The sequence below is a fragment of the Longimicrobium sp. genome (assembly GCA_036389135.1).
Classification (GTDB): domain Bacteria; phylum Gemmatimonadota; class Gemmatimonadetes; order Longimicrobiales; family Longimicrobiaceae; genus Longimicrobium.
Genome location: DASVQP010000074.1, coordinates 1 through 55,090, shown reverse-complemented (window position 1 = coordinate 55,090; position 55,090 = coordinate 1). Strand labels below are relative to the sequence as shown.

Sequence of the window (55,090 nt, the reverse complement as noted above, 5' to 3'; positions counted from 1 at the left end):
AGCGCGGCCTGAAAGAGCTGCGTCCCGCGCCCCGCGCCAGCCCGCTGGTCGCCGCTGCGGATGGAGGCGGCGATGGAGCGCGACATCCCCGCCACCAGCGGATAGGTGCCGACCAGCGCGCCGCTCAGCAGCCCCGCCGCCACGCAGAACGCCATCACGCGCAGGTCCAGGCTCGCCTCCTCGATGCGCGGCAGCCGCGGGCCCACCGTGGCGAGCGCCTTCAGCCCCAGTGCCGCCACCGCCACGCCCGCTACACCGCCGAGCCCGCCCAGCACCAGGCTCTCCGTCAGCAGCATGCGCGCGAGGCGCTCACGTGGCGCCCCCAGCGCCGTGCGCACCGCGATCTCGCGCCCGCGTCCCGAAGCGCGCACCAGCACCAGGTTGGCCACGTTGGCGATGGCGATCAGCAGGACGAGGAAGACCGCGCCGCCGAACAGCCGCAGCGAGCGCCCCGAATCGCCCACCAGCACGTCGCGGAGCGGGACCGGCGTGTAGCGGACGGAGCGGTCCGGCGCGCCGTTCGCCCACTGCGCCACCACGCGCGCGCTGGTCCCGGCCAGCTCGCGCGCGGCGGCCTCCTGCGTCACCCCCGCCCGCAGCCGCCCGATGCCGTGCAGCCCGAACGGGCCGCGGCGCGTGGGGACCGGGGGCTGCAGGATCGGCCACACCTCCGCCTGCACCCCGGCCAGCTCCCCGACGCCCGCTGGCAGCACGCCCGCCACGGTGTAGCTCACCCGGTCCAGCACCAGCGGCCGGCCCACGGGGTCTTCACCGCCGAAGTGGCGCCTCGCGAACTCGTCGCCGACCACCACCTTGAGCGGTGCGCCCGTGCGGTCGTCCCCCTCGCGGAAGCCGGTGCCGCGCGCCATCCGCACCCCCAGCGTCTGGAAGATGCCGGCGGTGCCCCACCCTACCTTTACCCACTCCGCGCCCTCGCGCGTGGTGAGCGCCGCGCCGCCGGTGCGAAAGAGCGCGACGGACTCGAAGCTGCGCTGCTGCTCTCTGATCCCCTGCCAGTCCGCGGCGGAAAGGGTGCCTCGGTCGAAGGCGGAGTTCTGGTGGTAGATGCGCACCAGCCGCTCGGGCTGCGGGTACGGCAGCGGCGCCAGCAGCACCGTGTTGACCGCGCTGAACACGGCTGAGCTGGCGCCGACCCCCAGCGCCAGCGTAAGCACGGCGGTCGCGGTGAAGCCCGGACTCCGGCGCAGCCCGCGCAGCGCGTAGCGCACGTCCGCCGCCATCTCCGCGCCCCAGCGCCGCGGGCGTTTTCGGTTCATCCAACGCATGGTCGGTTCTCCTCCACGGGGGACGATGCGGCGCCGCGACGGTCGCCGGAGCGCACCTGCCTTGGACGCACGGACGGCGCAGACGGTTGTGCAGGCCTCGGCCGGGGATCTCATCGAACTTTTGTCGGAATGGGGCAGTCGCAACAGGGAAGGTACGTGCCGGGAGCGGCCGGACGCCCAACTCGTTGGTGCGCATCTGGTTGCAGCTCGCCGGATCGGGGGAGCCCCGTGTCCGCTCTTGAAACGCCGCGATTCCACGAACGGACGGCGCCGATCTGGACGTGGCGAGCGACTCCGCGCAGTGGAAGATGACGAAGCGCGGCCGCTACGGCCGCCGCCCGTGCAGTCCGAGCGCCACGCCAAAGGTTGGCAGCGCAAAAAAGGACCAGCGCCGGTACGGAGCTGATCCCTTCGATGTTTGGTGCTTGAGCTAAATCCAGGAGCCAGGCTCACCCGGCATCCGTTGCGACGCTGTACCGCAGCCACATCAGGCCGCCGCCGCGCCGCTCGACAACCTCGAGGGTGAGCCGGTGGGGCGCCACGTCGTCACCGGCGACGTCGAAGAGCGCCGGCGCGCCGATCGTCCGTCCGCCACCGGCGCGATCAGGAGGCTCACCTCGTCGATCAGCCCCGCGCGCAGCATCCCTCCGTTGATCCCCCCGCCGCCTTCCAGCATAAGCGTACGTACGGCGAAGCGCTCGCCGATCTTCTCCAGCGCGAGCGGCAGATCCACGTCGCGCGGGCCGGCCAGCAGGTACGACACGCCGCGCTCCCGCAGAGAGGCCAGATACTCGTCCGACACGCGATCCGAGAGGATCGCGACGACGTGGTCGCCGTCGATGTCGTTCGACTCCCAGGCCAGCCGGCCGCTCGGGTCGACCGCGAAGGCAAAGGAGTCGTGCTCGCCCGGAGCGACGAAGTCCTCGCGCGGCGGGCCGGAGTGGTGCCGCGCCACCTCCTCCTCGCCGCGCAGGCCGCCGGCGAAGGGCTCCATCGTCACGCGCCCGCAGATCCAGCCGTCGGGGTCGTAGCTCGCGTGCACCTGCTCGTATTCGCGGCGCACGTCGTCCGGGGCGGGCCAGCCGTCCACGACGATCCGGCCGTCGACGGAGGTGGTCATGTGGCAGACCACGCGTGGCCTCCGCGAAGTCGATGTCATGCCTGCGTCAGCTCAGGTTGCGTCGTTCTCGGGCGATCAGGGAAGTGGTACGAAGGCGAGGCCGTTGTTCGGGTTCATGGGGATTACGAGCTGGTTCGCGCCGGCGTCGTAGCACATGGACGCGGCGCTCGGGATGTTGCGGGCAATGAGCTCGGCGGGTGCGCCCGGGCGGATGCGGGAGACCCCTCCCTGCGTGACACTGCTCACGTACTTCGTGCCGTCCGGCATGATCACGAGTCCGTCGCTCCCCGGCTGCGCCGCCTGCTCCGTCTTCACCAGCCGCCCCGCGGGAGAGAAGGTCAGCACCTCCGCGTTGCCGATGTTGACGACGACGACGTTGCCCTGCGGATCGAAGGCCACGCCGTTGGGCTGCCGGAGCGGCGCACCCTGCACGAAGACCGACGCCGTGCCGTCCGGCGCGATCTTCCACACCCGCCACGTGGAGTCCGCGCCCGCGTCGCCCATCTGCGTGGCGTAGGTGGTGCCGTCGTCCGCCACTTCGATGTCGTTGATCCAGGTGACGCCCTCGACGCGAGCCTCGCCGGCGGGCGCGCCGGTGCGCAGGTCGAAGCGGCGGATGACGGCGACGCTCGGCTCGCCCGCGCGCAGGCCGCCGTCGCGGTCGGCCAGGTACAGCATGCCGCGGGCGATGTCGCTGCCGAACGGCTCGTTCAGCACCAGGGGCGGCGACAGGTTCGCCCGCTGCGCCGGGCCCTGTACCCCGATCCAACGGGCGGTGTGAACCGATCCGTCGTGGTTGATGAACGAGACCCAGGCGTCGTTCCCCTGCACGCCCTGCGGAACCCCGCGGTTCGGCACCACGATGACGCCGCGCTCCGCGTCGTACGAGCAGCTCTCCGCGGAGAAGATGGCGCCGAAGACCTTGACGTTCGAGGAGATCGGCTCGAACTCGCGGCCGGGCGTGGCGATGACCGGCATCCCCAGGCGATTGCCGGTCACGTAGGGCCGTGTTTCCTGCTGCTGCGCCAGCGCCGGCCCGGCGAGGCTGGCGGCCAGCACGGCGAGCAACCCGATTCGCTTCATGTGCGATCTTCTCCGTTCCATCGTGGGCATCTGAGCCGCGGCTTCACGGCTACGGCTTCTCCGCGCGCATCCGGCAGCACGACGAGCTAGCACAGGCCGTTCCGGCGCCGCGCGTCACGCACGGGTAAAGTTCGCGGTGTAGCTCCAGCGCGACCCGAAGTGCTCGCGCAGAACGAAGCCGCTCGCACCGGCGAGCGCCTCGACGCGCGCGACCGGCAGCCGGTCGGGATCGGGAACGTGCTCGCTGATGGAGAGGGTCCCACCCGGCCGGAGCACCCGGTGCGCCTCGCCCATGAACGCGTCGGGGTCGCCTATCTCACCGAGGACGGTGACCAGGTAGACGATGTCGAAGGCCGCGTCGTCGAAGGGAAGACGGCCTGCCTCGGCTTCCGTGAAGCCCACGTTCCGGAGCCCCGCGGCCTCCACCTTTCGCCGCGCACGCGCGAGCATCTCGGGCTGAAGGTCGAGCAGCTCCAGCCGTCCCGCCGGGTTCGAGCGCGCGATCTCCACCCCGTAGAAGCCCGTTCCGGCGCCGACTTCCAGAACGCGCTCCGCCGGCAGGGGAAGCCGCGCCGCCAGCGTGCGCGGCGAAAGGACCAGGTGCCGCCAGGGCAGATCGAGAAGGAACGCCAGGTCGTGCGGAAAAATCCCCCGCTTCAACGCGGCCAGGATGCGTGCGGCTTTCATCGAGATTGCCTGCGCGAGCAGGAGGGGTGGCCGGACTTTTCGCCGGGACGATCCCGGCGCGCACGAGCTCTCATACCGTTCGTCATCGAGGTTTGTGCAAGAGAACCGCAAAAAGGTTTTCTCCGTGGCTTTCAGTTCCTTCCGTGTCCTCCGTGTGATGCTTTCTCTGTGGTTCTCTCACCGCGTCTCTGCGCCTTTGCGTGACATCTTGATCCTTCGGGGCTGCACAGAACTTCTGTCGAGACGGGATTACTGGTTCCGGTTGCGTCCCCCGCACTATCTTCCTGCACCGCCACGCGCCGTCCGCGCGACGACGCAGCCGGAATCCATCCCTCCCAAGAGGACTGCCAATGCGCACCCTTCTCCTTCTCGCCCTCGCGGCGCTGGCGGCACCGGCGCCGTTGCTCTTTGCCCAGGCCACGCCCCCGCAACCCGTTCCGCACCCGGTCACCGTCTCCGCCACGGCGGCGAAGGCGGAGGACGTGGCCTCCATCGACGCGATCATCAAGGCGCTGTACGACGTGATCTCCGGGCCCGTGGGCGCGCGGCGCGACTGGAACCGCATGCGTTCGCTCTTCATCCCCGGCGGCAAGCTGATCCCCACCGGCACGCGGCCCAACGGCAGCACCGGGATGCGGCTCCTGGAGGTCAACGACTACATCGCGGTGACCGGGCCCGTCCTGGAGCGCATCGGCTTCCGCGAGCGGGAGATCTCACGCCGGGTGGACGAGTACGGACCCATCGCACACGTCTTCAGCACCTACGAAGGCCGCGCGGAGGCGGACACGGTGCCCACGCGCGGCATCAACAGCATCCAGCTCGTGAACGACGGCACCCGCTGGTGGGTCGTCTCCGTCTACTGGGCCGCCGAGACCCCCGCGCGCCCCATCCCGCGCCAGTACCTCCCGCAGTAGGCGCGCGGAGGTCAGTCGCGTGGCAGCCCGCGCCAGAAGCGCTCCAGAACGCGGCGCACCTCGCGCGGCCTTTCCACGTGTGGGAAGTGTCCGGCCGGGACGATCGCCAGCGACGCGTTGGGGAGGTGGCGGGCGAGCTCCTGGACCATCGCGACGGGGATAGGGTCCGTGTCCCCGTGCACGATCAGGGCGGGCGCGCCGACCCGCGCGAGCGTGTGCCAGAAGTCGTACGCTCCGAGCCTGGAGAACAGGAGCGATGCCACGGCGGTCCCGTTCGCCGCCGTCCGCGGCGTGGTGCCGACCTTCAGCCGGCGGGCCAGGGCGCGGTCGCGAAAGGTGGTGCGGAAGGACAGCCAGTACAGCGAATCCACGGCGACCGGGTCCCTGGCCTGGAACGCGGGAGAGCTGCTCATCCGCGCGATCGCGACGGAATCCGCGGGTGTCCGGGCGCGCGCCTGCCGTTCGCGCGTGGCGGCGCGGAACCGCTGGCCCGGTTCCATGGGCGAAACGAGGACGAGCGAGCGGGTACGTTCCGGGTGCGCGGCAGCATACCGGAGCGCCAGCAGCGCGCCCCACGAGTGCCCCAGCAGGTTCACCCGCGGTAGGCCCAGCCCTTTGCGGACGTCCTCCAGATCCTCGATGAAAGTCTCCATCGTGATCCGCTCGTCGGGGGCACCCTCCGAACGTCCTGTGGCCCGCTGATCGTACAGGACCAGCACCGTACCCGCGGCGAGCCCGCCGGGGTTGCCGGCCAGGTAGTTCATGTCGAGGCCGGGCCCCCCGTGCACCACCAGAACGGTATCCGTTCCCGCCCCCAGGAACCGGTAGTGCAGGCGGGTTCCGTCGCGGGTACGGACCCACGCGTCAGGCGCCGGGGACGTCGCGGCGGGGCGCGGAACCATCGCGCAGGCGGCGAGGAACGCGCTTGCGGCGACGGCTTTGAGAACCGGCCAGGCTCTTGGCATCGGCGGCGGAGAGTCGGTGGAGAAATGTTTAGCCTGGCTAAATAACATTGAATTCGCCGGAGTTCGTCAAGGCCCGTGCTCACGCACCGTCCGCCGAACCGCTGCCCCCCGCGTGCCTCATGCGGGAAGCACGCACGCGACTTCCAACACGGACCTTTGCGGCGCGGCCGCGGCCCACGACTGCAGGAGCGTGCGCGCGGCGTCGTGACTCACGGCCGAGATCCCCACCCTGCGCTCGGGCGTCCATTCGGGCGCGCTCGCCTGGCCGCAGTCGCTGTGTGGAGTCCCATGGCTGCATGCTTCGCAGAGGATCCGGACGGATCCGGTCCAGTCCTCCACGGCCATGCCGCGCTCGTCGGCCATCTGCTGCATCGCTTCGACCTCTTCGGGCGCCGCGGCGAGTACGACCGCCCGAAAGGTGCTTTCGCCGGAGCCCCACAGGCGCTCGATCTCGTTGAAGACCGGGATCTGCCTTCCGTCACGCAGGCGAAAGCCGTCGGCCTCCCCGTCGTGCAGCAGCACGTCGCCGCGATGGCGCCCCGACTCCGCGAACGGCACGTTCTCGATGATGCCGCGCGCGGGATCGATGCGATCGCACCACACGACCTCCTGGTTTGCGGCGAGGCGCACGGGTACCGGGCCGAACCGCATCTGGAGCGGGCCCTCGCCCTGGGGAACGGGTATGCCGCACGCCGCCCAGGCCGTACGCGCATCGTTCCACCTTTCCAGCGCGGTGGCGGCGATGCCCAGGTTCCACCACGCGCCTCCATCCTCCGGGTCCAGCTCGGCGGCCCTGCGGCTGCACTGCGCGGAGTCTTCCCACCGGCGCATCCGCTTGTACACGAGGCCCAGGTTGAACCACGGCGCAGACCAGTCCGGCGCGGCCCGGGTGGCCGCGCGGTACGCCCGCTCCGCCTCGTCCAATCGCCCCTCGGCCAGGAGATCGCCACCGAGCAGGTTCAGCGATTCGGGGTTCGCTTCGCTCACTCACGTACCCTCTCGAAAGAAGTTCTGTGCAATTTTTGGAAGGACCAAGATATCACGCAAAGGCGCGAAGACGCGAAGGAAAGACACGGGATTACTTTCTTTGCGCCTTCGCGCCTTCGCGTGAGATCATTTCCTCTCGATGCACACGGATATCCATGAGAACGCTGTAAGTGCCGAAAAATCAGCACTCATGTACCGAAGCTACGGGAGAGGACGACGCCTCTCCCGCTAGTTGGCGCTGGCGCGGATGTGCTCCCGCACCCAGGCGCGGGCGGCGGCATCGAAGGGACGACGCCACCCACACACAGCGGCGAGGGCCACGCTCCACACCAGGTGGCGCTGCGCCGCGCTCCGGTCGCGCAGCACCGCCGCCGGGACGAATCCCAGCGCCACCAGGAGCGACGCCTTGAAGCGCACGGCGTTGTAGGAGGGCGGATCTGCCAACTCTTCCATCACCTCGGCGGCCGTGGCGCGCCCGCGGTGGTAGACGATGTCCATGATCTGGCGTTCGCGGCGGCTCAGCGCGATGGGTACGCTTGCTTCCACCAGTTGTCCCGGAGCTTGATGCGGAGAAATCAGCATATGCGGGATATTCAGCACTCAACCCGCGAAGTCAAGCTTCGGCTCCGCGGTACCACCCTTTGTTAACAAGCGGGACCGTAATCCAACATGGGATGGGTAGTCTCGCAACCATCACCGACCCACACACGAGCCGAACCATGATCCGCATCGCCATCGGGATTGCCGTGCTGGCCGCGTTCGCCGCCTGCGCCGGGGAAAAGGGCGCCGCATCGCCGCCGACGGACGCGGTCGCGCTGGAGGGCGTCACCGTGATCGACGGCACCGGCGCGCCGCCGCGGCCGGGAATGACGGTGCTGGTGCGGCGAGGGCGCATCGCCGGGCTCTTCCCGGCGCGGTCCCAGCGGCTCCCGCCCGGCACGCGCGTCGTATGGCTCGCCGGGCATTACGTGATCCCGGGGCTCATCGACTCGCACGTGCACCTCGCCACCTGGGACCGCGGCGGCATCTACCCCTCGCTCCTGCGCCACACGCTGATGGGCGGGGTGACGACGGTGCGCGACATGGGCGGCCGCACCGGAAAGGTGGCGGAGCTGGCGCGGGCGGCCCGCACCGACACGGCGCTCTCCCCGCGGATCTACTACTCGGCGGTCGTGGCGGGGCCGCGCTGGTTCGCGACGTACGACTCGGTCCGGGTGAGGTACTGGTCCGCGGGGCACCCGGCGGGCCGAGCTCCGGGGGTGCGCATGCTCTCCGCCGACGCGGAGATCGACGGCATCGTGCGCGAGGCGCGTCGGATGGGTGCCACGGGGATCAAGGTGTACTCCGACGTCCCGCCCGCCCGCTTCGCCGCGCTGGCGCGGGCGGCGCGTGCCCGGGGGCTGCGGGTGTGGACGCACGCGGTGGTGCCCCCCACCACCCCCGGCGAGCTGGCCGCCGGGGGCGCGGAGGTGATGAGCCACTCCGACCAGGTGATCTGGGCCGGCGCCCCCGCGGTGGGCGACCGCGAGGCGCGGGGCGTGCTCCTGCGCACGGTCTCGCCCCAGGGGCCCGGCTTCGCGGCGCTCTTTCGCGCCATGCGGGAGCGCGGGGTGATGCTGGAACCCACGCTGTACGTCATGCAGGGGCGGGGCGCCGGCGTGCCCGCGCGCGCCTCGCTCGACACGCTCCCCGGGTGGGCGGTGGACGCGGCCGCCGCGGCGCATCGCGCGGGGGTGCGCCTGCTGGCCGGCACCGACGACATGGGGCGCCAGTCGCCGAACATCCACGGCGAGCTGCAGCTCCTTGTGCGCCAGGTGGGGCTCACCCCGCTGGAGGCGATCCGCAGCGCCACGCAGTACGGGGCGGAGGCGCTGGGCGCGCAGGACTCGCTCGGCACCATCGCGCCGGGGAAGGTTGCCGACCTGGTGGTGCTGCGCGCCGATCCGTCGGCCGACATCCGCAATACGCAGACGATCGCGTACGTCATGCAGCGCGGCCGCCTCCACCCGCGCACCGAGCCGTGGTTCAGGATGCCCCTGGCCGATCCGCCGGCAGCGCCGTGACGCCGGTGCGTCCTTTGGGCCGGCTCGCCGTCTTATATTGGAGGGGGGCGCCCGGCCCCCGTCGTATTTCCACTGGCGAGATCTCGTGACGGCTACCGCAACCATCCCGACGACCGAGCAGGCCTGGACGGAGTTCCGCGATGGTCTGCACGGCTTCCTCCTGCGGCGCGTCGGCGATCCGGACGTCGCGGACGACCTTCTCCAGGACGTCTTCCTCAAGGTGCACACGCAACTCGCCGAGCTGCGCGATCCCGGCCGGTTGCACCCGTGGATGTACCGCGTGGCGCGCAACGCAGTCGCGGATCACTTCCGCGCGCGCCGCGCCGCCGCGCCGCTCTCCGAAGCCCTCCCCGCCCCCGAGCGCGAGCGCGACGCGGTGGCGGAGCTGGCGCCCTGCATCCGCGCGCTGGTCTCGCGGCTCCCGGCGCCGGACCGCGAAGCCCTCGAGCTCACCGATCTCGGCGATCTCACGCAGGCGGAGCTGGCGCATCGCCTCGGCATCTCCGCATCCGGCGCAAAGTCACGCGTGCAGCGTGCGCGTGCCCGGCTCAAGGAGGCGGTGGTCGCCTGCTGCAAGGTGTACCTCGATACAGCAGGCGGCGTGTCCGACTACGCTCCGGGTCCAAACTGCCATTGTCATCGTGAAGATGGAGAGGCGGGCCGATCGTGCGCGTGAGCCTGCATCCTTTTCCGTTCGCGCGCGTCTTTATGGATGTACCCCGCGACGATGCGGCGGACGCGCGAACACCATTTCAAGGAGCGATCCCATGCGCACGAACGACGACCTCACCCACCGCATCTCCCCCGCCGCCGAGCCCACCCCGAGCGACCCGCAGGACTCCGCCTGCTGCGACGACGACTGCTGCGGCGGCACCACCCCCGACAGCGGCACCTGCTGCTGACACCTGCGCGGGAGGCGCCGACGGCCGGCGTCTCCCGCGCACTGGACACGCCGCCTCGGGGCGACCATCATCGTAGTTCCCGAACCCGAGGAGGTTTATGAACCTGCAAGACTATCTGGCTGCGCCGTGGACCGTGCATGGCAGGGCGATGCGCGACGACGGCTCGCTCTACTACGTCTTCACCATCGAGGAGCTGCCAGGCTTCTCCGCGGTGGGCGACACGCGGGCCGAAGCGGAGAGCGAGTTCCCGGACGCGCTGGAGACGTACCTCGCGGCCGCGCTGGAGAATGGCGAGCGCCCGCGGCTGCCGGTCCAGGTTCAGGCGGCGTGACGGGTAGCGGATTCTTGACAGAACAACTTTAGTTGATATATTTGCCCGCATGACTACGGCGACCCGCAACCCGGCCCAGGTGGCGCGCTGGTTTCACGCGCTCTCGGACGAGACTCGCGTCCAGATCGTCGAGATGCTGGTGGGGGGTGAGCGGTGCGTGTGCGACCTGCAGGAGGCGCTCGATGCGGCGCAGTCGCGGCTCTCCTTCCACCTCAAGGTGCTCAAGGACGCCGGGCTCATCTCGGGAAGGCGCGAGGGGCGGTGGAACCACTACTCGCTCAATCCCGGGGTGCTGGACGCGATGGGCGGGTACCTGGCGGAGGCGGCATCCGCGCAGCACGGCGGCGCGTACCAGGGCGGATGCTGCCGGTGACTTTTTTTGATCCGAAACATCAACTTTTCCTGATGAAGGGAGTCGCACGATGAGCGACCTGGGCGGGCGGGATCTTCCGGTGGCGGTGATCGGCGCGGGGCCGATCGGGGTGGTGGCGGCCGCGCACCTGGTGAGCCGGGGTGAGACGCCCCTGGTGCTGGAGGCGGGCGATGCGGTGGGGGCGAGCATCCGGCAGTGGGCGCACGTGCGGCTCTTCTCGCCCTGGCGCTACCTGGTGGATCCGGTGGCGGTCTCGATGCTGGAGCCGGCCGGGTGGACCGCGCCGGACCCGGAGGCGCTTCCCACCGGCGGAGAGCTGGTGGAGCGCTTCGTGGAGCCGCTCGCCGCCCTCCCCGCCATCGCGCCGCACATCCGGCTGGGCGCGCGCGTCACGGCGGTCTCGCGGCATGGCTTCGACAAGATGAAGACGCCCGGCCGCGCTCAGGTGCCGTTCGAGCTGGTGGTGCGCACCGCGGATGGCGGCGAGGAGCGCATCTTGGCGAAGGCGGTGGTCGATGCCTCCGGGACGTACCTCTCGCCCAACCCGCTCGGCGCCGGCGGCATCCCCGTGCCCGGCGAGACGGAGCTCGCCGGCCGCATCGTCTACGGCATCCCGGACGTGCTCGGCCGCGACCGCGCGCGCTACGCGGGGAAGCGGGTGCTGGTGGTGGGGAGCGGACACTCCGCCTTCAACGCCCTCCTCGACCTCGCCGCCCTCGCGCGCCGGGAGACGAACACCGCGATCGTCTGGGCCATTCGCCGGACAACCACCGCGCAGCTGTACGGCGGCGGCGCGGACGACCAGCTCGCCGCGCGCGGCGGCCTCGGCACACGGATGCGCGCCCTGGTGAGCACCGGCGCCGTTCGGCTCGTGACCGGCTTCCGCGCCACCCGGCTGGATGCGGACGCGGACGGCATCACCGCCAGGGGCGAAGACGCTTCCATCGGCCCCGTCGATGAGATCATCGTCACCACCGGCTTCCGCCCCGATCTGTCGATCACCCGCGAGCTGCGCCTGGGCCTCGACCCCGCGCTGGAGAGCCCGGTCGCGCTCGCGCCCCTCATCGACCCGAACGAGCATAGCTGCGGAACTGTGTACCCGCACGGCGCGGCCGAGCTGGCGCACCCGGAGCCCGGCTACTACACGGTCGGGATGAAGAGCTACGGCCGCGCGCCCACCTTCCTCCTTCTCACCGGCTACGAACAGGTGCGCTCCGTAGTCTGCGCCCTCGTAGGCGACGATGCCGGCGCGAAGGCGGTCGAGCTCGTGCTCCCCGAGACGGGGGTGTGCTCGACGGATCTGGGCGGCTCCTGCTGCTCCGCGCCCGCCGATGCGCCCGTGCTGGTGGGGCTGGGATCGAGGAGCGGGCGGCCCTCGCTTCCCCTGGCCGTCACGCGGTGAGGTGAGCGCTGCGGCTCCCGCCCGTCCGGCGCTCTACTACGGGTGGGTGCTGGTCGGGGTGCTCTCGCTGACGGAGACGATCTCGTACGGGATCCTCTCCTACGCCTTCCCCGTCTTCCTGCAGCCGATGGAGCGGGAGCTGGGGTGGTCGCGCGTGGAGATGACGGGGGCGTTCTCGCTGGCGCTGCTGGTCTCGGGCGTCGCGGCGATCCCGGTCTGCCGCTGGGTGGACCGGCATGGCGCGCGCGTGCTGATGAGCGCCGGATCGCTCGCCGCCGCCCTGCTCGTGCTCGCCTGGTCGCGCGTGGGGAGCCTCCCCGCGTTCTATGCCATCTGGATCGCGCTCGGCTTCGCGCAGGCGGCCGTGCTGTACGAGCCCGCCTTCGCGGTCATCGCCACCTGGTTCGTGCGCCACCGCGGTCGTGCTCTGACCGTGCTCACATTCCTGGCGGGCTTCGCCTCGGTCATCTTCCTCCCGCTCTCATCGCGCCTCGTGGAGACGCTGGGGTGGAGGAGCGCGCTCGTGGCGCTGGCCGTCGTCCTGGCGGTCGGCACCTTTCTGCCGCACGCCCTTCTCCTCCGCCGCCGCCCCGCCGACCTGGGGCTGGTACCCGACGGCGGCATCGTGGCCGCGGAGGGCGGACCCGCCGTGCATCCGGAGACCAGCGTCTCCACGCGCGATGCGCTGCGCAGCCGATCGTTCCGCTGGCTCGCCGCCGCGTTCTTTCTGTCGTCGCTCACCACGTCAGCGGTGTTCGTCCACCTGATCCCCGCGCTCACGGAGTGGGGATACGCCCCGGCGTTCGCGGCCGCCGCCACGGGGATGATCGGCACGCTGGGGCTCCCGGGCCGGCTGGTGTTCACGCCCCTCGGCACGCGCTGGTCGCGCCCGGGCGTCACCGCCGGCATCTTTGCGCTGCAGGCGGCGGGGCTCGCGGTGCTCCTCGCCACCAGCGGGCGGGGCGGCGTGTGGGCGTTCGTCATCCTCTTCGGAGCCGGCTTCGGCGCCATCACCCCCGCCCGCGCGGCGCTGGTCGCGGAATACTACGGCGCGGCCAACTACGGCAGCATCAGCGGCGTCCTCGCGCTGATCCTCGCCGTCGCCCGTGCCGCCGCGCCCGTGGGATCGAGCGTCCTCTACACCGCCGCGGGCGGATACGGTGCCGTGATGTGGTCCCTCGCCGGCGCCTCCGCCCTCGCCGCCGGCGCCATCCTCCTGGCCGAGCCGCGACGCCGCGCGGTTCCCGAGGTCACCCATGCGTGAGAACGGCAGGTCCTCACGCGGAGGCGCGGAGACGCTGAGAGAACTTAGAGACCCGTTCCGCGACTCGCGTCTCCGCGTGAGCCGCTGTTAGGGAGGCTGAACCGGCGCACCCGTGCCCGTGGCTCGCGAGGTGCTGGAAGGCACGCTTGCGTATGGGCTACGACATCGGAGGGTGCACGTGAGCAAACTGGGACATTGGAGCGGGCGGGTGCCCGGCAGACGGGCGCGCGGGCTGCTGCGCGGGCTGGGGCTGCGCAGGCTCGCGGCCGAGACGTTCCGCGGGTTCTACGAGGACGACATCATGACGTACGCCGCGGCCGTGGCGTACCAGGCGCTCTATGCCCTCTTCCCCTTCATCATCGTACTGCTGGCGCTGTTCAGCTTCCTGGACCAGCCCGAGCTCTTCCAGTGGCTGCTGGACCACAGCCGGCGCTTCCTGCCGGGCGAGGCGTCTGACCAGGTGGAACAGGTGGTCGGCGAAATTCGCGGGCGGCGCCAGAGCGGACTCCTTTCCGTGGGCCTCCTGACGACGCTGTGGATCGCGTCCGGGGGCGTGCGCTCGGCCATGAACGCGCTCAACAAGGCGTACGAGGTACCCGAGGGGAGGGCGATCTGGAAGCGCTTCGTCCTTTCGTTCGGCTACGTTCTGCTCGCCGGCTCGCTGGTGGTGGTGGCGACGGGGCTGATGGTGTTCGGGCCGATGGCGAGCGACTGGGGGCTGCGGCAGGTCGGCGCGCCCGCCGGCGTCCGCGAAGCCGTCGCGTGGCTGCGCATTCCGCTGGCGATCGCGGGGGCGGTGGCGGGCGTCTTCCTGGTCTACCTGGCGATGCCCAACGTGAAGCAGCGCGTGGCGCTCGTCGTGCCCGGCGCGGTGTTTACGGTGGTGCTGTGGGGCCTCGTCTCGCTGGGCTTCCGCTGGTACGTGGAGCACCTGGGGCAGTTCAGCGTCACCTACGGCAGCGTGGGCGCGGTCATCGTCCTCCTCACCTACTTCTACCTGTCGTCCCTCATCCTGCTGACCGGCGCCGAGTTGAACGCCGCCATCCAGCGCGCCCGGCCGCAGGAGGGCGATGCATGCGCGAAGGAGCTTCCGGACGAGGACCAGGAGCCTGCGAAGGAGCATGCCGCGTAAACGAAAACCATCACACAGAGACACGGAGGAGAACAGCAAGGGAGGGGAAAGAACCTCTTGTCTGTTCTTGTCGGTTCCTCTGTGTCTCTGTGTGAAGCGCGGTTGACACCACACCGGGAGCGGCCGATTGGGATCGATAACGGGACAGCGGCCACACGTCTTTGCCGCGGGCGGCGTGGACCGGGCGGGCGAGCGGCGCAAGGACGCGGATTGGATCGCCGCGCGGATGCACGATCCGCGCACCCGCTTCGCGCCCGTGTGGGAGCACCGCAACCTGTTCGTGGCGGATGAGGACGAGCCCCGCGCCGCCTGGCTCACCGCGGCGGAGGCGGCGCCGCTGGTGGCGGCGGCCGGATTCGCCGTGCTCCTGGGCGTGGCGGACGACGCGGCGTACTTCTCCTTCCCGGTAGACGAGGAGCGGGCGGACGACCCCGCCATCGCGAGCGCGGGCGAGTGGGGCGACCTGCGCCGCTTCGGACTGCGGATGGAGCCGGCGGAGGCGGGGCTGCTCGCCTTCGCGCGGGGAATGGGGCACTGGCACGCGCGCCACCGCTTCTGCGGCGTGTGCGGCGCGCCGGCCGAGGTGCGCGAGGCCGGGCACCTGCGCGCGTGCACCGGGTGCGGCACCCACCACTTTCCGCGCACGGACCCGGCGGTCATCATGCGCGTGCAGCACGGGGAGCGCTGCCTCCTGGGCCGGCAGCACGTGTGGGAGCCGGGCGTGTACTCGGTGCTCGCGGGCTTCGTGGAGCCCGGCGAGAGCCTGGAGGACGCCGTCGCGCGCGAGGTGATGGAGGAGTCCGGCGTCGCCATCACGGACGTGCGCTACCACTCCTCGCAGCCGTGGCCCTTCCCCGGATCGCTGATGATCGGCTTCATGGCCAAGGCGCTCACCGACGAGATCCGCATCGAAGACGAGATGGAGGAGGTGCGCTGGTTCACCCGCGACCAGGTCCACCGCGGGCTCGCCGACGGCACCTTTCGATTCCCCTCCAACTACTCCATCTCGTACCGGCTGGTGATGGACTGGCTGGAGGGATGAGCGGCGCCGTTCAGAGAACAACCGTTTCCGTTCGCTGAACCCGTTCGGACACCCTCGGAACACCCCGCCACGCACTGCCCAACCACGAAAATCCGCATGGATTCTCACTTTTCCGCATCCGGCACGTTGAGCACGCCCGTTGCCTTTAGAGAGTCCGACCGAGCGCGACGAGCGCGCTGCGGTGGACCCAACCCCGAGCAAACGAGGCTCCCCATGAAGCAGCTCCTCACGGTACTCGCCCTCGCCGCCCTCGCCGCCTGCGGCGGGAACGAAGCGGAAGACACCAACAACGCGGGCGCGACCACCGACCCGGCGGCCAGCTCCGCCCCGGCGACCGACCCGGCGGCGACCGCCCCGGTGACCGACCCGGCCGCCACCCCGGCCATGCCCGCGGACTCCGCGGCGACCACGGGCACCACCCCCGCCCCCGCGGCGGGCACCGACTCGGCTCCGGCGGCTCCGGCCAGCCACTGAGCCTTCGGGCAGGATGAACGAAAGGGGCGCACCCAACCGGGTGCGCCCCTTTCCTCACATCGGGTCAGCGGCCCGCTATCCCCTCGCGGCCGCCATCGCCCGCTGCACGTACTCCATCAGCGGCCGCATCGCCGCCACGTCCATCCCGTGCACCGTGGACTCCTCGCGGTACACGTTGCCGAGCGAGCGCTCGATTCCGGGGCTGCCGCCCGTGAACTCCTCCACCAGCCCCGTCCAGCGTCGAGCGAGCGCCTGCACGCGCCCGTCGGCGGGGTCGGTGCCGCGCTCCATCTCGGCGCGCACCTCGTCCATCAGCCGCGGCCACTCGGCCTCCACCTCGCGGATGCGCGCCTCGCCCACCCGCTCGCGGCGCTGGCGAAGCTCCTCCAGCTGCTCCGGGGTGTAGTATTTCTCGAACATCGTCATCGCCTCGATCGTTTGAATGAGCTCGTCGGCGGAAACCGTTTCCGCCGCGCGGAGCCGGGATGCGATCTCCTCCAGCCGCTCGCACAGCCGCTGCTGGAGGCGGATCTGCTCGCGAACGCGTTCCAGGTGGAGCTCCACCACGCGGGCGGGGGAGAACCGCGGGTCGTCCAGCATCCCGCGGATCTCCTCCAGCCCCCACCCCAGCCGCCGCAGCGACTGGATGCGGTGGAGCCGCTCGACCTCGTCGTCGCCGTACAGGCGGTGCCCGCTCGGCGTGCGGCGCCCTGGCCGCAGCAGCCCCACCTCGTCGTAATGGTGCAGCGTGCGGACGGTAAGCCCCGTACGCCGCGCCAGCTCCCCCACCTTCCACCCGCCCGCCTTCATCGCATCCGCTCCGTGTTCGTCGTGGCCACGGCACAACTCTACAACCTCACGCTACGTGAGGTGCAAGGGGTAACCGCGACTCAGTAGAGTCGAGTCGGGGCGCCGTGGCATGGTTGCCCGGTTTCCCCGACCCGCTCATCGCACCGGACGTGCGGATTTCCCGCATCCGGCTCTCCGACTGGGTTCACTTCAAGGCATGCGAGAGCGCCACCGGCCGGCGTCCGCCGAGTTGCACCAGGCCCAGTTCGGCCCGGAGCCACTGATCGGAGAATCGCCGGGTCCCCCGCCCGGGGACCCTCCACCGGCATTACCCGGCTTCCACGGTACCATGAGCCCCTCCGACCGCCGCACCGGCCGCTCGCATGCCCGAGCGTTGCGGAGCAGCGACCTCCGCTCCGGCGCGGGTCTCCCGTGGTGCGCGCGCATTCTGTGCCTTGGATGCCCTCCCCATTACCCCGGCGAGTCGCCCGGCCTGCGACAGGTTGAAGGTCCGGGCGCGGCGGCCTTGCCCTCTCTGTGGCAGGGTCGGCGCTCGCGTCGCCTGTTTTTCGAGGCCTGCTCAGGGTTCACTCTCTTTGGAATGGATCTTCTCCCCCCGCTGCAGCATGGCGAGCAGGGTGGCGATGCGGGCGGCGCGGGCCTCGGGCTTGGCGGTCTGGATGCGAAAGAGGATGGCGTAGCGGTTGGCGCCGTCCAGCGACGCAAAGAAGTCGCGCGCGGCCGGCGAGCGGTCCAGCTCCGCCTGGAAGTCGTCCGGGACGGTGGCGTTGCGCTGCGAATCGTAGGCGGCGTCCCAGCGGCCGTCCGCCTTCGCGCGCTCCACGGCGTCGATCCCCGCCTCACGCATGCGCCCGGCCGCGGTGAGCACCTCTACCTTGTCGCGGTTGATCTTGGACCAGAGGCTCTTCGGGCCGCGCGGACCGAACTTCTGGAGCCACGACTCCTCGTCGTAGCCCTTCTTCTGGCTGTCGATCCACCCGTAGCAGAGCGCCACGTCCAGCGCCTCCGCGTACGACAGGGAGCGGAGCGCCGCGCCCTTTTTGGCGAGCCGCATCCACACCCCCGGCGACTCGCGGTGGTGCCGGTCCAGCCATTCGGCGAAGGCGTCGGAATCCTCGAAGAGGACGATGGGAAGCTCCTGCGCGGGCTTCTTGGCCATGATCGTTAGCGGGTCAGCCGGCGACGAGCGCCTGGAGCTTCTTGGGAGCGACGATGCAGTACGACTGCACCGCCAGCGAGTGCAGCTCGTCGTCGTCCACGGTGTCCACGTAGGCGCCGATCCACCCCTTCACCCCCACGTACGGCGGCACGAAGAACTTTTCCGGCTCGGAGCGCACCACGATCTCCTGCACGCCCAGCGGCGCGGCGAGCCAGAGCCCGGCGCGCCCGCCGCCGTGGTGGTTGCCGGCGGCGGCGAACATGGCGAAGATGCGCTTGCGAACGCGAAAGGTGGGCGCCCCCCACGCCTCCTGCTCGAACGCTTCGGGAAGCGCCAGGCACACGCGGCGCACGCGTTCCAGCGAGTCTTCTGCGGGCGGGGCGGGCATGTGGATACCGGGTGCGAGGGTGGCCGGGGAACCGCAATTATAGGGCGCGCCGCCGCCGCTAGACAGGGCCACCCCTGGCATCCGGACGCCGTTGTTCGCATCCTTCCGGGAGGAAAGCAAGCGACCTACCCGAACGGAACGAGAATGCCGGAGCAGACGAAAAGGAAGCCGGGGTACCCCGCGGCGCGCATCGTGGCGCCCACGGTGGTGGAGCAGCTCGCGGCGCACCTGGCGCACGCCCAGGCCGTGGGCGTCACCGACTTCGCGCCGCAGCCGGACGCGCGCACGGTGGAGGCGGTGATCAACGCCTCCTTCTGGGCCAGCCTGCGGCGCGAGGAGGGGCACTCGCCCAAGATCTCGCTCGCCTTCGTCCCGCCCGAGGCGGCGGGGCACGCCATGGTTTTCGAGCGCCCGCTCCCCCTCAACCCGCGAGACCTGGCGCGGCTCGCCCCCGCCGTGGAGGGCCCCGGCACCCACCTGGGCGTCTGGCCGGTCGGCGACGTGCTGCGGGTGTGGGGAACCACGCGCCGCGTACCCACCATCTGCTTCGTCCTGGAAGTGGTGGATCCGGGGCTGCTGGTGGTGAAGTACCGCCGCGGCGACGAGTACGACAAGTACGGCACCGTCGCCGTGCTGGAGGGGGAGCGCATCAAGGTGGTGGACGAGGCGGGGGCCTCCCTCCCCGATTGCCCCACGCTCCTCTCCTCGCTGCTGGGCTTCGAGGCGCCGGCGCCGGCCGCGGGGCCCACCAACGTCCTCTCGCAGCTCGCCGTCTCCATGCGGGCACACGGGCGGGGCGGCTCGCTCCTGGTGGTCCCCGGCGACGGCGAGGGGTGGCACGCATCGGCCGCGCGCCCCATCCCCTACACGGTAACGCCCTTCGCCGACCTGACGGAGGTGCTCGCCGCCCCGGCCGAGGAGCGCAGCCTGCCGGCCTGGCGCGAAGCCTTCCGCCGCTCGGTGGACGGGGTGGCGCGGCTGACCGCGGTGGACGGCGCGACGGTCATCAACGAGCGCTACGAGCTCCTGGCCTTTGGGGTGAAGATCGTGCGGCGCGGGAGCACGCGGGTGGAGCGGGTGTCGGTCACCGAGCCGGTGGTGGGGAACACTTCCACCGTCGTGGAGCCGTCGCGGCTGGGCGGGACGCGTCACCTTTCGGCCGCCCAATTCGTTCATGACCAGCACGACGCGCTCGCGCTGGTGGCGTCGCAGGACGGGCGCTTCACCGTCTTCGCCTGGTCGCCGTGCGAAGACATGGTACACGCGCACCGGGTGGATACGCTCCTGATGTGACGCCGCGCAACTCCGCGCGGTCGGGCGGGTATCACCCCGGCCGCTGCGTCACTCTGCGCCGCCTGCCGTGCGGGCGGCGCGCTAGATGCAGAAACAGGAGCCGCCGCGGCTCCACCGGACCCTGGCCTGCAGCGCCGCGGCACCTCCGCCGTCCGGCGACGAACCCCGCGAGGACTCTCGTGATGAAACGTCTTTACCCCGTTCTCTTCCTCGCGCTGGGCCTCGCCGCCTGCGAACGAAACCCCACCGGCGGCAGGGAGAACCTGACGGTGGGCCAGACGCTCACCATCAACGTCAACGCGGACTCGGTCTGCAGCGCACCCATCAACCGGCAGGTCCGGGTGGTGGCGCTCTCGGAGCACAGCGCGGTGCTGGCCGACGTCAGCAACCCGCCCAACGGCTTCACCGACGCGGAGTACCAGCAGTTCGCCGACGAGTTCGAGCGGGTCGCGTGGCCGGTGGACACCGAGAACTTCGGAACGCCCAGCGACGTGGACCGCAACGGGCGCATCCTGATGCTGTTCACCAGCGCCGTGAACCAGCTTACGCCGCGCAACGCGGACTACATCGTGGGCGGCTTCTTCTACGGGCGCGACCTCTTCCCGAAGAAGGGGAACGCGGACGCGGACGGGTGCGAGGCGAGCAACGTGCGCGAGATGTTCTACCTGCTGGCGCCCGACCCAACAGGGAGCATCAACGGCAACGCGCGCTCCAAGAACTACGTGCAGACCACCACCTTCGCCACGCTGTCGCACGAATTCGAGCACCTGATCAACGCCTCGCGCCGCCTGTACGTCAACGACGCGGAGGACTTCGAGGAAACCTGGCTGGACGAGGGGCTGGCGCACATCGCGGAGGAGCTCTCCTTCTACGCCTCGGCGTCGGGGCTGGGGCCGCGGCAGAACATCGCCATCACCAACGCCTTCTTCTCCGACCAGACGCGGCTGGCCGCGCTCAACCGCTACCAGGTCCCCAACCTGGGCCGGCTGAACGAGTACTACAAGGCGCCGAGCGCCAACTCGCCGATCCAGCCCGACGACGACCTGGCAACCCGCGGCGCCGCCTGGCAGTTCCTGCGCTACGCGGCGGACCAGAGGGGCGGCGGCGAGCGCGACTTCTGGTTCAACCTGGTCAACGCCAAGACGCGCGGTATCGTGAACCTGACGGCGCAGCTGGGCACCGACCCGCTCCCCTTCTTCCAGAACTGGGGCGTCGCCATCTACACGGACGACGCGGTCCCCGGCGTGCCCGCGCAGTACACGCACCCCAGCTGGCACTTCCGCCAGGTGCTGAGCAACGACGCGTTCGGCGGCTTCCGCCTCAAGGTGGACACGCTTCTCAACGGCGTGCCGCGGCGCGTGGACCTGGCGGCCACCGGGAACGCGTACCTGCGCCTGGGCGTGCTCCCCGCGATCCGCGCGGAGGTACGCACCTCCGGCGGCGGGGCGACCGGGTCCGGCGCGTGTACCGTGGTGCCGCTCGCCCCGGTTGGGCAGGTGTACCAGGCCAGCGGCGCCGCGGCCTCCTCGATCTGCCTGGAAGGCGGCACCACGGGCGCGGAGTACGTCGTAATCCCGTTCTACGCCTCCACCGGGGGCGGCGAGGTGGCGGTCGTCACGGTGACGGCCACGGGGGTCGTGCGTCCGGTCGGCGGGCCCAATCCGGTGCTCTCGCCCAGCGGCCCCACCCTTTCGCGCGCCGCCGCCGAGGCCGCTAGCCGGGGCGCGGCGGGTGGCGACGGCGGCTTCGAGCAGCGCCTGCGCATGCGCGAGCGGCGGGAGCTGGGGCCCCGCTTCGGCGGCGGCCCGGCGTTCAACACGCTCCCCAACGCCGCGGCGCCCGAGGTGCGGCTCTCCATCGTGCGCACCCGGTAGCACGCGGCGGGCTGGACCAAGACGCGGGGAGGCACCGGCTGCCCTCCCCGCGTCTTTGCGCGCGAACCCGTAGCGCAATGCGACGGAAGTCGTTATCCTTGTTTCCTGCAAGGGTTTGCGGCGGCGCGCCCGTTTCCTTGCCCGGTCTGGCGCGCTCCCCTCCACTTTCTCCGCATCCGATGGACCTGCTGACGGGGCTTCTCGCCCTCCTCCTTGAGTACCACGAAGACGAAGAGTGCGACTGCAGCCGTGCCGGCACCTGCCGGTACTGCCTGACCCGGGTCGCCCTGGCCGAAGCGGCGCGCACCTATCCGCGGGAGTTCCGCAACGCGGAGGGCACCTGGTGGCGTGAGCTGGAAGCCCGCTTCCCGCCGCGCCGCAAGCGTGCCGCGAATCCGCCGCTCTCCGCGCTGGCGGGAGAGTAGGCGATGCGGCCGAGATTCCTCGTGGCGTTCTGCGCCGTGCTCCTTGCCGCGTGCGGCGACGGCACCGGCACGCAGCCGCTGGATCCGGTGGGGACGGTGCGCTTCGACTACCGCGGCGCCATCAGCGGGAGCTACGAGGCCATCGGCGAGCTTCCCATCGAGAACGGCGCGGCTACGCAGCCGGCGACCGGCGCGACGGCCGTGCGCCGCGACAGCCTCCTGGCCGTGGTCGCCTTCCGGCAGAGCGGCGGCACCAGGGGCGACGGCTTCTCGCTCCTCCTGGGCGCGCTCGAAAAGACCGGCTCGTACAGCATCGACGCACTCGGCTGCCAGACGGCGCCCGGCACCTGCAGGGTCGGCGTGTTCGCGCGCGACCTGGACGCGGCGATGCTCACCACCACGCCCGACACGGCGGCGATCGTGTCCAACGCCTACGTCCTCGCGTTCGGGAGCGTGAACGTGACGCGCCTGACCGACGTGCGCGTGCGCGGCACCTTCAGCGGCGTCGCCGTGCGGCTGAGCGACCAGAACCTGCAGAACCCCGTCACCATCACCAACGGCGAGTTCGACGTTCCGATTCCGCCCCAGTAGGCGAACAGCGGGTCTCAAGCAGAGACGCGGAGGCGCGGAGAGAACTTCTCCGCGCCTCCGCTTTTGCGTTGGTGCCCGGATCAGGTCAGGAAGAGGATCTGGCGCGCGCGTCCGGGGTCGGCAAACCTTAGCGGCACGAATCCACCGTGCCGGGGCTGTCACCCTTTGCGCCGTGGATTCCGGGTGGGTGGGATCAATCTTCCATGACTTCTTCCTAACCTTCTGAGCTCCGGCGAAAATGCCCTACGTAATCAGCGGACACGGGACCTACCACTGGGACTTCGACGTCACGGTCCCGGTTCCAAACAACATCAACCTGATCTTCTTCAAGGACTCCGGTGGGACGATGCGGATGGACCGCTCATGGTCCCTTTACGAAGCCTTGCAGGAAGGCAAGCAGTACAAAGACGACCAAAAACTCGCGAGCGAGGTCCGGTCGATCATCTTGCCGGGCCAACTCGTCCCAGATTTCCAGGTCACCGGCGACGATTCATTTCCGTCAGGAGCTTTACTGGTGAGCAATACAAACGGTGAGAAGTCGAGCAAAGAGGTGGTTTCGCTCAGGTCAGACGAAGCGAAACGCGGATTTGATTTGCTGCAAGCGATCTCAAAGGACGGGGGCGGGGATGTGTATTGGCTCGCCTGCACGAAGGTGATGTCAAATATCAAAGCCGCAGTGGTAAACGGCTATATTGACAATCCTCGCAAGGGCAAGGGGCTCGGGAAATAGGCGATTCTGCCTCCCCGGGCCGCACGCCGGAGCATCGGGGAGTGGCAGGCACGCGGCTCGGATGCCATTACATTCACGTCTCTCCTCATCGCAGCCGGCCGTAAGGCGGAGCACCCATCGACTGCGTGGCAATCCGACGCGTAGGCTTTTCGCCTGCCGCCGTTCACCCTCGTCGCCGGTGCGCGGGGATCTGGGGAACGCCGTTCGGCAGCTCAAGAGTAAGCCGGGAAGGGGACTGTTCACGGGAGGCGTGCAGCTTCCGATGGCGCTGGCGGAGCCGGATCTGATCGATGAGTACCAGTTGTGGTGCATTCGAGCGCACGAGCCGCGGTTCGACCACTCCGCCTTCGTGGACGTGGAGCGTTCGACCTGGAACGCGATCCTCGCTGACATGGCCGGCCTCGCGCGGGTCCTTTTGCGCAGCCGCCTCCATCAACGACGTTCCGCCGCTGGTGGGGTTCTACTATCCGGGGACGAAGCAGGAGTTCGCCGCCTCGTTCCGCGAGAACGCGGACGCGCTGGCTGAACTGCTGGACGAGCTCCCCGTATGGCTGCGGGAGCAGTTGTCCCGCGTAGAAGTGGTAGCGGTGCTGGGCATGTAGCCACAGCCGAATCCAGGCACACTCAACCCATCGGGAGGCCGCATGAGCGAGGCGACCGGGACCAGCGAGGGCGTGTACACCGAGGCGTGGCTCCTCAAGGGAATCACCGGCAACGTGCCGGGAGTTCTCGGCCTCGAAGATGGCCGCTTCACCTTCGTCACGGACGACGAGCAGGCGATCTTCGAAGCACCCCTTTCCGATGTCGGCGACGTAAAGGTGCCGTGGTACTACTTCGGCGGCGGCATGAAGCTCAGAGTCGGCGACGAGCGGTATCGCCTCACCTTCGTACGCCCGACCGCGATGGGAGGCGGCATCGGGGACATTCCCGAAGGGCGGGCGGCCTGCAGGCTGTGGCAGTCGCTGCTCGCGGGGACTGCCTGAGTCGCGTAGGCGAGCACCGCTCCGACTGCTCACCTCAACGATCCCCGCGCCTTGTACCTGCTCAACCCACTCGCCTTCGCCCGGGACCTCCAGGCCGACCGTGTACCAGAAAGTGTGAAGGCGCAGTACATGGTCCTCGGCGGAGTCGTGCAGTACGCTCAGCACGCGTGGCGCTCGCATTACGCGGCGGAACCCGCGTCACCACTGGGTTTCGCCGTGCTCGTTGCGGCCTGGGTCGCGGGCGTGTACGTGTGCTATCGCGCGAACGCCGCGGGCGACGACCAGCGCTTCGTCGAGCGGTTCGTCTGCCTGGCGGTACCGCTCACGGTTTGGACGTCCCTTGCCGGAATCGCCGGCGGCGGCGCGCTGTACTACGGGCTCGGGCTTCGCGGTGAGACGTACGGCGCCGTTGCGGGTCGCGCCTCGCTTCTGGCCTGGATCGTCTACGTCGCGGCCCTGCGCTGGCTGATCGTCCACGCGTCGAAGTGCAACGGTCCACCCCCCCTTCCCCCAAGCCGCGTGAGCCCGTATGAAGCAAGTTGGCGCGGCGATGGTCGTAGGAGGCAACTGGACGCGGCGATACGGCCACTGGTTCCGAAATGAGCAAAGAGTACGCGCTGGAGAAGTGGGTCTGGACCGACGCTGATTTCGAGCGGATGGGCTGGCACGATGCGCCCATCCGCGCCATGGCGTACCTCTCCGAGTCGTTCGAGATCGCATTCGACATCGACTACATTCTCGAGTGGGTGCATCCTGGTCCGGGTGAGACTTACTTCAGCTTCTGGATCGCTCCAGCCACGATCGTCTTCCAGAACGTCACCGACCTTCAGATCGAGCTGGAATCGTTTGGAAGCGTTACCGTGCAGGACCTCGACAGAACAGACCTGCAGCCCACGCGCGAAGGCTTCGAGGGACCGGAAGCGCACTGGCTCTGGACCTTCAACTGCCTGGAAGGAGCAATCCAGTTCCGCGCCACGGGGTTCCGCCAGACGATCCGCCGTGCTCCGACGTACCAGGGCGGACAGGCTATTCCTCTGGCGGCTCGGGGCGGTATCTCGTTCAGCGAGGAGCGCTGACACCCGCCGCTAACCATGCAACGCACCGGCCCGAGGTGCGCCCTGACGAGGCATCGGAGCTGGCGGAGCGCACCAGACGTCGCCCCGCCGTCAGGGCAAGATCGTGCGCATCGTCTCTACCGTACCCGCGGCGCCGGGCTTAGCTTAGCGACTGCCCATGTATCCCGGTTGGGCTCTCAACCCCTGTTCGGAGGAACGATGCGAATCCTGATCGCCACTGCCGCCCTGCTTTTCACCGCCGCCTCGGCCAGCGCCCAGAGCGCGCCGCTTATGCGAATCGATTCCCTCGAACAGGCCGCCCGCCGTGCGCGGAACGACAACGGCCGTGCCGCCGCCGCCAGCGCCCTGGGGTTGGCGTATGCGGAGCTGGCCGCCGACTCCGCCGCCTCAAAGCTCTTCGTGGGCGTGACGGTCGCGGGATACGTCGATCAGCGCGACCGGGCACAGAGTGCGGTGCAGGTCTCGCAGTTGGCGGATGAGGCCATCCTTCGACTCGCGGCAATCGAGGCGGCCCAGCGTACCATCATCGTCCAGCAGAACGCCCGTATCATCGAGCTGCTCGGCCAGCTGGTGAGACAGCAGCCCAGGTAAGCTGGCCGGTTTTCTGGCTCGAGCGGGTCACGCATGAACTCGCACCGGTCGCTGCCGCGGGTTGTTGCAGGGACATATTTGAGCGGCCGAGCATCTGATGCTAGGCCGCTCGCAATTCAGGGGATATGGCGGGCGAACACCTCGCCGCCTGATCGAGGCCTGTTTTCGCGCGGCGACTGGCTGCGCCTGCTGGCGGACGTCGGACTCGAGCCGGACGCCGTCCCCTTCTGGCACTCGGAGGTGGAGTACGCCATGGAGGTTTTCGTTGCCCTCAGGCAGATATCGCCGTAATCTGCGCTGGCTGCCGGAACGATGTCGGTGCCCGCGAGGGCGAGGGTGGCTACGCGCGCGAACCATCTTTCCTTGCAGCCGTTCCCGTGTCCTTTCGCAGCCAGAGAAGCGCGGCGCGTTCTGAAGTCCTCAGCCGCTCCGGCGACTCCGCTCGCGGTTCGCTGCTCCCCTTTCATCCGCCTTTCTCCGATGTCAAGCAAAGAAGCGAACGCTTATCGTTTTCTAAGGGACGCTGTTCCAAATGTCCTTAGAGTGGCTACTCTCGACTTCGACGACCAGCGGAACCTGGACATGGCCATGGCCCCCGCTTGTGCGCCACGGGATCCGGTGCAACGACAGGTATTTTTAGAGACGCTGAGGGAGGACAAGCTCACGCTCGAGCGCGTAATACAACTAATGCTGGGCTCCGCGTACGGCCATGTGCTGAAGCACCATTGCATGACAAGCTTCTCGCTGAATCTGGATCCCGAGACTTTGCTGAAGGCCTTTGTCTCCCAAAAGTCGAAGAAAAAGGACCACAATAGAGGGGTGTTCACGAGGGTCAGTGTGGCGTACCGGAAGGCGGAGCGGGAAGAGATAACCGCGGAGACCGTGCTTCGCTGCCGTGTGATCGGCATGAGCCTGGAAACCATGACCCTGCCCGACAAACCCGAGAAGTGCACAGCCTGCGCGTTCACCTCAAGGACGTCCGCGGTCGCCGCCGCCCAGTCGGTGTCGTACATGTTTCTCAGGTACATCCGGCGTGGAAATGCGAGAAGATCCGGCCCGATCGGAGTTATGGGTGAGGGCGAGGTGACGTACAACTCTGGCAAGGAGGGATATGCGCTTGTGTCACCCATCAGCAGGGTTGGCCACGATGTCGCCTCCGGTGTGTGCGGGTTCACCACTACGTTGAAATTCGATGAGATCGCCGCTACCATCACGGAACTCGTTGCCAAACTGAATCCCCAAAAGACCGGCGAATGGAATAAACTGCTCATGCTGGTGCTGAAAGAGGTTACCGTACGCGCAGACCTGACTAGAGGGACGGTGAGGACCATCTACAAGAACGACAAAACTCCCAACGGGTTCTACATATTCTCCATGTACCCGGAGCCGTCCCCAAAAAAATTCTGAGGTACACTCGCGGATTCCGGCCACAGCGCCACGCAGGGAACGGATTTGCCAAGACCCGCAGAACGACCGAGTACGGCCCCGGGCGGCGGAGGCGCGCCGCAACATGCGGGCGTTTCTTACTGAGGCGTACCAAAAGAAAGTCGCACGAACCTATCCTACCCCGGCAGGGTGCCGGGGCGGACCGGGTGGCGGAAGTTGCGGCAGGAGCGCCATTTGAGACCACAGAAGGAACAGATAGCCACAGAGAAAACCTCAAGCGGTTCTCTCTGTGGCTCTGTGTCTCTGTGTGAGCCAGCAGTTGTAGTTCTCCGCGGCCTCCGCGTCTCCGCGTGAGACTTCCCTTATCAGGTCGTCAGTGGGCGGCGTGCGGCGGCGCGCTGGTGAACATCGCGTTGCACTTCTGGCGGCCGTTGGGGTCGGCGGGGTCGTAGACGCAGACGTTGTGCATCATCCCCTCGTCTTCATGCTGCAGGACGTGGCAGTGGAAGACGAATGGCCCCGCCGCGATCGGCTCGAACACGAAGCGGATCACCACCGTGTCTCCCACGGTGTTCCCCGTAGCGTCGCGGTGCACGCCGATGGGGATGTTGTCGCGCAGACGCCCCTCGTTGGCCGGCCGCCCGTTCACCGTCATCACCGCGAAGTCGGTCTGGTGGATGTGAAAGGTGTGCAGGTTCTTCGTCTGGTTGATGATGGTCCACTCCTGCACCTGCCCCCACGGCATGGAGACCGGCGGGTGGTTCGGGGCGTAGATGGTGTCGTTCACCCCCGCGCTGTCGCCCACGAACTGGAAGGTGAAGGTGTGCCGGTTCACGTCGCGCGCCTCCGTGAGGAAGCGCAGCGTGTCGAGGACGGCGTCGTCGCGCCCGGCGGGCACGGGCCGCGACACATGGCGCGCCGAGCGCGAGGGCGTGCCCACCAGGTACCCCAGCGTCACGGGGCGCGCATTGGGGAAGATGGTGTCCGTGTACAGCTCCACGCGCCTTCCCGCCGGGGGCCCGGTGACGATCACCTCGGCGCGGCTTCCGGGCGGCAGGTACAGCGAGTCGACCGTCTCGGCGCGGGCCAGCGGGTTGCCGTCGAGCGCCAGGAGCGTCCACTGCATCCCGCGCAGCTTGAGGTTCAGGAAGTGGTTCGCGCCGAAGTTGCCGATGTGCCACAGCTGCTTTTCCCCGGGCGCCACCGGGAGCAGCGCGCAGGTGCTTCCGTTGATGTTGAACACCGTCCGCGAAGCGAAGGTGAACGACATGTCGCGCACGAGCAGCGTCCTTTCGCGCACGCCGCGGTACTGCGGGAAGTACTTGAGGATGGAGCCGACCATCAGCGCCCCGCTCAGCCCGCCGGCCACCTGCGACCCCGTAAGCCCGTGCGGGTGGGGATGATACCAGAACATCCCCTCGGTGTGGTAGCTGGGAATGGGGAAGTTGTAGCGCCATGGCCGCGCGCCGGTGGGGATGGCCACGTGCGTGACGTTGTCGCCGCCGTCCGGCCGGGGGGTCACCACGAGGCCGTGGTAGTGGTAGTTGGTGACCGCCACGTCCGCCGTCGTCTGGTCCTTGGTCGGGCGCATCGCGTTCACCACCGACATGTCCACCGTGTGCCCGGGTGAAATGAGGAGCGTGGGCGCCACGAATTGCCCGTTGTAGACGTTCGTGGTATACGTGGTGTCGCCGATCCGGTACGTGGCCGGCGCCATCCGCATGACGGTGCCCTGCAGGTCCCTCTGCACGGGGTCCTTCACCGGCCCGCATTGCTGGGCGGCGGCGTACGGCGCGGGGAGCCCCATCGCGAGAAGCGCGGGGATGACACGGAGGAGTAGCGGGCGCATGTTCGTCCGGTGGATCGAAAGGTGTGACTGCGGGACCCGCGGGAAGGATGGACGTGGAGGAACTTCGGCGCTGAAGGCCGGCGGGGGACACCGGCCTAATCCACGGACCGGCGCATAATACGAAGCACGGGGAGGCCGTGCAATGACTCGGCGCGGCGGGGGAGCGGGCTACCGCAGATCCAGCCGCATCAGCACGCGCGGAAAGCCGTTGATGACCGACGTGGTGTCGGCCGCCTTGCGAAATCCGGCCTTCTCAAAGAGCGCGCGCGTTCCGACGTACGCCATAGTGAGATCCACCTTGTCGCCCTGGTTGTCGACGGGATAGCCCTCGATGGCCGGCGCGCCCTGGGACCGCGCGTACTCGACCGCGCCGGCGAGCAGCGAGTGCGAGATCCCTTTGCCGCGGTGTCCCGGCCGCACGCGGATGCACCACACCGCCCACACGGCCACGTCGTCGACGTGCGGGATGGTGCGGGTGCGCGCAAAGGTGGTGTCGGCGCGTGGCGCGACCGCCGCCCACCCCACGACCTCGTCGCCGTCGTACGCGAGCACGCCGATCGGCCCGCGCTCCATGAGCTCGGCCACCTTTTCGCCGCGGGCGGGGCCCTGCAGGGAGACGTTCTCCATGGACGGGATGCGGTAGCTCAGGCACCAGCAGACGTTCGCGTCGGGCCGCTTCGGCCCCACCATCGTCTTGACGTCGTCGAACACGGTCGCCGGTCGAACCTCGATCGCCATGCGCCAGGATCCCGAGAGGAGGACGAGAAAACCGCCGTTGATCTTCAGTGCCCCCGAAAGAGTCACGGGCGGCCGGGACGGAGTCAAGTTTGGAGAGCCAGTTCCACCGTGCGCGGCCGCGGCCGAACAGACGCTTGCAGGCGACTCGCGAACAGGCAACATTGCCGCTTCGGTTCGCGGGGCTCGCACTCCCTCAGACCAGGGCCACCGTTCGTGTCTCCGTTCGCTCGAGTCGTTCTCATTGCAGCGTCTTCCGATCCGAAGCGAGGGCCGGAAGCCTCGCGGTCGGCTACGAGACGCGCTGAGGAGCCCCGCGTTGGAGACAGCGGGTGAAGGCGATGTGCGGCCGCAACCTGGCCGAGCTGATTCCATGCGCCGAACGCGGGTAATCATCTAGCGCTCGGCTCTATTCCACCCATTGCCCTAAGTTCCCCCAATGTCAGAGACGCTCGAAGAACGATTCCACAGGAAGCTTGAGAGCTCCTACTGGGAGGTTGGCAGGGCCACCTCTTATTGGGCGAATCGGTTTCTCCAGAAGGTTCGCCGCGTTGGAGGACTCCAGGCGTCCCGCGAGTGGCTGGATGCAAAGAAGGATACGGCCGCGGGACTCGACCGAGTGGTTTCGGTTGGCCGCGCCGACCTCTCGCTGGAGGCGATGGTTCTCGAGGAGGAATGGAAGGAATTGTTCACTCCAGAGGAACGCCGCATTGCTCGCGAGCGCCTGGATGCGGCAATCGCAAGGCACCGCGGCAATACGTAGCGCTCCGTCCGGGCAAAAGCGCGCTGAATTCCAGGGCTGACCGCTCAAACCAGCATCCGGCAGCCCGCACCTGTACACATCGCGCGACGAGAGGTAGACTCAAACCTCCCTCTCTCCTCTACCGCACGAGAACCTATGCCGGTGAATGCCAAGCAGCTGCTCCGCGAGGCGGTGGAGCGGCTCCCCGAGGACGCGACCGTGGAGGATGCGATGGATCGGCTGTACTTCGTCTCGAAAGTCGCTCGCGGGCTACAGGCCGCCGACCACGGCGACGTGGTGCCGCACGAGGAAGCTCGCCGCATCCTGCTGGCGGACCGGCGCGACTGATCGAGCGGTCCGCCTATCTATGCGGTGACCGGGGTGCCGGGGGTGGCGCCGAGGAGGCGTTCGGCGTCGGCGGGGGGGAGCGGGCGGGCGAAGAGGAAGCCCTGGCCGTAGCGGCATCCCATCCGCAGCAGCGCGCTCGCCTCCTCCTCCGTCTCCACGCCCTCGGCGATCGTCTCCAGGTGCAGGATCTCCGAAAGCGAGAGCAGGGTGCGGATCACCGCCTCCAGCGCGGGATCGGAGCGCATCTGGTGCACGAACGAGCGGTCGATCTTGAGCGTGTCCAGCGGGAGCCGGTGGAGGTAGGCCAGCGACGAGTACCCCGTGCCGAAGTCGTCGATGGCCACGCGCACGCCCGACGCGCGCAGCCGGTGCAGGAGCGGCCCGACGGCGGCCGGGTCGTCCATGATGACGCTCTCCGTGATCTCCAGGTGCAGGCGGTCCGGCGCGAAGCCCGTCTCTCCCAGCAGCTCCTGGATCTCCTGCGCGAGCGCGGGGCGGAGGAAGTGGCGGGTGGACAGGTTCACCGAAAGCCAGAGCTCCTCCATCCACGGGTGCGAGCGGCGCCACGCCTGCATCTGCCTGCACCCCTCGCGCAGCGCCCACCGCTCCAGCGCCGTGACGATCCCCGTCTGCTCGGCCAGGGGGATGAAGTCGGAGGGGGAGCAGAGGCCGAGGGTCGGGTGCTCCCAGCGCATCAGCGCCTCGAAGCCCACCAGCTCGCGCGTGTCCAGGCGCACCACGGGCTGGTAGTGCAGCCGCAGCTCGCCGCGACCGGTGGCGTGGCGCAGCTCGCCCTCCATGGCCACCTGGGCCAGCGAGTGGGCGTGCAGCTCGTCGTCGGCCACCTCGAAGCGCGACCGGCCCCTCGCCTTGGCGCGGTACATGGCCGCGTCGGCGTCGCGCAGCGCGTCCTCCGGGCGCGCGAAGCCGGTTGAGCTGACGGCGATCCCCATCGACACCGTGACCACCACCGGCTCCCCGCCGGCATCGATGGGAGCGACGAGCGCGTGCTGTATCCGCTGCGCCACCAGGGATGGCTCGTCCACGTCCTCCACCAGGAGCGCGAACTCGTCGCCGCCCAGCCGCGCGACGCTGTCGCCGTGGCGAAGGCACTGCTCCAGCCTGCGGGCCACCACCGTCAGCACGCCGTCCGCCGCCACGTGGCCCACCCGGTCGTTGATGACCTTGAAGCGGTCCAGGTCCAGGAAGATGACCGCGAAGTGGAATGCCGGCTGGCGGTGCGTGCGCGCGATCGCGCGCTCCAGGCGGTCGAGGAAGAGGGCGCGGTTGGGGAGGCCGGTGAGCGAGTCGTGGAGCGCGTCGTGGACGAGCTGCTCCTCGAAGCGCTTCCGCTCGGAGATGTCGGATTCCGATCCCACCATCCGCACGATCTCCCCGTCCGGGCCCACCACGCGTACGCCGCGCACCAGCACCCAGCGCCAGCTTCCGTCGCTGTGGGCGATGCGGTGCTCCGACTGGAAGTGCGTCCCGCCCGGGCCGCCCGGCGGGAACAGCTCCGCGTCCACGCGCGCGCGGTCGGCGGGGTGGATGCGGCCGAGCCAATCTTCGGGGCCGCGGCTGGCCTCGTCTTCGGAGGCGCCGGCGATCTCGCGCCAGCGTGGCGAGAGGTAGAGGGTGCCCGCCGCCACGTCCCAGTCCCACAGGCCGTCGTTGGCGCCCAGGGCGGCGAGCGCGTAGCGTTCCTCGCTGGCGGCGATCTCGCGCTCGGCGCGCAGGCGGTTGCGCACCACCACCCAGAACAGCCCCAGGATCACCACCAGGTAGCTGCCGAAGAGGAGGGGGCTCATCCGCGGCTCGGAGACTCGCGCCGCGACGACCCCCACCGCTGCCAGCGTCACGGTTCCGTAGACCGCCAGGGAGACCGTGCCTCGGAAGAGCATGCTGATGACCGCCACGATCACCATCAGCCCCAGCGCGTACTCGGGCGCGAAGTCGTTGAGAGCGAGCAGCAGGACGACCCACCCGGTGACGGTCGCGAACGTCAGGTGCATGACGGCGACGAAGCCCGGCCGGCCGGGGACGTAGGACAGGATGTACAGCGCGGCGCACACCGCGGCGACCACGAAGCGGTACGACCAGGGATCGTTCGCCGCCGGCATCGCCACGCGGTACACGCCCCCGAATCCCAGGATGCAGGCCACCGCCAGCAACGCGACCAGCCGGATGGTGAGCGCTTCTTTTTCAGGAAGACCGGCGGCCCCGCGGGACGCCGGACGAACCGGGAGGGCCATGCTTACGGCGGTGAGGGGAGCCGTGGACGGGGCGGTTCCGTCCTGGCGGACTGGCCGGGGGGTATCTGTCCTGCGGTGGGTACTGGTGCAGGACCGGAGGAGGATACCCGCGTTTCCCCGCAGTGCGCAACCAATTCGTTGTTCTCAACGTTGGACATCCGAAGCGCGGGGGTGCCATATTAGCCCGGGCACGGCTGGCGAACGACACAATTCGGCTCGCAAGGAGAAGTTCACGTGCTCGCACCGGGAGCGACTCTCGCGCACTTCGCGCGGATGCTGGATGCCGCCGGATTCGACCGGAACCGCCCGGACCCATCCATCGCGTGGCGCGTGTTCCGAGAATTCGCGGCAGTGCCGGTGAGCGCCGCCGACGATACGCTCCTCTTCCAATGCGGCACGTACGATTTCACGGGCCGCGAGCAGTTCCACTGGAACCTGACGCGGCAGTTCTCCATCGAGGAGGATGGCGAGCATGCCGGGATGGAGCAGCTACAGCTGACGGTGCTATACGAGCCCGCATCCGAGCTTCGCCCTCTGGAGGTGAGCCTGTGGAGCTCGGACTGCGGATCGCTGGAGGAGTTTTTCGCCGAAGTGGAGGCGCTCCCCGGGTTCTCGGCCCCCGGAGCTCATCCACCTACCGGGTCCGAGCTCTTTTACGAACAGGTCTGAGCGAACAGGAATGGCGCCGCTCTCCATGCATCCTCGCGCGTGACCGTCTACGTTCTGGACCTGCTCGGGGTGGCCGTGTTCGCCATCAGCGGCGCGCTCTCGGCCGGCCGAAAGGGCCTGGACCTGCTGGGCGTGCTCGTCATCGCGGTCGTCACGGCCATCGGCGGCGGCACCATCCGCGACCTGCTCCTGGACCGGCACCCCATCTTCTGGATCGCCGATCCCACCTACCTGGTCGTCATCACCATCGCGGCGCTGCTCAGCATCGTCTACGTGCGCCTGTGGCCGGCGCCGCGCAACTCGCTTCTCATCGCGGATGCGCTGGGCCTGGCGCTGTTCTCCATCATGGGCACGCAGGTGGCGGAGGCCGCCGGTCTGCCGGGCATCATCGTGGTGCTGATGGGGACCATCACCGGAGTTGCGGGCGGCGTGCTCCGCGACGTGCTGAGCGCCGAGGTCCCGCTGATCCTGCGCCGCGACATCTATGCGACGGCCGCCATCGCGGGGGCCGCGCTCTACCTGCTGGTGCAGGAGGCGGGGGTCGGCCGGCCCGCCGCTGCGGTGCTGGGGATGGTGGCGGTCGCGGTGCTCCGGCTGCTGGCGATCCTGCGTGGCCTGCGCCTGCCGGTTTTCCGCCTGCCGCAAGAGCCGCGATAGCTTTGACCGGCCGCACGTCCCCTGAGCTCCGCGCGCGGGCCGCCTACGCCGCGCTGGCGATCGCCACCATCATGGCCGGGCTGGCGGTGCACCTGGGCGGCGTGAACACGTCGCCCATCGTGCGCGACGTCGTGGGGGATGCGCTGTGGGCGGCGATGCTCACCTGGTGGGTCAGCGCCCTCGTGCCGCGGATGGCGCTCGGCGCGCGGGGCGCGATCGCCCTGGCGGCCTGCTTCACGGTGGAGGTGAGCCAGCTGTATCACGCGCCCGCGCTGGATGCGGTGCGCGGTACGAGGCTCGGGCACCTGGTGCTGGGGAACGGCTTCGATCCTCGCGACTTCGCGGCGTATGCGCTCGGGGTGCTCGGGGCGGCCGCACTCGAGCGCGGGCGTCGCACGGCCGCCCGGCGGGACCACGCGCCCCGGTAGCGCTGCAAGCAACGGCTTGCGCATATCGCCTCGCTTTCCGATCTTTTAACCGGATCTTGCTTCCTCAACCTCCGCATCCGCGGCAGGCAAGAACCGGCGCCCGCTCGTAATGGTGCGTCCGGCTGGCCGCACTTACCAGGCGGTCAGCCATTCGCCGTTCGACGCTTCCCGGCCGAGCCACGCCGGCCGAAAAGGGAGCGCGCACCCCACTTACATCCATTTATCCGTTCTACGATGAAAACCCCGTCTATACGCGTGGCGCTGCTCGCCGCGTCCGTCATCGCCGCTGCCTGTGACAATCCCGTCTCGGATGGCACCCCCAAGAAAGACCCCGGCCTCCGCGTGATCTCCGGCGCAGACGTAGCCGACACCGTTCTGACCGCACCGGTCCAGGCGCTGACGGTGGAGCTCATCGGCGACAACGGCAAGCCGCTCGTGGGCGTGCCGGTTCGGTTCGAGGCCGTGCTCACGAACACGCCCGCGGGCCCCATAGCGCCCGTTCTGGTGAGCGAGGTAGGGGGTGCACGTTTCATGGCCCTCGTGGCTGACAGCACGGACGCGGCCGGCCGGGCGCACGCGCGCATCGCGTTCGGTACCATCGCTGGACCCGGCGCGGTGAACGTGATCGTGCCGACGCTGGGTCTGCGGACGACGGCCGGCTACACGATCAGACCCGGCAATCCGGTCCGCGTGGTGACGGCTCCCCAGGACACGATGCTGTCCGTGGGGCGGAGCGCCACCATCAGGGCGACGGTGCAGGACCGGCACGGCAACGCCCGCACCGATGCGCCGGCGCTGCGCGTCGCCTCGGGGCCGGCGAGCCTCGCCGGCACCACGGTGACCGGCGCCGCATTCGGCCGCGCGATGGTGGTCGCCGAAGTCGGGGGCTTCGCCGACACCACGATGGTCAGCGTGATGCCGCAGGGTACCATCGCGGCGTACACGGCCATGGAGCACACCGGCCACGAGCTGGCGATCTACCGTTTCGACCTCGATGGATCCAACCTCTCCAAGGTCACGCCGTCCGTCATGAACAACGGGTACTGGGGCGAGATGCCCAGCACCTGGAGCGCGGACGGAACGAAGCTGTTCTTCCACGACAACAACCCCAATCATACCAAGCAGCTGTACGTGTTCGACTTCGCGACGAACACCCGCCGGCGCTTGATCGAGCCGGCGTCGCAGCTGGAGCACGAGTCCTGGCCGCGGCGGTCGTACGACGGGCAGTGGGTGTACTTCACCGGCGGGGTCTTCAACGAGGCGACGATCCATCGTGTACGCGCCGACGGCACCGGGCGCGAGCGCGTTCGCGCCGGGCGCGACGCCTCGCTCTCGCCCGATGGGACGCGCCTGGCGTACATCAGCGGCTCGAGCCTGGTGGTCACCACCCTGGCGACGGGGCAGAGCGTCACGATTCCGGGCCCCGCCGCCTCACCCCGGTGGTCGCCGCAGGGCAGCGAGATCGCGTACATCAGCGTGACGGAATCCTTTTTCGCGAATGGCGAGCTGCGCGCCGTAAAGCCCGATGGCACCGGCAACCGCCCCGTGTCCGCGAGCGGCACCCAGTATCGGCACACGTTCGACTACTCGCCGGACGGCAAGTACATCATCGCGGCCAACCGGAACGCCGTGCTCACGGTGATCGAAACGGCCACGGGCATCGAGCTCCCCATCTCGCTCCGGCAGCTCAATCACGGCCTCTGGGCACCGGCCTGGAAGCCGTGAGGGCCGCCGGGCGGGGGTAAGCCCCGCCCTGGCGAGGCTCCCGGCAGCCGCGGACGATCCGTCCGCGGCTGCCGCGCATATCCGCGTACCAGCCGGCGGCGTCAACCAGCACACCAGGGGACCATCGCAATGCCCGATCTCCATTCCGCGCTCCACGCGCATCATCAGGCGGTGCAGGCATTTCTCGCGTCGGCTCGTGCTGTGCCGCCGGAGCGGTGGGATCGGCCGCGCGCCGAGGGCAAGTGGTCGCCGGGGCAGATCGCCGAGCATCTCGCGCTGGCGTACGAGGCCAGCGGCGAAGTTCTCCACGGCCGCTCGCCCGGGGGGGCTCCGCCGCGCATCCTGCGGCCGCTGCTCCGCACCCTCCTGCTGCGGCCCGTGCTGTGGCTTGGCCGTTTCCCGGTGGCCAGCAAAGCGCCGGGGGTGATGCGGCCGGGCACGTCCACCGCGCCCGCGCCCGCGCTCCTCGACCGCTTGCAAGCCGCGGCGGCAGCGTTCGAGAGCGCCGCGAGAGAAGTGCGCGGCACCACCACCGACCACCCGGCGTTCGGCCGCCTTCCCGTCGTCGACCTCGTGCGGCTGCAGGAGATCCACACGCGGCATCATCACCTGCAGCTGCCATCCCGCGCCGCCTGACACGCTGGTGCGGATCGGCGGCTGCCCGGTTGCCGTGCAGCTTGACGCACCGGGGCACCGGCGCTAGCTATGCATCACCCTGCTGGTTTTCCACCACTGTGGTGGAAAACCAGCAGGGTGCGACTCTGGCCGCACCCCGCCCCGAGGAGATCCCCTCATGTGCACTGAGCGCCAACCGGCTCCGTCCTGCTCCGCCCCGCCCGTCCGGAGCCGAGCCATCCGCATCCTGGGTCGTCTGTGCTGCGTGGGCCTCGCGCTGAGCACGGCCTGCGCGCATGCTCGCGCGAGACCGCTGGGCGACTTCCACCAGCACCTCTTCGGCCCGGGCACGCAGGCGCTTTCGCCTACCCTGGAGCGCGTCACGGCACCGGCGCTGGTCGCGCTGCTCGATTCGGCGGGAATCCGGTACGCGGCCGTGTTCTCCATCGCCTACCAGTTCTCCAATCCCAACCGGCCTCCCGTGGCCGACGAGTACGCGCGGGTGCGTGCCGAGAACGATTGGACGGCGGCGCAGGTGGCTCTCTTTCCGGGACGTCTTCGCGCATTCTGCGCGGTAAATCCGCTCAGCGATTACGCAAGCGCCGAGATCGAGCGGTGCGCGGCGGATCCGCGGCTGCGGACGGGGCTGAAGCTCCACTTCGGGAACTCGGACGTGCAGCTGGATCAGCCGGAGCACGTGGAGCGCGTACGGCGCGTCTTCCGTCTGGCCAACGAGCGGCGGATGGCGATCGTGGTGCACATGCGCCCGTCGGTCACGCGGCAGCGTCCCTACGGCGCGGCGTACGCGCGGACGTTCCTCACCGAGATCCTTCCCGCATCGCCCGGCGTGGTGGTGCAGATCGCGCACCTGGCGGGGGCCGGCCGCCTGGACGATCCGCAGGTGGAGGCGGCGCTCGACGTATTTGCGCGGGCCGCCGCCGACCGGGACCCGCGGATGAAGAACGTGTGGTTCGACGTCTCCGGTCTGGGCGGGCTGGGCGAATCGGCGGAGGTGTCGCGGCGGCTCGCGGCGAGTATCCGGCAGCTCGGCGTCCAGCGCGTGCTGTTCGGCTCAGACGGAGCGGTGGGCGGCAACTCGCCGCTCTCCACCTGGAACGCCTTTCAGAAGCTGCCGCTCACCGAGCGGGAGTTCACGGTGATCAAGCGGAACGTGCCGCCGTACATGCGGTAGCTCCATCCATCGGCGCAACCGCGGCAACGGCGCCGGTTTCCGCGCGCCTGGCTCGGAAGGGGGCGCCTGGCGAGGCGGATCAAGGCTCTTGCCACCTGCGTGGTTGCGAGCGACTCTCCTGCGGGTGCAGAGACAGGGGTAATCAACCGGCCCTTTCTGAGCCCGGGAATCAACATGGATACGGACCATCCCACCCTCCGCACGCCCGCCGCGGCCTGCCTCATCGCTGCTCCACTCGCGCTCACCGCCGCCGATCTGCTCCAGCTTTCCCGATCGGCACCATTCGGGTGGACCGTCGTGATGTGGCTCGCGTTCGTCCTCTTCGTTCCGGCGATCTTTGCGCTCGGCCACGTCGCGCGTTCGCGCGCGCCCACACTGGGCGTCGTCGCGGCCGCCGTCACGCTCGTGGGCGCAATGGCGGGCGCGAGCATGCAGGTGCTTTTCCGCACGAGCGCCGTCCTGGAGAGTGCCGCCCTGAGCGTCGAGAGCCGGGCCGCCGTCGAGGCTGCCCTGTCTGACCATCCCCTCCTCACCCTCACGACGCTGGTGCCCGGGATCCTGTTCCCCCTGGGCCTGATCTTCCTCGGCCTGCTCCTGACCCGCCACCACCTCGGCGCCAGGCCCGCGACATTTCTCCTCGTCCTGGGGGGCGTGCTGTTCCCGATGGGGCATGCGGCGGAAGTCGACGTCGCGCTGATCGGCGGCGATCTGGTGCTCCTGGTGGCGCTTTCCTGGCTGGCACGGGAGATCCAGCGGCGTCCCGAGCTGTGGTCGCCGGCCGCCTACCCGCACGCCGCCGGGGAAACGGTGCCCGCGGCTGAACCCGTACCCGCGCGGGCCTGACCCGCGACGCCCCCGAGGCGCTTCTCCCTTCCACGGTATCCATGCAAGCCTCCACGCCCCCGGCGGGCGCGCCCCAGACCATCGACGAGATCATCGCGGCTCTCAATGCCATTCTCGACAAGGCGCTCCGCGATGGGGAGCGCATCGGCTACTTCGCGGCGCTGTACGAGCGCGTAACCACCAACGTGCGGCGTGCCCTGGTGGCCGGGAACGTGTTCCAGGACAACGCCCGCATGGAGCGGCTGGACGTGGTGTTCGCGAGCCGCTTCCTACATGCGTGGGACCAGCACTGCGCGGGAGCCCAGCCCAGCCGCAGCTGGCAGGTGGCCTTCGGCGCGCTGGACGATCCCGCCCCGCTCGTCGTGCAGCACCTGCTCCTGGGGATGAACGCGCACATCAACCTGGACCTGGGGATCGCCGCGGCCACGGTGGCGCCGAATCCCGCCGAGCTGGAGGCGCTGTGGCCCGACTTCAAAAAGATCAACGAGGTGCTCTCCCGCCTGGTGCGCGTCGTGGAGGATGAGCTTGCCGAGATCTCGCCCCGCCTGGCCCGCATCGAGGAGATCGCGCCCTCGCTGGAAGACCGGATCTTCGATTTCGGCATCGACGTGGCGCGCGACTTCGCCTGGGCGCTGGCAAAGGATCTCGCCCACGCGCCGGCCGACCAGTGGCCGCGCGTGATCTCGCGGCGGGACGCGACGGTCGCGGAGCTCGGGGGCGCGCTCTACCCGCTTCACGGCGTGGCCGGATTCGCGGAGAAGTGGATCCGCGAAAAGGAGTCGAACGACATCCGCTACAACATCCAGGTCGTCGCAGAATGAGCGGGGTACCGACGCTGGACAGCGCGCCCCTCACGTATGGCTGAGTTCGCGGACCACTTCTCCGGCGCCGCCGCCGAGTACGCGCGGTTCCGGCCGCGCTACCCGGCGGCGCTCTTTTCGTACCTGGCCTCTCTGGTCTCGAAGGAGGCGGATGCGTGGGATTGCGCCACCGGGAGCGGCCAGGCCGCCGTCGCGCTCGCCGGGCACCTCGCGCGGGTGGTCGCCACCGATGCCAGCGCGGCGCAGATCGCGCACGCGGAGCCACATCCGCGCGTCGAGTACCGGGTGGCGCCGGCCGAGCGGAGCGGTCTGGGAGCGGCTTCGGTGGAGCTGCTCACCGTCGCGCAGGCGCTGCACTGGTTCGATCTGCCCGCGTTCTACGCAGAGGCCACGCGAGTGCTGCGGCCGGGCGGGGTGCTCGCGGTCTGGTGCTACGGGCACATGGTGCTGCCCGACGCGGCCTTGCAGCACACGCTCGACCGGTTCTATTCAGAGACCGTCGGCCCGTACTGGCCCCCGGAGCGCCGCCTGGTGGAGGAGGGATATGGCGGCCTGCACTTTCCCTTCATCGAGATTCCGGCTCCTTCCTTTTCGATGGAGATGCGGACGAGCATGGAGGGGCTGCTGGGCTATCTCGGCACATGGTCCGCGACGCAGCGATACGCCCAGGCAACCGGCCACGATCCGCTCGCGGAGGTGAGGCCCGAGCTCGAGATGCACTGGGGCGATCCCGAGGTACAGACAACGGTGCGCTGGCCACTGTCTTTGCGCGTCGGGCGCACACCTTCTCCTCAAGCGACAGAGCGGCTTGAAAGCTCACCCTGAAGCGGCGGCGGACGCAGCATGAAGATTCCCGAGATCACGCCCGGCCGCGTTGGAGCCTCGCTCGGTGCCGCCTGGATGGCGGGCCTCCTCCTGTACCTGGGTCTTCCGCCCACCTTCGGCGCGGGTTTCGTCGTCATCTGCCTGCTGCTCGTGTCGATCAGCGCGCTGTTCGGCCTCGGCGCCGGGCTGGCCGTGCAGCACATCTCGCTGGCGCCCGGCGTGCTGTGGCGCCCGGCCGTGTTCCTGGTGCCCGTTTCGCTCCTGATCCTCTGGTCGCACTGGCAGGAGCGGCGGGGCGTACCGGAGATGGTCGCCCGGGCCGACTCCGCGCGCGGCGCCGTGCTGGGCGAGAACGTCTTTGGGAACCTGCTGGTCTATTACCGCTACCCCGACGCGGGCGGCCGCCTTGTCGCCCCGCGCAAGCACGCGCACCGGCTGCTCGGTGAGGGCGACAGCATCTGGGTCTACGTCGACCGGAAGCCGCCGCACCGCTTCCTGGATGTGTGGCCCGCCGGCCCGGATTGGCGCGCGATGGTGCGGCTGCTGTTCTGGCTGTGGGTTTTCGGAGGCGTAATACTCGTTGGCTACGGACCCCTGATGAGCCGGCGGCTCGCGAAGCCGCTGCGGAAGAGTGCGGCAGCGGCGGCTGAGCCCACGGCTGAACCGTCAACCAACAGCGATGCCGGCTGACTCCCAGCGCATCGCCGCGCGACCGGATCGCGTCGCTCCAGGCGGCGCGATGCAGCCTGTTGCGGTTCCGCTGCCTTCAAGGGAGCCAGTGGTCCTCAGCTGGAGCGGCGGCAAGGACAGCGCGCTCGCCCTGGCCCGGCTGCGTGACGATCCGGGCATCGAGGTGGCCGGGCTGCTCACCACGGTGACGGCGGGGTACGACTGGGTGAGCATCCATGGGGTGCGCCGCTCGCTCCTCCACGCGCAGGCCGAGGCGCTGGGGCTGCCCCTTCAGGAGGTCACCCTCGCGCCGGAGAGCACGAACGAGGCGTACGATGCCGCGCTCGCCACTGCGCTGGGGGAGCTGCGCGCGCGCATGCCAGGGGTGAAGCGGCTGGCCTTCGGAGACATCTTTTTGGAGGACGTGCGGCGGTACCGCGAGGAACGCGTGGAGGCGCTCGGCTTCGGCGCGCTCTTTCCGCTCTGGGGCGAAGCGACGCGCGATCTGGCGCGGGAGGTGTTCGCGAGCGGCATCGTGGCGCGGCTGGTCTGCGTGGATACACGGGTGCTGCCGGCGGCTTTCGCGGGGCGCCCCTACGATGCGGCGCTCCTCGCGGAGCTGCCCGCCAATGTGGACCCATGCGGCGAGCGGGGGGAGTTCCACACCTTTGTGTCCGCGGGGCCGGGGTTCCGTCATCCGGTGCCCTACACGGTGGGCGAGGTGGTGCTGCGCATGGAGCGGTTCGCGTTCTGCGACCTTCTGCCCGCCGGTCTGGAATGGGGTGGAGCGCCGTGAGGAACTACGAAACTCTTGCGCTGCGTGCACGCCGCGCCTGAGTTTGGAGGCGTTCGCCGGCCGCGGAGCCGGTCGCCTTCCCGGGGGAACGGAGTAGCGTCGATATGAGCTTCGCATTGGCCTCGCCCGCGCTGTTCTGGCTTCCGCTCATCATCTTCGGGTTTCCGCTGATCCTCTGGATCGGATTCGCGAGCACTCTGGCCAGGAGGGACGCCGTGGACCGGCCGAATCGAATCTCGCAGTGGTACGGATACTCCGTCTGCCTGGTGTGCGTCGTCACGCTGCTGTTCTCCAGCGCGGCCCTGGTGAACAGCTTCTTCACGCTCGCGAACCCGCTCCAGGGCGAGAACGACTTCGGGCCGTCGCTCTCGTCGTTCGAGGCGTACAGGGCCACCTATCACCAGTCTCCCTACCTGGACGAGTCCGAGCGGGAGTCGCTGCGAAAGGCGCCCCCGGGCGAGGCCGAGCTGCGCCGGCGCTTCCAGGCACTCCGGGTGGATCGCACCGAGCGGAACCGCTACCAGGCGCAGCGTTCCCTGGTGACCAGCGGGCTGCTGAGCCTGCTCGCGGCCGGGCTCTTTCTGCTGCACTGGCGCTGGCTGAGGCGGCTGGGTGACGGGCTTGCCGCCCCGCCGCCGGGTTGAAGGCCTGACGCGCACGGGAAGGCCGGCGGCCCTTCGCCCCATCGCCGCGGCGATCACGGCGCTGGTGTGCACGGCGCCTGCCGCGGCGCAGACTCCCGCGCCGTCGCAGAACCCGTCGCCCATGGTGGAGGAGACGCGCGCGCACGAGCGTCTCGTCAGGAGGGAGGTCGCGGGCGCCAGGCGCTCGTTCGCGGGGCCGGGGGGACGGCCCGTGGAGCTCCTGGTGCCATACGGCGCGCGGAGGCGCGAGGCCGTCGACGTCGTCATCCACTTTCACGGCGCGGCGTGGCTGCCCCAGCAGGCCGCCGGCGGACGCGCGGTGGTTGCGGTCGTGAACCTGGGCGCGGGGTCGGGGATCTACCACCGCACCTACGCGGAACCGGCCGCCTTCGACTCGCTCCTGGCGGGCGTCGCCGCGGAGGTGTCGGCCGTGGGCGGCAGGGCGGTGCGGCTGCGGCGCGTGACGCTGGCGGGGTTCTCCGCCGGGCACGGCGCGGTGCGCGCCATCCTGCGCGAGCCCCGCCACTTCGTGCGGGTGGACGCGGTGCTCCTGCTGGACGGCATGCACACGTCGTACGTGCCCGAGGGCACGCCGCTGGCCGCGGGCGGCACGCTGGACAGCACCAACCTGGCGGCGTTCGCGGCATTCGCGCGCGCGGCCATGCGCGGCGAGAAGCGGTTCCTCGTCACGCACTCGGAAATCTTCCCCGGCACCTACGCCAGCACCACCGAGACCGCCGACTGGCTGCTGCGCGAGCTGGGCCTGCGCCGCACGCGCCGTCTGCGCTGGGGCCCTCGCGGATTGCAGCAGCTCAGCGAGGTGCGCGCGGGCGGGTTCCAGCTCCTCGGCTACGCGGGGAACTCCGCGCCGGATCACGTCGACCACTTCCACGCGATGCCGGAGCTTCTCGCGCGCGTGCTCGGGCGATGACCGGTGCCACGCCTTCCAGGCCGCGCATCCGCCGCCTCGCGCTGCTCATGTTCGTGGGCTATGCCGCGAGCGTTCTGCTCTGGCTGGCCGATCTTTCGTCGGGATTGTATCGGCCCGTGGTGACGTGGTGGGCGCTCTGCGGCTCCCTCGGCATCATGATCACCGGCTTCCTCATCTTCCTGTGGGTGCTCCGGTCGCCCAGATCGTGGGGCCGGTGGAGCGCCGCGGCGTCCGCGCTGGTGCTGGGGGTACTGATCCTTGAGGTCGTTCCGCCGCCGCTGGTCCGCCTCAACAACTCGCGCTTTCTGCAAAGGCGCGATCTCAACGAGTTCGCCACGCAGGTGCACGAGTACGGAAGGATTCGCAAGATGTGGGAGTGGCCGGAGGGTTACACCCATTCCCTCAACGGAACGATCGTAAGAAGGACGCGCGCCGAGCTCGATTCCATCGGGACTGAACGTTGGGGGAGCAATCGCGCGCTGCTCGCGGATGTGCTCGCGCGCGACAGCATCGACCCCGCCGTGTACGAGGACTTCCGGCGCAAGCTGCGGCGCTTCCACCTGGAGATGATCTCCATTGAGGGCGACTACGTACTCTTCAGCCGCAGCCGCGACGGGGGCCTGGTGCACGCGAAGAAGGGCGCACCGCCGCTCCGCAGCGGGATGGTGGTGCCTGGCACGCATGCGGTGGTGGAAAACGCGCATGGACAGTGGTATTACTACTACAGGTGATAGCGTACCATCCAATCGAAGCAGGATCAGGCTCCGAATGCAAATTTTCGTACTTGGCGGGCTCACGCTGATCGTCTGCGCAGTCGGCTGGCGCTACCTTCGTCCGGCGCCGAGCCGCGTCGAGGGGTTCACGGCCGCGCCGTCCACGCTCGCCGAGTACCGCAATCATCTGAACGGAGTGACGGGGGCGGACGTGCAGTGGGCCGACTGCCCCTGCTGCGGATGCCCCACCTTCGATGCCGCCTCGCCGCTTCCCGATTGCGGGGTGTGCGATTGGCTGCACGACCCGTCCGCCACGCCCCAGGCGATCGAGCGCGCCCGGAAGAACTTCGCGGTGCACGGAACGGCGGACCCGCTGCAGTACACCGAGGAGTGGTTCGGCCCTCCCCCCGGTGCCCGGGAGATCGCGTCGCGCCGCGCCATCGTCGCGGCTTCGGATGCTGCTCGGGCAGGGACGATGGAGCTGCCCGACGCGTGGAGCACGATCCTCGAACAGCTCGCCGTGGTAGACGAGGAGGCCGGAAAGCGCATCGATGCACTGGAGCGCAGGTTCGCCGAGGATTGAACCCGCGGGCTGGCGGGGGTGCGGGTCGAGCATCGCCGCTGATCCGGGGCCTCGCACTACCACCGCGCCGGGAGCCACCGGAAGCTGACGATCACCGGACGGTGGCGCGAGAGGGACTTCGATGCGTCCGCGCCCAGGCCGAAGCGCGCGAGTTCCTCGGGGGCCATCTGCTCCGAGTCGAAGACGCGCGCCTGCTCCACCGAGAGCGCCTCAGGGCTGTACAACGTCAGGTCCATCTGGCGGCTGTGGAAGGGCGTGCCGCGGCCGTCCCACGTCCAGCGCGACAGGCCGTCGGCGTGGAGCGCGGGGGCGATGGCGAGCGGCCGCCACCCGGCGCCGGGCGAGGCTGTCAGCGTGTCCAGGGGCGCGCGCCCGGCGACGAGGTTCATGTCGCCTCCCAGCACCACGCCATCCACCGCGCGCCCCTCCGACGAGAGGCGGGCGAGCACCCGGCCCACCGCGTCGCGTATCGTCGCGGCTTCCACGCGGCGGCGGGCTTCCTCCCAGCTGTCGCGCGTCCCTCGGGCCCACAGGTCCAGACCCACGACGAGGAGCCTGCGTCCGCCGGACCGCACGACCGCGCCGTTGGTGGCGACGCCGCGATCGAAGTCGCGCCGGAGCCTGGCGTGCAGCGAATCGGGCGCGCGGTCGAACACCGGCTGCGTCGTGCGGGTGAAGGGCAGGGGCGAGAATTCGCGAAGGGGCTCGACCGGCTCGCGGGAGGCGATCACGGTGCGCTGGTAGTCGCCGCCCACGCCCCACGCCAGGTGCCACACCGTGTCCGCCTCGCCCCGAAGGCCGCGCAGGATCGGGATCAGCTCGGAGGGCTCGATCTCACCGCCCACCTCGTCCAGGATCAGCACGTCCGCGTCGGCGGCGCGGAGGACCCCGCGAAAGGTCGTGGGGTGCACGACGAAGGAGGAGTCGCCGACGTTCCACACCAGCGCCCGGAATGCAGACGGCGGGGCGGCGTAGGGTCTGCTGCCCGCGGCGGGTGCGCATGCCGTCGCCACGAGCAGCAGGATTCCGGCTGGGCACAGTGGGAGCCGAGGCATTCGTGGTCTGGGAGACTGGTGGCGGGTGTTCGGCGGGGGCGGGCCGAGCTGAGCAGGAGAGCGCGTACGCTGAAGTACGGTATGGCTTCGTCGGGCCGGGCGGGAGAGAGGAGAGCCTTCACGCGGGCGAAAGCGGATCGCCGGTACGCGGGGAGCGTCCAATGTCCGGGCCCAGGCCGACCGGTGTCAACCTTCTTCGAAGGGTCGCTCCTGGCCGCGCTGGCCGGCGCCCTCCTCTTTTCGGGTACGTGCGCTCCGCCACGCCGGCCGCCACCGCCCCGCCGCTGACCCGCGTTTTCACGACTTCCACGATCGGCGTCGGGTTCGATCCGCACACGCCAACGACATCGATCCAGGGGTTGACCCGTGCGCTCCATCTTACGTGCCGCCTCCCTGGCGCTCGCACTGCCGTTTGCCTCCTGCGGATACGAGGCTTCTGAGCCGGTGCCCTCCGCGAGGCCCCCGCTGAATCTTCCGCGCGACCTCGTCGGCTGCTACGCGTTGTTCGACCGCCGGGGGCGACCCGCGTCGGACAGCCTTTACTTCGCGCCGTCGCACGTGCGGCTCGACTCTACCGCGCTAACCAAGGGGGAGAGGGAGGACCGCACGGACGACGCGTGGGCGCTCACCAAACTCGATGCGAACCTCCGGCCCCTGCATGGCGAGCGCAACAGGCCGCCGTCGCTCCACTGGACGGCGGAGTCGAACCCGGAGAGGGTGCGGATGATCTTCCACACCGGCTTCAGCGGCACCGAGCTGATCTTCGATGCTCCGCGCGCGCGCGACACGCTCCGGGGCCGTGCATTGCAGCATTGGGATTTCGGCCCGGAGTTCGAGACGGAGGCAGGCCCGGTGACCGCCATTCGCGTACCCTGCTCCGATTCCGCGCCCGACGAAGCTTCGCCCCTCGCACTCGCCCGCTTCCCGAGACACCGCGGCGCCGAGCCCCCCCGCCAGGCACGCGCCCCGTAATGCATCTTTCAGGTATATTGGGTCAGCGTCCGCCGCCTTCATGCTGGTGAACGTCTACCCTGATCCCCCCGAGAGATGAACCTGAACCAGATCACCCTTCCCGCGCTAGACGTGGCGACATCCGCGGCGTTCTACCGCGCCATGGGCTTCCGGCAGATCGTGGCGACGCCCGTCTACGCGCGCTTCGAGTGCGGCGACGGAGGGTCCACCTTCTCGGTGCACGCCGTGGACGCGGTGCCGGCGGACACCGGCGTCGTCGTCTACTTCGAGCACGAAGAGCTGGACGCCCTGGTGGATGAGCTGAAGGGCAGAGGCATCGAGTTCACGCAGGACCCCAAGGACCAGCGCTGGCTCTGGCGCGAGGCGCGGCTGCGCGATCCCGCCGGCAACGTGATCTGCCTTTACTGGGGCGGCGAGAACCGCCGCAACCCGCCCTGGCGCATCGGTGACCCCACGTTCCGGCCCACCAGGCAGAGCGCGGCACGGTAGGAGGATACCCGCGACAATCGACCGTAATGCTGCCGGCGGCCCAGTGCTTTAGGTGCGTATCTAACGCTTCCACAACTCCTCTCATGAGCAACTCGCGCGGGCCGGCTTGGCTCTTTTCTGCAAGTACAGCAGTCGTGGTGGTTCTCGCACTCCTCTACCTCATCAGCATTCCGATGGGATGGACTCCAACGGGCCGCCGCTTCGTTCTCGTTGACTTCGCGATTTTTTTGGTCGTGGTGATCGCCGCTTCAGGGATTCTTGGTCGCCTCGATCGGCTCGTGCTGTCCGATAAGGGCGTAGAGTTCCAGCTCCAGTCGATCAAGGACCGACAGAAGGAACAGGATCACCAACTTCGGACCCTCGGGTTCTTGATCACGCACTTTCTGCCGAAGGATGAGCTCGGTCACTTGTGGGGAGAGGCCAACGACAAGCCATTCCCATTCGAAAAGACCAGCAAGTTCGAAGACGAGCTCCGACGGCTTCGAGGGTATGGCCTGATCGAGGGATCAACGGGCACACCGTTGCCGCTTTGCCGTCGTCTGGAGATTTGAAGCAGCACTTCAGAATGACCGAGGCTGGTCGCGTTTTCCTAGAATTGATGTCGAAATTTCCGATGGATGGTTAAACGCGCTCGTGTAATTAGTAGTGCCACGGTTTCTCTGCGCCCCGTATGTACTTGGCAGCGCGGCTCATTCCGCCCGCAGCGCCGCGGCAGGTGTTACGGCGAGGGCGCGGCGGGCGGGGAGCAGCATCGCCGCGCCGGCCACGAGGGCGAAGCAGGCGATGGCCGCCACCAGCGCGCGCAGCTCGATGACGGCGCCGACGGGGAGCGACGTGGCGATCACCCTACCCATCAGCAGGCTCAGCGCGACGCCGGCCACGCCCCCGATGGCGGTTAGGCGGACGCCCTGCCGCAGCACCAGCCCCACGATGCTGGAGCGCCCGGCACCGAGCGCCGCGCGGATGCCGATCTCGCGGCTGCGCTGCGCCGTCACGAACGCCACCAGCCCGGACAGCCCGGCGACGGCCAGCACCATCTGCAGCAGCGCGAGGATGCCGGACGCGCGCGCGGCGATCCGCTGCGGCAGGAAGGCCCGGTCCATGTAGCTGGTCATGGTGGTGACCTCCGGGGCCACCATCTGCGCATTGTAGCGGCGCAGCTCGCGCGCGACCGGCGCGGCCAGCGCGCGCGCCGATCCGCCCGCGCGAAGGTGCAGCACCAGCGATCCGCCGGCCGCCCGCAGCGGAAGGTACAGCAGCCCCTCGCCCGGCGAGCCCGGCGGCTCCTTCCCAATCTCGCCCACCAGGCCCACGACCTCCACGTCACCGCCGGCGGCATCGACTTGCAGCCGCTTGCCGATGGGGTCGCTGCCGGGCCAGAGGCGCTCCGCCAGCGCGGTGCTGACGATGGCGACGCGCGCGCTGCCGCCCATCTCCCCCTCGCTGAAGTCGCGGCCGCGCACCAGCGGCAGCCCCACCACCTCAAAGAAGCGCGGGCGCACGAGGTTCACGTCGACGGAGCGGCTGCCGCCCGCCTCTCGCGTGTCGCGCGGCACCACGCCGGTGGTGGAGCGGGAGCCGGAGACCGGCACCATCATGGCCGCGCTGGCCGCCTCGATGCCGGGAATCTGGTCGAGCTGGGCGATGACGTCGCGGACGAGGGCCGACGCGCGCACCGAGTCGCCCGCGGCCTGCAGCAGCGTGGCGGGCGCCACCAGGACTCCGGAAGCATCGACGCGCCGGTCCTCCGCCAGCCGCCCGAGCGCGGAGGCGATCAGCACCGATCCGGCGGTGAACATCAGAGATAGGGCCACCTGGGTGACGATGAGCCCGCCCCGCACCCGTCCCGTCTGGATGCCGAGGCTCCCCGCGTAGCCGCCGTCCTTGAGGTACGACAGCACGTCGGTACGGGCGCTCTGGATGGCGGGGACGAGCCCGAACACCAGCAGCGCGAGCAGCGTCCCCCCCGCGGTAAAGAGCAGCGCGCGGCCGTCGAGCGAGAGGTCCACGTTGGGGAACCCCTCCGGCCGGTAGCGCCCAACGGCCACGGAGGTCCCGTAGGCGAGCGCGATGCCCAGCAGCGCGCCCGGGACCGCCACCACCGCGCCCTCGGTGAGCAGCTGGCGGATCAGCCGGCCACGTCCCGCGCCCAGGGCGAGCCGCGTCGCGATCTCCCGCCGCCGCGCCAGGGCTCGCGCCATGTACAGGCTCGCAAGGTTGGCACTCGCAACCAATAGGAACCCGAGCCCCAGCGCCGTCACGCCGCCCACCATCATCATCAGCTGGCCCGGCGCGATCCCGGCGACGCGTGCCTCCCGCTCCGGCATCACGGTCACGCGGCGGCCGTGCCCCGCCTCCTCTCGCCAGCTCGCGGGCTCGTCCTGGTACAGCCGCGCCGCGACGGTGGCGAGCCTCGCCCGCAGCTCCGCCATCGACGCGCCCTCGCGCAGGCGGCCGACGATCTGGAAGCGCCGGTTGCCGCGCTGATCCAGCACGGGCTCGCCGGGAAGGAGCATCGGCGCGAAGGCGGCGTCGACCCAGAACTCGTTCGCGAACTCGCGCGTGATCCCCAGGAACTCGCGCGGGGCTACCGCCGCGACGCGGTAGAAGTGTCCGTTGACGCTCACCGTCTTCCCGGTCAGCGATGGGTCCGCACCAAAGGCGCGCCGCCACAGCGAGTAGCCGAGCACGATCGCCGGCTCGTCGGCGCGCGCGCCCGCGGGGAAGCGCCCCAGCGCGGGCTTCACGCGCAGCGCGGCGAAGTACCCCGAGCTCACCAGCGCGCCGCGCCGCATCGCCACGTCGTCGCCGCTGCCGACGGCGGCCTCCACGCGCGATTCGCCCGCGAGCTCCGCCATGCCGGCCGTGCCTTCCGCGAAGCTGAGCAGGTCCGCGTGCGAGCTGCCGCCGCGCAGGTCGCCGCCGTAGTCGCTCGTGTACACCGTCACCAGATCCCTGCCGCCCGGCACCGGAAGCGCGCGGTAGAAGAAGCCGTCCACCGCCGAGAAGAGCGACGTCCCCACCCCGATCGCGATCCCCAGCGTCACCACGCACACCGCCACGAAGCCCGGCGTCCGCGCCAGCGAGCGCGCCGCGTAGCGCACGTCAATCAGCGCGTCCTCCACGAAGCGGGTGCCGCGCGCGTCCCGGTGATCCTCGCTGATGCGGTCCACGCCGCCGAAGACGAGCCGCGCCGCCCGCCGCGCCTCGTCGGGCGACATGCCGGCGCGCAGGTTCTTCTCCGTCTCCATCTCCAGGTGGAACTGGATCTCTTCGCTGAGGCGCGCCTCCACCTCGCCGCGGCGGAAGAGGGCGCGGTACCGGCCGCGCAGCAGGGCGAGCAGGGCTCTGGGATGCATGGGGCGCCTCAGGTGGTACGGAGGATCAGCTCGACGGCGCGGGCGTAGCTGCGCCACCCCGCCATCTCCACTTCGAGCTGCTCGTGGCCGAGCGGAGTCAGGCTGTAGTACCGGGCGCGGCGGTTGTTCTCCGTCACCCCCCACTCGCTCGAGATCAGCCCCCGGTCCTCCAGCCGCAGCAGCGCGGGGTACACGGATCCCTGCCCCACGTCGAGCGCGTTGCGCGACATGTCCTGGATGCGCTGCGCGATCCCCCAGCCGTGCATCGGCTGCAGCGCCAGCGTCTTGAGCACCAGGAGATCGAGCGTCCCCTGTAGGATGTCGGCCGAGCTGTTTCGCGGCATCTGGGCGGTTCGCGGAGTGTCTTTCCTTCCGGGTGTCGTAAGGAAGGGATACGCGCGCTTCTTCCGAATGTCAATAGGAGTGATTCGGCGCGTGCGGCGCCGGCCTCGGATTTTGCTTCCGGCGCCGGGGCGCGGAGGCTACCTTCCGGGTTCGATCCCTCGCGGCACTTCGCCGAGCGTGATGCATCCACTCTTCGTCGCCGCCCTACCTGGAGCCGCTCGGCCCATCCCCGCTCCCCGCCCCGCGCTGACCGGCGCAAACCCAACCACGGAGGGAACCATGAATCGGCTTCTCCCCTTGCTGTGCCTGCTCGCCACCGCCTGCGTGCGGGGCGCCGGCCCGGCCCCCGCGGCGGCGGGCGAGACGAAGTCCGCGATGGGTGCGGCGACGGGCGTGACGCGGGCCGACAGCGGCAGAGGGGCGCGCGATCCCCGCATGATCCCGCTCGGGCCGCTCTCGGGCGACGTGCAGATCCTGTACGGCCATCCTGACGCCGAAGGCCAGCCCTTCGTCATGCGCATCCGGGAGCTGCCGGGCACCATCGTGCCGCCCCACTCGCACCCGGTGGACGAGCACATCACCATCGTGCAGGGAAGCTGGCAGTTCGGCTTCGGCGCGAGCTTCGATTCGACCGCGCTGCGGGAGCTCAGGACGGGCAGCTACGCCTTCGCGCCGAGCGGCACCACGATGTTCGCCCGTTCCCCGGAGCTCGCCGTCGTGCAGGTGCACGGGATCGGCCCGTTCAAAATTCACTGGCACCATGGGATGGTCAGCTTCGACGATGCCGCCGCCGCATCCACGTTCCGCTTCAAGCGCGGCGACGAGGTCGTGACGGAGCGGGGGCGGGGGATCATCCGGCACGGCTACGCGTCCGGCACGCTCATCCAGTACGAGATCGAGAGTGGCGATGGCGCCAGGTTCATGGCCCAGGAGAGCGGCGTGCGGCGGCCCTGAAGCTGCGGCACGAAACTCGTCTCGACGTGCCGACTATAGAGTGCCAGGCTTATGCGGGTTGGAAGCGCGTGTTCGACATAATGACATTCCATCAGCACCAGGACGGCCATTCATGAACGTTGTACACAGCGGGAGCGCAGGCGGGAAGTCCATCCGGGCCGGAGCACTGGCGCTCCCGCTCGTAATCGTGCTGGCAGCGTGCGAGTCCGAGCCGGCAACGCGGCCGGCGTCTCTCCTTTCCACACCTCTCACCATCGAGCCCGATACGACCACCTTTGCGCTGATGGACGGCGATCCGCCGCCCGCCAGCACTCCCGAGCCCACCGCCGACGTGAGCGTGGCCTCCGAACCGGAACCGGAGGAAGAAGAGGAGGAGGACAGCAGCCCCTACGCATATCCGGCATGGAACGGCTACGACCTGGATTGCGCCGACGTGGGACACACCGTAAAGGTGACCGGCGGCGATCCGCACCGGCTGGATCGGGATGGGGACGGCTGGGGTTGTGAGTCGTACTAAATTCTGTGCGACCTCGAACGAGCAAGAATGTCACGCGAAGGCGCGAAGACGCAAAGGAAAGACACGCAAACACTTTCTTTGCGCCTTTGCGCCTTCGCGTGAGACTATTTCCCCCGATGCACACGGAGCCCTCAGCAACGACCCGCAAAAAAGGAGGCACGGAAAATCTCTCCGTGCCTCCAATGACTTGCGAATCCAACCGCTTTTCTCAGCGCCTCCGCGCCTCCGCGTGAGACCCGCCGTTACGCGGACTCCGCGATCGGCATCGCCGCCATGGAGATGTCCACCACCGGCGGGCCGATGCAGCGGCGCACGGCGGCCAGGAAGTCGGACGGGTAGCAGGGCTTGGGGATGTAGCCGTCGGTCACCTCGCGCAGGAGCCGCATCTGCGCGGGGGTGACGGCGCTGGCGGTGAAGGCCAGCACGGGGATGGGAGCCGTGCGCGGGTCCATCTTGAGCACGCGCGCCGCATCCCACCCGCCCAGCCGCGGCATCTTTCCGTCCATCACCACCATGTCGGGGAGCGCCTCGCGCGCCATCGCCACCCCTTCCTCGCCGTCGCAGGCGCGCAGGACGTGGTAGCCGGCATAGTCCAGCGCGAGCGAGCAGATCTCGCGCACGTCGGGGTTGTCGTCGACAATGAGCACCGTTTTGCGGGCGGCGTAGGAGGACATGCGAGAAAACCGATGGGGGAGGAGTTGGTGGGGATGTAGATACTACTCTAAACGTGTTACTCACCTTAGACAAGGGTTTTGTTCGTGACACCACCGGCACGCCCCGTGAGCGTGAATCCGGGCTCCGTACACTCTGCGCAGAGGGGTGATGAAGCCCCCCGCGAGGACGCCTCACCCAGAGACACAGAGGGTACGGAAAGGAGGGAAGAAGAGGTTCTCTGTGGCTTTCCGTTCTCCTCTGCGTTCTCTGTGTGAGACAAACCATCCGGTACCAGACCCCTGCCACGGTTGCGGCAACGAGGCGCGGAGCGGACTTTGATGGTGTTCGGCTGCTCCGCCCGGCGCACGCCACGGCCCCTCGCAGGGAGACGCAACGATGTCGTTCGGAAGGCCAGACCACGAGCAGGAGCTGAGCTACGGCTCGTACCTCCGCGTGCAGGAGATGCTGGGGATGCAGCAGCTGCGCTCCGATCCCATGCAGCACGACGAGCTCCTCTTCATCGTCATCCACCAGGTCTACGAGCTCTGGTTCAAGCAGATCCTTCACGAGATCGACGGCGTGGTGGCGCGGCTGCAGCGCGACGACGTGCTCGGCGCCACGCGGCTGCTGCGGCGCTGCATCGAGATCCAGCGCGTGCTCGTCAGCCAGATCACGGTGCTGGAGACGATGAGCCCCACCGACTTCCTGACCTTCCGAGACCACATCATGCCGGCGAGCGGCTTCCAGTCCGCGCAGTTCCGGGAGATCGAGTTCGTGTCGGGCTCCAAAGACCCGGGGATGCTCGTGCACGCGCGCCCCACGCCCGAGGAGCGGGAGCGGCTGCAGGCGCGGCTGGACAACCCGAGCGTGCGCGACGCCTTCCACGAGGTATGCCGCCGCCGCGGGTTCGACATCCCGGAGCCGGGGGACGATGCGGCGGAGGAGGTGCGGCAGCAGGCGCGCGACCGGCGCGTGATGCAGCTCGCCACCATCTACCGCGACCAATCGAGCCACTTCGACCTCTTCCTCCTCTGTGAGGCGCTGGTGGAGTACGACGAGATGTTCACGCTGTGGCGCCTGCGGCACGTCCAGATGGTGGAGCGCGTGATCGGGTGGAAGCCCGGCACCGGCGGCAGCTCCGGCGCGGCGTATCTGCGCACGACCGTCGAGCGGCGCTTCTTTCCAGACCTGTGGGACCTGCGCACGCATCTGGGGATGCCCGTGGTCTGAACTGCATCTCAGTAGAGTCGAGTCGGGGCGCCGTGGCATGGTTGCCCGGTTTCCCCGACCCGCTCATCGAACCGGACGTGCGGATTTCCCGCATCCGGCTCTCCGACTGGGTTCACTTCAAGGCATGCGAGAGCGCCACCCGCCGAC

Annotated in this window: 62 protein-coding genes (1 of these 62 cut by a window edge); 45 read left to right on the top strand and 17 right to left on the bottom strand. The window is 69.5% G+C overall.

The features are described from left to right. The 4 genes from VF584_17500 to VF584_17485 form a co-directional block, all read right to left on the bottom strand. A protein-coding gene (locus VF584_17500) for an ABC transporter permease (GenBank protein ID HEX8211976.1) crosses the window boundary here: on the bottom strand, positions 1-1,277 show its 5' portion. 1,156 nt of this gene lie to the left of the window's left edge; 1,277 of the gene's 2,433 nt are visible here — the first part of the coding sequence; its start codon is at positions 1,275-1,277; its stop codon lies off the left edge, out of view. A 496-nt stretch (positions 1,278-1,773) separates the two neighbouring features. Beyond that, the gene (locus VF584_17495) at positions 1,774-2,445 is read right to left on the bottom strand and encodes a dihydrofolate reductase family protein (protein ID HEX8211975.1); all 672 of its coding nucleotides are present in this window, start codon (positions 2,443-2,445) and stop codon (positions 1,774-1,776) included. Between the two features lie 36 nt (positions 2,446-2,481). Beyond that, on the bottom strand, positions 2,482-3,489 hold the full coding sequence (locus VF584_17490; GenBank protein ID HEX8211974.1) for an SMP-30/gluconolactonase/LRE family protein: 1,008 nt from the start codon (positions 3,487-3,489) through the stop codon (positions 2,482-2,484). 114 nt (positions 3,490-3,603) lie between these two features. Beyond that, positions 3,604-4,176, bottom strand: coding sequence for a methyltransferase domain-containing protein (locus VF584_17485; GenBank protein HEX8211973.1), 573 nt, complete (start codon positions 4,174-4,176; stop codon positions 3,604-3,606). Between the two features lie 350 nt (positions 4,177-4,526). On the opposite strand from VF584_17485, the gene VF584_17480 reads away from it, so the two are divergent. Continuing rightward, positions 4,527-5,090 carry a hypothetical protein gene (locus tag VF584_17480; protein ID HEX8211972.1) on the top strand — a complete coding sequence of 188 codons (564 nt, stop codon included), beginning with the start codon at positions 4,527-4,529 and terminating at the stop codon, positions 5,088-5,090. Between the two features lie 11 nt (positions 5,091-5,101). Here VF584_17480 and VF584_17475 read toward each other — a convergent pair whose 3' ends face one another. The 3 genes from VF584_17475 to VF584_17465 all read right to left on the bottom strand — a co-directional run bounded on the left by VF584_17475 (position 5,102) and on the right by VF584_17465 (position 7,588). Next, on the bottom strand, positions 5,102-6,055 hold the full coding sequence (locus VF584_17475) for an alpha/beta hydrolase (protein HEX8211971.1): 954 nt from the start codon (positions 6,053-6,055) through the stop codon (positions 5,102-5,104). Between the two features lie 117 nt (positions 6,056-6,172). Beyond that, a complete protein-coding gene (locus tag VF584_17470) occupies positions 6,173-7,042 on the bottom strand; it encodes a tetratricopeptide repeat protein (GenBank protein HEX8211970.1) in 870 nt (289 codons plus the stop codon). A gap of 228 nt (positions 7,043-7,270) precedes the next feature. After that, positions 7,271-7,588 (bottom strand): BlaI/MecI/CopY family transcriptional regulator, encoded by a 318-nt coding sequence (locus tag VF584_17465; GenBank protein HEX8211969.1) that lies wholly within the window; start codon positions 7,586-7,588, stop codon positions 7,271-7,273. Positions 7,589-7,761: 173 nt separating this feature from the next. On the opposite strand from VF584_17465, the gene VF584_17460 reads away from it, so the two are divergent. The 10 genes from VF584_17460 to VF584_17415 all read left to right on the top strand — a co-directional run bounded on the left by VF584_17460 (position 7,762) and on the right by VF584_17415 (position 16,025). Next, positions 7,762-9,105, top strand: coding sequence for an amidohydrolase family protein (locus VF584_17460; protein HEX8211968.1), 1,344 nt, complete (start codon positions 7,762-7,764; stop codon positions 9,103-9,105). An 85-nt stretch (positions 9,106-9,190) separates the two neighbouring features. Then, positions 9,191-9,781 (top strand): RNA polymerase sigma factor SigZ, encoded by a 591-nt coding sequence (gene sigZ, locus VF584_17455; protein ID HEX8211967.1) that lies wholly within the window; start codon positions 9,191-9,193, stop codon positions 9,779-9,781. 91 nt (positions 9,782-9,872) lie between these two features. Next, a complete protein-coding gene (locus VF584_17450; GenBank protein ID HEX8211966.1) occupies positions 9,873-10,007 on the top strand; it encodes a hypothetical protein in 135 nt (44 codons plus the stop codon). A 97-nt stretch (positions 10,008-10,104) separates the two neighbouring features. Continuing rightward, a complete protein-coding gene (locus tag VF584_17445) occupies positions 10,105-10,338 on the top strand; it encodes a type II toxin-antitoxin system HicB family antitoxin (protein HEX8211965.1) in 234 nt (77 codons plus the stop codon). 49 nt (positions 10,339-10,387) lie between these two features. Then, on the top strand, positions 10,388-10,711 hold the full coding sequence (locus tag VF584_17440) for a metalloregulator ArsR/SmtB family transcription factor (protein HEX8211964.1): 324 nt from the start codon (positions 10,388-10,390) through the stop codon (positions 10,709-10,711). 49 nt (positions 10,712-10,760) lie between these two features. Beyond that, on the top strand, positions 10,761-12,113 hold the full coding sequence (locus tag VF584_17435; GenBank protein ID HEX8211963.1) for an NAD(P)-binding protein: 1,353 nt from the start codon (positions 10,761-10,763) through the stop codon (positions 12,111-12,113). 1 nt (position 12,114) lies between these two features. Further along, entirely contained in the window at positions 12,115-13,377 is a 1,263-nt protein-coding gene (locus VF584_17430; protein HEX8211962.1) for an MFS transporter, read from the top strand. A gap of 178 nt (positions 13,378-13,555) precedes the next feature. Then, the gene (locus VF584_17425; GenBank protein ID HEX8211961.1) at positions 13,556-14,509 is read left to right on the top strand and encodes a YihY/virulence factor BrkB family protein; all 954 of its coding nucleotides are present in this window, start codon (positions 13,556-13,558) and stop codon (positions 14,507-14,509) included. A gap of 127 nt (positions 14,510-14,636) precedes the next feature. Beyond that, entirely contained in the window at positions 14,637-15,551 is a 915-nt protein-coding gene (nudC, locus tag VF584_17420) for an NAD(+) diphosphatase (protein ID HEX8211960.1), read from the top strand. Between the two features lie 213 nt (positions 15,552-15,764). Continuing rightward, the gene (locus VF584_17415) at positions 15,765-16,025 is read left to right on the top strand and encodes a hypothetical protein (GenBank protein HEX8211959.1); all 261 of its coding nucleotides are present in this window, start codon (positions 15,765-15,767) and stop codon (positions 16,023-16,025) included. Positions 16,026-16,100: 75 nt separating this feature from the next. Here the strand turns inward: VF584_17415 and VF584_17410 are convergent, their stop codons facing one another. From VF584_17410 to VF584_17400, 3 genes are all read right to left on the bottom strand, one after another. Continuing rightward, positions 16,101-16,835 carry a MerR family transcriptional regulator gene (locus VF584_17410; GenBank protein HEX8211958.1) on the bottom strand — a complete coding sequence of 245 codons (735 nt, stop codon included), beginning with the start codon at positions 16,833-16,835 and terminating at the stop codon, positions 16,101-16,103. Positions 16,836-17,394: 559 nt separating this feature from the next. Then, positions 17,395-17,994: a YdeI/OmpD-associated family protein gene (locus tag VF584_17405; GenBank protein ID HEX8211957.1), complete on the bottom strand. Its 600-nt coding sequence runs from the start codon at positions 17,992-17,994 to the stop codon at positions 17,395-17,397. A 13-nt stretch (positions 17,995-18,007) separates the two neighbouring features. Then, a complete protein-coding gene (locus tag VF584_17400; GenBank protein HEX8211956.1) occupies positions 18,008-18,382 on the bottom strand; it encodes an MmcQ/YjbR family DNA-binding protein in 375 nt (124 codons plus the stop codon). A gap of 144 nt (positions 18,383-18,526) precedes the next feature. Between VF584_17400 and VF584_17395 the strand changes: the two genes are divergently transcribed. The 11 genes from VF584_17395 to VF584_17345 all read left to right on the top strand — a co-directional run bounded on the left by VF584_17395 (position 18,527) and on the right by VF584_17345 (position 27,352). Then, positions 18,527-19,675 (top strand): hypothetical protein, encoded by a 1,149-nt coding sequence (locus VF584_17395; protein ID HEX8211955.1) that lies wholly within the window; start codon positions 18,527-18,529, stop codon positions 19,673-19,675. Between the two features lie 182 nt (positions 19,676-19,857). Beyond that, entirely contained in the window at positions 19,858-21,549 is a 1,692-nt protein-coding gene (locus tag VF584_17390) for a hypothetical protein (protein ID HEX8211954.1), read from the top strand. 179 nt (positions 21,550-21,728) lie between these two features. Next, the gene (locus tag VF584_17385) at positions 21,729-21,974 is read left to right on the top strand and encodes a hypothetical protein (GenBank protein ID HEX8211953.1); all 246 of its coding nucleotides are present in this window, start codon (positions 21,729-21,731) and stop codon (positions 21,972-21,974) included. Positions 21,975-21,977: 3 nt separating this feature from the next. Then, positions 21,978-22,565 (top strand): hypothetical protein, encoded by a 588-nt coding sequence (locus VF584_17380; protein HEX8211952.1) that lies wholly within the window; start codon positions 21,978-21,980, stop codon positions 22,563-22,565. 238 nt (positions 22,566-22,803) lie between these two features. Beyond that, on the top strand, positions 22,804-23,295 hold the full coding sequence (locus VF584_17375; GenBank protein ID HEX8211951.1) for a hypothetical protein: 492 nt from the start codon (positions 22,804-22,806) through the stop codon (positions 23,293-23,295). A 452-nt stretch (positions 23,296-23,747) separates the two neighbouring features. Continuing rightward, a complete protein-coding gene (locus VF584_17370) occupies positions 23,748-23,897 on the top strand; it encodes a hypothetical protein (protein ID HEX8211950.1) in 150 nt (49 codons plus the stop codon). Positions 23,898-23,939: 42 nt separating this feature from the next. Next, entirely contained in the window at positions 23,940-24,278 is a 339-nt protein-coding gene (locus VF584_17365) for a hypothetical protein (GenBank protein HEX8211949.1), read from the top strand. 51 nt (positions 24,279-24,329) lie between these two features. Continuing rightward, positions 24,330-24,881, top strand: a complete 552-nt coding sequence (locus VF584_17360; protein HEX8211948.1) for a hypothetical protein — start codon at positions 24,330-24,332, stop codon at positions 24,879-24,881. Beyond that, positions 24,878-25,354: a hypothetical protein gene (locus tag VF584_17355; protein ID HEX8211947.1), complete on the top strand. Its 477-nt coding sequence runs from the start codon at positions 24,878-24,880 to the stop codon at positions 25,352-25,354. Before VF584_17360 ends, VF584_17355 begins: the two co-directional genes overlap by 4 nt. A 198-nt stretch (positions 25,355-25,552) precedes the next feature. Further along, the gene (locus VF584_17350; GenBank protein ID HEX8211946.1) at positions 25,553-25,945 is read left to right on the top strand and encodes a hypothetical protein; all 393 of its coding nucleotides are present in this window, start codon (positions 25,553-25,555) and stop codon (positions 25,943-25,945) included. Positions 25,946-26,488: 543 nt separating this feature from the next. Continuing rightward, positions 26,489-27,352 (top strand): hypothetical protein, encoded by an 864-nt coding sequence (locus tag VF584_17345; protein HEX8211945.1) that lies wholly within the window; start codon positions 26,489-26,491, stop codon positions 27,350-27,352. Positions 27,353-27,704: 352 nt separating this feature from the next. Here the strand turns inward: VF584_17345 and VF584_17340 are convergent, their stop codons facing one another. Together VF584_17340 and VF584_17335 are read right to left on the bottom strand one after the other, a co-directional pair. Further along, on the bottom strand, positions 27,705-29,180 hold the full coding sequence (locus tag VF584_17340; protein ID HEX8211944.1) for a multicopper oxidase family protein: 1,476 nt from the start codon (positions 29,178-29,180) through the stop codon (positions 27,705-27,707). Between the two features lie 168 nt (positions 29,181-29,348). Beyond that, positions 29,349-29,918 carry a GNAT family N-acetyltransferase gene (locus tag VF584_17335; protein HEX8211943.1) on the bottom strand — a complete coding sequence of 190 codons (570 nt, stop codon included), beginning with the start codon at positions 29,916-29,918 and terminating at the stop codon, positions 29,349-29,351. Positions 29,919-30,354: 436 nt separating this feature from the next. On the opposite strand from VF584_17335, the gene VF584_17330 reads away from it, so the two are divergent. Further along, complete coding sequence (locus VF584_17330; protein ID HEX8211942.1) at positions 30,355-30,678, top strand: hypothetical protein; 324 nt, start codon at positions 30,355-30,357, stop codon at positions 30,676-30,678. 135 nt (positions 30,679-30,813) lie between these two features. After that, positions 30,814-31,005 carry a hypothetical protein gene (locus VF584_17325; GenBank protein ID HEX8211941.1) on the top strand — a complete coding sequence of 64 codons (192 nt, stop codon included), beginning with the start codon at positions 30,814-30,816 and terminating at the stop codon, positions 31,003-31,005. Between the two features lie 17 nt (positions 31,006-31,022). Here VF584_17325 and VF584_17320 read toward each other — a convergent pair whose 3' ends face one another. Then, entirely contained in the window at positions 31,023-33,257 is a 2,235-nt protein-coding gene (locus tag VF584_17320; GenBank protein HEX8211940.1) for a GGDEF and EAL domain-containing protein, read from the bottom strand. A 234-nt stretch (positions 33,258-33,491) separates the two neighbouring features. Between VF584_17320 and VF584_17315 the strand changes: the two genes are divergently transcribed. The 15 genes from VF584_17315 (at position 33,492) to VF584_17245 (ending at position 45,368) form a co-directional block, all read left to right on the top strand. Continuing rightward, positions 33,492-33,926, top strand: a complete 435-nt coding sequence (locus VF584_17315) for a hypothetical protein (GenBank protein HEX8211939.1) — start codon at positions 33,492-33,494, stop codon at positions 33,924-33,926. Positions 33,927-33,965: 39 nt separating this feature from the next. After that, the gene (locus VF584_17310; protein HEX8211938.1) at positions 33,966-34,583 is read left to right on the top strand and encodes a trimeric intracellular cation channel family protein; all 618 of its coding nucleotides are present in this window, start codon (positions 33,966-33,968) and stop codon (positions 34,581-34,583) included. A gap of 2 nt (positions 34,584-34,585) precedes the next feature. Further along, the gene (locus tag VF584_17305) at positions 34,586-35,011 is read left to right on the top strand and encodes a DUF2809 domain-containing protein (GenBank protein ID HEX8211937.1); all 426 of its coding nucleotides are present in this window, start codon (positions 34,586-34,588) and stop codon (positions 35,009-35,011) included. 234 nt (positions 35,012-35,245) lie between these two features. Continuing rightward, positions 35,246-36,736, top strand: a complete 1,491-nt coding sequence (locus VF584_17300) for a hypothetical protein (GenBank protein HEX8211936.1) — start codon at positions 35,246-35,248, stop codon at positions 36,734-36,736. Positions 36,737-36,865: 129 nt separating this feature from the next. Then, positions 36,866-37,372 carry a DinB family protein gene (locus tag VF584_17295; GenBank protein HEX8211935.1) on the top strand — a complete coding sequence of 169 codons (507 nt, stop codon included), beginning with the start codon at positions 36,866-36,868 and terminating at the stop codon, positions 37,370-37,372. A gap of 157 nt (positions 37,373-37,529) precedes the next feature. Next, complete coding sequence (locus VF584_17290; protein HEX8211934.1) at positions 37,530-38,543, top strand: amidohydrolase family protein; 1,014 nt, start codon at positions 37,530-37,532, stop codon at positions 38,541-38,543. Positions 38,544-38,717: 174 nt separating this feature from the next. Beyond that, complete coding sequence (locus tag VF584_17285; protein HEX8211933.1) at positions 38,718-39,386, top strand: hypothetical protein; 669 nt, start codon at positions 38,718-38,720, stop codon at positions 39,384-39,386. Between the two features lie 41 nt (positions 39,387-39,427). Next, on the top strand, positions 39,428-40,207 hold the full coding sequence (locus VF584_17280; protein HEX8211932.1) for a DUF5995 family protein: 780 nt from the start codon (positions 39,428-39,430) through the stop codon (positions 40,205-40,207). Positions 40,208-40,243: 36 nt separating this feature from the next. Then, positions 40,244-41,032, top strand: coding sequence for a class I SAM-dependent methyltransferase (locus VF584_17275; GenBank protein HEX8211931.1), 789 nt, complete (start codon positions 40,244-40,246; stop codon positions 41,030-41,032). 18 nt (positions 41,033-41,050) lie between these two features. Next, complete coding sequence (locus VF584_17270; protein HEX8211930.1) at positions 41,051-41,722, top strand: hypothetical protein; 672 nt, start codon at positions 41,051-41,053, stop codon at positions 41,720-41,722. A gap of 88 nt (positions 41,723-41,810) precedes the next feature. Then, the gene (locus VF584_17265; protein ID HEX8211929.1) at positions 41,811-42,497 is read left to right on the top strand and encodes a hypothetical protein; all 687 of its coding nucleotides are present in this window, start codon (positions 41,811-41,813) and stop codon (positions 42,495-42,497) included. A 104-nt stretch (positions 42,498-42,601) separates the two neighbouring features. Then, on the top strand, positions 42,602-43,141 hold the full coding sequence (locus VF584_17260) for a hypothetical protein (GenBank protein ID HEX8211928.1): 540 nt from the start codon (positions 42,602-42,604) through the stop codon (positions 43,139-43,141). Next, positions 43,119-44,072, top strand: a complete 954-nt coding sequence (locus tag VF584_17255) for a hypothetical protein (protein HEX8211927.1) — start codon at positions 43,119-43,121, stop codon at positions 44,070-44,072. Before VF584_17260 ends, VF584_17255 begins: the two co-directional genes overlap by 23 nt. Beyond that, positions 44,069-44,803 (top strand): hypothetical protein, encoded by a 735-nt coding sequence (locus tag VF584_17250; protein HEX8211926.1) that lies wholly within the window; start codon positions 44,069-44,071, stop codon positions 44,801-44,803. The genes VF584_17255 and VF584_17250 overlap by 4 nt, the downstream gene beginning before the upstream one ends. Positions 44,804-44,840: 37 nt before the next feature. Next, positions 44,841-45,368, top strand: a complete 528-nt coding sequence (locus tag VF584_17245) for a hypothetical protein (GenBank protein HEX8211925.1) — start codon at positions 44,841-44,843, stop codon at positions 45,366-45,368. 56 nt (positions 45,369-45,424) lie between these two features. Here the strand turns inward: VF584_17245 and VF584_17240 are convergent, their stop codons facing one another. Next, the gene (locus tag VF584_17240; protein HEX8211924.1) at positions 45,425-46,423 is read right to left on the bottom strand and encodes an endonuclease/exonuclease/phosphatase family protein; all 999 of its coding nucleotides are present in this window, start codon (positions 46,421-46,423) and stop codon (positions 45,425-45,427) included. A gap of 444 nt (positions 46,424-46,867) precedes the next feature. On the opposite strand from VF584_17240, the gene VF584_17235 reads away from it, so the two are divergent. The 3 genes from VF584_17235 (at position 46,868) to VF584_17225 (ending at position 48,435) form a co-directional block, all read left to right on the top strand. Then, positions 46,868-47,395 (top strand): hypothetical protein, encoded by a 528-nt coding sequence (locus VF584_17235; protein HEX8211923.1) that lies wholly within the window; start codon positions 46,868-46,870, stop codon positions 47,393-47,395. A 75-nt stretch (positions 47,396-47,470) separates the two neighbouring features. After that, positions 47,471-47,884: a VOC family protein gene (locus tag VF584_17230; GenBank protein ID HEX8211922.1), complete on the top strand. Its 414-nt coding sequence runs from the start codon at positions 47,471-47,473 to the stop codon at positions 47,882-47,884. Between the two features lie 83 nt (positions 47,885-47,967). After that, entirely contained in the window at positions 47,968-48,435 is a 468-nt protein-coding gene (locus tag VF584_17225) for a hypothetical protein (GenBank protein HEX8211921.1), read from the top strand. Positions 48,436-48,573: 138 nt separating this feature from the next. Here the strand turns inward: VF584_17225 and VF584_17220 are convergent, their stop codons facing one another. Continuing rightward, complete coding sequence (locus VF584_17220; GenBank protein ID HEX8211920.1) at positions 48,574-51,243, bottom strand: ABC transporter permease; 2,670 nt, start codon at positions 51,241-51,243, stop codon at positions 48,574-48,576. An 8-nt stretch (positions 51,244-51,251) separates the two neighbouring features. Continuing rightward, positions 51,252-51,587: a PadR family transcriptional regulator gene (locus VF584_17215; GenBank protein ID HEX8211919.1), complete on the bottom strand. Its 336-nt coding sequence runs from the start codon at positions 51,585-51,587 to the stop codon at positions 51,252-51,254. 280 nt (positions 51,588-51,867) lie between these two features. Between VF584_17215 and VF584_17210 the strand changes: the two genes are divergently transcribed. Beyond that, positions 51,868-52,542, top strand: a complete 675-nt coding sequence (locus VF584_17210; protein HEX8211918.1) for a cupin domain-containing protein — start codon at positions 51,868-51,870, stop codon at positions 52,540-52,542. A 112-nt stretch (positions 52,543-52,654) separates the two neighbouring features. Continuing rightward, on the top strand, positions 52,655-53,059 hold the full coding sequence (locus VF584_17205; protein HEX8211917.1) for a hypothetical protein: 405 nt from the start codon (positions 52,655-52,657) through the stop codon (positions 53,057-53,059). A gap of 242 nt (positions 53,060-53,301) precedes the next feature. On the opposite strand, the gene VF584_17200 is transcribed toward VF584_17205, so the two are convergent. Continuing rightward, positions 53,302-53,733 (bottom strand): response regulator, encoded by a 432-nt coding sequence (locus VF584_17200; protein HEX8211916.1) that lies wholly within the window; start codon positions 53,731-53,733, stop codon positions 53,302-53,304. 376 nt (positions 53,734-54,109) lie between these two features. On the opposite strand from VF584_17200, the gene VF584_17195 reads away from it, so the two are divergent. Beyond that, on the top strand, positions 54,110-54,943 hold the full coding sequence (locus tag VF584_17195; protein HEX8211915.1) for a tryptophan 2,3-dioxygenase family protein: 834 nt from the start codon (positions 54,110-54,112) through the stop codon (positions 54,941-54,943). The last annotated feature ends 147 nt before the right edge of the window (positions 54,944-55,090 follow it).

Excerpts from the sequence above, each read along its gene's own strand:
- VF584_17365 (HEX8211949.1), top strand. The coding sequence starts at position 23,940 with ATGAGCGAGGCGACCGGGACCAGCGAGGGCGTGTACACCGAGGCGTGG.
- VF584_17380 (HEX8211952.1), top strand. The coding sequence starts at position 21,978 with ATGCGGCCGAGATTCCTCGTGGCGTTCTGCGCCGTGCTCCTTGCCGCG.
- VF584_17195 (HEX8211915.1), top strand. The coding sequence starts at position 54,110 with ATGTCGTTCGGAAGGCCAGACCACGAGCAGGAGCTGAGCTACGGCTCG.
- VF584_17210 (HEX8211918.1), top strand. The coding sequence starts at position 51,868 with ATGAATCGGCTTCTCCCCTTGCTGTGCCTGCTCGCCACCGCCTGCGTG.
- VF584_17200 (HEX8211916.1), bottom strand. The coding sequence starts at position 53,733 with ATGTCCTCCTACGCCGCCCGCAAAACGGTGCTCATTGTCGACGACAAC.
- VF584_17285 (HEX8211933.1), top strand. The coding sequence starts at position 38,718 with ATGGATACGGACCATCCCACCCTCCGCACGCCCGCCGCGGCCTGCCTC.
- VF584_17475 (HEX8211971.1), bottom strand. The coding sequence starts at position 6,055 with ATGCCAAGAGCCTGGCCGGTTCTCAAAGCCGTCGCCGCAAGCGCGTTC.
- VF584_17480 (HEX8211972.1), top strand. The coding sequence starts at position 4,527 with ATGCGCACCCTTCTCCTTCTCGCCCTCGCGGCGCTGGCGGCACCGGCG.
- VF584_17375 (HEX8211951.1), top strand. The coding sequence starts at position 22,804 with ATGCCCTACGTAATCAGCGGACACGGGACCTACCACTGGGACTTCGAC.
- VF584_17385 (HEX8211953.1), top strand. The coding sequence starts at position 21,729 with ATGGACCTGCTGACGGGGCTTCTCGCCCTCCTCCTTGAGTACCACGAA.
- VF584_17450 (HEX8211966.1), top strand. The coding sequence starts at position 9,873 with ATGCGCACGAACGACGACCTCACCCACCGCATCTCCCCCGCCGCCGAG.
- VF584_17325 (HEX8211941.1), top strand. The coding sequence starts at position 30,814 with ATGCCGGTGAATGCCAAGCAGCTGCTCCGCGAGGCGGTGGAGCGGCTC.
- VF584_17415 (HEX8211959.1), top strand. The coding sequence starts at position 15,765 with ATGAAGCAGCTCCTCACGGTACTCGCCCTCGCCGCCCTCGCCGCCTGC.
- VF584_17275 (HEX8211931.1), top strand. The coding sequence starts at position 40,244 with ATGGCTGAGTTCGCGGACCACTTCTCCGGCGCCGCCGCCGAGTACGCG.
- VF584_17215 (HEX8211919.1), bottom strand. The coding sequence starts at position 51,587 with ATGCCGCGAAACAGCTCGGCCGACATCCTACAGGGGACGCTCGATCTC.
- VF584_17320 (HEX8211940.1), bottom strand. The coding sequence starts at position 33,257 with ATGGCCCTCCCGGTTCGTCCGGCGTCCCGCGGGGCCGCCGGTCTTCCT.
- VF584_17225 (HEX8211921.1), top strand. The coding sequence starts at position 47,968 with ATGAGCAACTCGCGCGGGCCGGCTTGGCTCTTTTCTGCAAGTACAGCA.
- VF584_17245 (HEX8211925.1), top strand. The coding sequence starts at position 44,841 with ATGCAAATTTTCGTACTTGGCGGGCTCACGCTGATCGTCTGCGCAGTC.
- VF584_17230 (HEX8211922.1), top strand. The coding sequence starts at position 47,471 with ATGAACCTGAACCAGATCACCCTTCCCGCGCTAGACGTGGCGACATCC.
- VF584_17400 (HEX8211956.1), bottom strand. The coding sequence starts at position 18,382 with ATGCCCGCCCCGCCCGCAGAAGACTCGCTGGAACGCGTGCGCCGCGTG.
- VF584_17250 (HEX8211926.1), top strand. The coding sequence starts at position 44,069 with ATGACCGGTGCCACGCCTTCCAGGCCGCGCATCCGCCGCCTCGCGCTG.
- VF584_17490 (HEX8211974.1), bottom strand. The coding sequence starts at position 3,489 with ATGAAGCGAATCGGGTTGCTCGCCGTGCTGGCCGCCAGCCTCGCCGGG.
- VF584_17440 (HEX8211964.1), top strand. The coding sequence starts at position 10,388 with ATGACTACGGCGACCCGCAACCCGGCCCAGGTGGCGCGCTGGTTTCAC.
- VF584_17295 (HEX8211935.1), top strand. The coding sequence starts at position 36,866 with ATGCCCGATCTCCATTCCGCGCTCCACGCGCATCATCAGGCGGTGCAG.
- VF584_17495 (HEX8211975.1), bottom strand. The coding sequence starts at position 2,445 with ATGACATCGACTTCGCGGAGGCCACGCGTGGTCTGCCACATGACCACC.
- VF584_17240 (HEX8211924.1), bottom strand. The coding sequence starts at position 46,423 with ATGCCTCGGCTCCCACTGTGCCCAGCCGGAATCCTGCTGCTCGTGGCG.
- VF584_17405 (HEX8211957.1), bottom strand. The coding sequence starts at position 17,994 with ATGGCCAAGAAGCCCGCGCAGGAGCTTCCCATCGTCCTCTTCGAGGAT.
- VF584_17485 (HEX8211973.1), bottom strand. The coding sequence starts at position 4,176 with ATGAAAGCCGCACGCATCCTGGCCGCGTTGAAGCGGGGGATTTTTCCG.
- VF584_17205 (HEX8211917.1), top strand. The coding sequence starts at position 52,655 with ATGAACGTTGTACACAGCGGGAGCGCAGGCGGGAAGTCCATCCGGGCC.
- VF584_17435 (HEX8211963.1), top strand. The coding sequence starts at position 10,761 with ATGAGCGACCTGGGCGGGCGGGATCTTCCGGTGGCGGTGATCGGCGCG.
- VF584_17290 (HEX8211934.1), top strand. The coding sequence starts at position 37,530 with ATGTGCACTGAGCGCCAACCGGCTCCGTCCTGCTCCGCCCCGCCCGTC.
- VF584_17220 (HEX8211920.1), bottom strand. The coding sequence starts at position 51,243 with ATGCATCCCAGAGCCCTGCTCGCCCTGCTGCGCGGCCGGTACCGCGCC.
- VF584_17355 (HEX8211947.1), top strand. The coding sequence starts at position 24,878 with ATGAGCAAAGAGTACGCGCTGGAGAAGTGGGTCTGGACCGACGCTGAT.
- VF584_17410 (HEX8211958.1), bottom strand. The coding sequence starts at position 16,835 with ATGAAGGCGGGCGGGTGGAAGGTGGGGGAGCTGGCGCGGCGTACGGGG.
- VF584_17390 (HEX8211954.1), top strand. The coding sequence starts at position 19,858 with ATGAAACGTCTTTACCCCGTTCTCTTCCTCGCGCTGGGCCTCGCCGCC.
- VF584_17445 (HEX8211965.1), top strand. The coding sequence starts at position 10,105 with ATGAACCTGCAAGACTATCTGGCTGCGCCGTGGACCGTGCATGGCAGG.
- VF584_17340 (HEX8211944.1), bottom strand. The coding sequence starts at position 29,180 with ATGCGCCCGCTACTCCTCCGTGTCATCCCCGCGCTTCTCGCGATGGGG.
- VF584_17270 (HEX8211930.1), top strand. The coding sequence starts at position 41,051 with ATGAAGATTCCCGAGATCACGCCCGGCCGCGTTGGAGCCTCGCTCGGT.
- VF584_17460 (HEX8211968.1), top strand. The coding sequence starts at position 7,762 with ATGATCCGCATCGCCATCGGGATTGCCGTGCTGGCCGCGTTCGCCGCC.
- VF584_17330 (HEX8211942.1), top strand. The coding sequence starts at position 30,355 with ATGTCAGAGACGCTCGAAGAACGATTCCACAGGAAGCTTGAGAGCTCC.
- VF584_17335 (HEX8211943.1), bottom strand. The coding sequence starts at position 29,918 with ATGGCGATCGAGGTTCGACCGGCGACCGTGTTCGACGACGTCAAGACG.
- VF584_17260 (HEX8211928.1), top strand. The coding sequence starts at position 42,602 with ATGAGCTTCGCATTGGCCTCGCCCGCGCTGTTCTGGCTTCCGCTCATC.
- VF584_17300 (HEX8211936.1), top strand. The coding sequence starts at position 35,246 with ATGAAAACCCCGTCTATACGCGTGGCGCTGCTCGCCGCGTCCGTCATC.
- VF584_17350 (HEX8211946.1), top strand. The coding sequence starts at position 25,553 with ATGCGAATCCTGATCGCCACTGCCGCCCTGCTTTTCACCGCCGCCTCG.
- VF584_17395 (HEX8211955.1), top strand. The coding sequence starts at position 18,527 with ATGCCGGAGCAGACGAAAAGGAAGCCGGGGTACCCCGCGGCGCGCATC.
- VF584_17280 (HEX8211932.1), top strand. The coding sequence starts at position 39,428 with ATGCAAGCCTCCACGCCCCCGGCGGGCGCGCCCCAGACCATCGACGAG.